This window comes from Stenotrophomonas africana (assembly GCF_013004645.1).
GTDB classification, from domain to species: domain Bacteria; phylum Pseudomonadota; class Gammaproteobacteria; order Xanthomonadales; family Xanthomonadaceae; genus Stenotrophomonas; species Stenotrophomonas africana.
Window position 1 is genome coordinate 112,907 of sequence record NZ_JABEME010000009.1, and the last position, 57,144, is coordinate 170,050.

Here is a 57,144-nt window from a genome sequence, read left to right on the forward strand (position 1 = left end):
CTGGCAGCACGCACTGCCTGCGCGGTGGTCGCCACACCCAGCCGTTGGCGCGCGTGGCGCAGGTGGTTCTCCACCGTGCGCGTGGAAAGCCCAAGCGTGGCCGCGATCTCAGCTTGCCGGCGCCCGGCGGCGACCCAGCGCAGCACTTCGCGCTCGCGGTTGCTGAGTGCGCTTCCCGAAAGCTCGGCAGGCGATTCGGCAAGCCGGCGTGCGGCACGGAATGCTGCAGTTGCAGCAGCATCCAGCAGCAGTCGCGCGCTGGCCGATGCATCGATCGCTGTCCCGGCAAAACTGATCGCGCCTTCCAGGCCGGTGGTGCCGAACACCGGCACCTGCAGACCGTGCAGGCCTTCACCACGTGGCTGCTTCACCACCTGATAGCGTTCGCCGCGAACCCCCTGGCGCTTGCTCCAGAAGAATGGCGCGTCACTGTCCAGTACGTGGCGATTGACCGGACAGGCGTGCAGGTAGCGCGCGAGGTCGGTACTGCTGCCGTCGCCGAACCAGTCGCCCTCGATCCAGTACACGCGCTGGGTACCGCGCTCCAATCCCGTGCCGGTGGCGAACACCAGCACGCGGTCGTAGCCGAGCGGTGCAGAGATGCTGCGCAGTACCGCGCCGACCGCACTCAGTGAGCGGGCGCGTTCCAGCTCCAGCAACGCCTGCACCAATTCGCTCATCCGGGTCAGCGCCCGGCGAGGGCGTCGAGCAGCGTGCGTGCGGCCAGCTTGCCCAGCGCATTGCCGGCCAGCGGGCTGTCGCCGGTCAGCAGCAGGCGGTCCTGCAGCACGCTGCCATCGATGCCGTCGTTGACGATCTGCACGCCCTGCTGTGCCAGGCGCTCACCGAAGAACCACGGCAGCTGCCCGGGCATGTAGCCGATCTCCGGCGTCTGCCGGTCCATCGCATCGGGGAAGGCGCAGATGCGGTAGCCGCGGAACAGCGAACCACCATCGGTCTCGTCGACGCCTGCGGCCAGCAACGCGGCCGGGCCGTGGCAGAGGGTGACGATGTGGCGCTCGTGGGCCATCGCCCAGTGCAGGACCGCCTTTACCGCGCGACTCTGCGGCAGTCCGATAAGGGCACCATGGCCGCCGGGAATGAACACGGCTGCATAGTTCGACGCGGCATCGAGGCCTGCCACCACCTCATCCAACGGCAGTGGCTGGCGGAAGCGGGCTTCGTAGCGGTCGTACAGTCCGCCGATCTCCTGGTCCTCACGCGGGAACGCCCACCACTCGAACTTGGCGGCGTTGCCGGACAGCGTGGCTACATCGATGTGGAAACCGGCCTTGTCCAGGTGGTACATCGGCAGCAGGGTTTCCACCGGATGATTGCCGGTGGAGAACAGGTGGCCGTTGGAGGTGGGCAGGTAACGCTCGTCGGCGGCGATCATCAGCACCTTCCAGCGGCCATCACGACGTGCGTCCGGGTAGTCCGCACCGGCAAGGTTGCTCTTGGCCGAGGTGAACTGTGACAGCGAGTACGGTGACGGGAAGAAGGCGTCGCGCTCGGCTGGATCGGGACTGGGCTGGCGGCTGGGCTCTTGCGCGTTCATGCGGACCTCCTGCGGGGAATGTCGGGCCAGCATAGGAGGGCGGGTGCGCAGGCGCGATGAGGGATTTCCCTCAGCTGCCCACGGCTATTGGGTCTGGTGCCCGTGCTCCTGCATGTCCTCATGCAGGATCCGGCGCAGCTCGACGATGGCCGGCGTGGCTTCCTGCACGCTGTGCCCGGATACGATCACCTTCTCCGACTCCGCCCGCGGCAGGTGCGAACTCCAGTAGGGCACCAGCCCGTCGTCACTCTTCTCCAGCGGGCCGTCGGCCTTGGCGCGCGCGATGATCGAGTGGTAGCGGACCTTCGGCGACATCGGCAGGTCGGCCACGGCGCGGACGAAAGGATCGTCCTTGTCCAGGTTCTGGATGCTGTTCATCTGATAGCCGTGCTTGCCGTCACTGCGATCGATCTGGCCGTCGTTGGCGATGGTGGCGACGTCTTCCAATACAGTCAGGGGCAACCGCACCAGGCGTCCGATCCATCGGCCCAGGCGGGTGCCTGCCACGTCGGTACCGCGGTGGGGGGTGGCAATGAACACCACGCGCGATACTTCCGGTTCTGGCAGGAAGGTCAGTACCGGTGCGCCTTTCGTACGCAGCAGTTCGCGCTGTGCCGGCGTCATCTGCGCAGTCGCCAGCAGGGTGTCCACCAGGCGATCGCCGGAAGAGGAGATCATCAGTCGTGCGATCACGCCGCCCATGCTGTGCCCCACCAGCACCATGTCATGCGAGGCCTGCGCCTTGCCGCTGGGGTCGAAGTGCTTGAACACCTCGGCCAGCGTATGACGCATCGCATCGTGGCTCATCGCGATGGGCATGTTGGTCGGGTAGTAGAACTGCCAGATCTGGAAATCCCGGCGGATCTCGTCGTCACGCATCAGCTCGTTGGCGACGTTGACCCAGGCTTCCGGGCTGCTGGCCAGGCCATGGATCATCAGCAGTACGCGGCGGTTCGGGTCGTAGGGCTGCATCATGTACAGATGCGGCGTTTCGATGCCGCCCTTGCCGCCGAACAGCGATCGCAGCGACTGGTGACTGAAGTTGGAGCGGGCCAGCCACAGCGCATAGCCAGCGGTGAAGTTCGCGGCCAGCGGCACTTCCTGTCCGTGCAGGGTCACTTCCGTGACCTGGTAGGGATCGTGGATTTCCAGTTCCGGCTCGTCGTCGTGCAGCACTTCCCACAGGTTCTTTCCGGAGAAGCGCAGCAGCACGGTCATCGACGGCGAAGGCATTTCGCTCCAGCTCTGCGGGACCGGCGTGGTCTTCGTGGCGGGTGTTGTGGCCGGCGTCGTGGTGGCCGGGGTGGCGGTTGGATCGTCCATCACGGCCACCAGTTCGGCACCGAAGCCATCGCGGCGATGCACGCTGCGCAGGGTGCCGGTGAACGACAGCGAGGCCGCCGGTACCAGCTCGGTGGGCGTACGCTTGTCCAGCGGCGATGCCTCACCTGAAGGCGCCAGCACGAAGGTCCAGCGGCCGAGCTGGAAATGGCTGGCTTCAGCATGCACGCGCCCGGTGGCATAGGCGTTGTACAACTGCACCGAGGCTTCCTGCACGGCCAGGTTGTAGTAGTCGCGCACCTGGGTCTGGCGGTCCTCGAAACCCCGCTGGTTGGCCGTTCGCTCGGTGAAGAACAGATAGGCGTAAGCCTGCCGCGCGACCTGCATCCACGCGTCCAGGCGCGGCTGGAAGTCGGCGTCCAGTTCGGTGATCGCGCTCTTGGCGCGGCCTGACGTGGAGTACTCGCGCTTGGGCGCCGGCAGGGTCATCGCATACTGCAGCCACAACTCGGCCAGGCTCGACCGCTTGTCTTCCTCGCGCACCACGATGCTGGCTTCCATCGCCTCGATGCAGGGCAGGCCCGGCTTGGCACAGACGCCTTCATCGAGCCCGGCCACGCGCAGCGTTTCCGTCGTCGCCGAGCTGAGCTTCCCGGTGGTGAGGATGTCACCGCGCTTGAGCGCGATGTACTGGCCGGGCGTGACCGAGGCGACCTGTACCGACGGCCCGAACTGGCGCAACGTGGCACAACCACCCAGGGCGAGCAGCACGGTGATGATGAGGGTCGTGCGGCCGATGAAGCCCAAGCCCGTGGTAGCCATACGATCCTCCTGCGCGGTGGCGCCACTCTAGCGGTCGGCATGTCAAAGCGGAAGATACCGGGCGGTCGGTTTGTGCCATGAAACCCCTGCCATGCAAGCGATTCAGGTATTCACGTGTGACACTGGGGTGAATGGGCGAATGCAGGGACTGCGATGCGCTGGCTTGAGACCCGCGTTCCACCGCCGCTGGTGATGCTGCTGTGTGGTGCCATCGGCTACCTGGCGAGCCGCCTGGCAGCGGGACCGGTGGTTCCGCTGCCGATGCCGGCACTGCTGGCCGGTGGGGTGGTGGCCATCGGCTTAACGTTGAACCTGCTGCCGAAGCTGGCTTTCCGTCGCGTGCGTACCACGGTGAACCCGCTGCGCCCGGCAATGGCGAGCGCGCTGGTCACGCATGGTGTGTACCGTTACACGCGCAATCCGATGTATCTGGGCCAGGCCACGGTGCTGGCAGGCGTCATGCTGTACCTGCAGAGCCCGGTCGCATTGCTGGCTGTCCCGCTGTTCGTGCTGTACATCACGCGGCTGCAGATCGTGCCGGAAGAGCGGGCGCTGTCGGCCCGCTTTCCCGAGGCATACGCCGCCTTCCGTCAGCGAGTACGACGCTGGCTGTAGCGCGGATCAGGCCACTACGGCGTGATCTGGCACTTCACCGCAGCGGAATAGCCCTCATAGTCGTCACCTGCGATGACGTGCAGGGTGTGGCGCTTGTCGATGGCCTTCACGTATGAAGGCTCCTCCGTGTTGGCGTGTTCGTTGACCGTGGTCACTGACCACGCCTTGGCCAGACGCTTGGAGTCGACGCCATTCAAGTAGACGAAGAGGCTCTTCTCGCCCTCGGCCACGTTCACATCGGCACTGGTGACGATACCGCCGAACAGCGCGACCGGCTTGTCCTCCGGCTCGAAGGTGCCACCCGGTTTCCTGGCCAGGCCCGCGGCCTGCAGTGCATCGATGGCCTCGGCTTCGCTGAAGTTTGAACCTGCCTTGCAGGCCAGCAGGGCTTCCAGCGTCGCGGTGCCGGTAGGGGCGATGGCGGCATGGGCTGTGGCGCCCGCGGAGAGCGTGGCCAATGCCAGGACCAATATGCCGGCTTGGGAGTTCATTGCAGATCCTTCTGTTCGTGACGGAGCGGGGCACCCGGTGGGGCGCGCACGCGACGATTATGAGCCGAAGCAGGTGTCACGAACGTGTACGAAGCGAATGCGTGCTTGAACGCCGCAGCGACCCCGCTGGGCCGCTGCGCCACGCCATCAATTGCTGGCTGCCTTCACGGCTTCTGCCGCGTCCACGATGCCTGGCCCGCAACCTCCCGGGCAGTTTGCTGCTGCGATCGGGCGCGCGGTTCGACGCAGGATCTCCTTGACCTGATCGGTGGTCTTGGGGACCGGTGCCACGGCCTGCATCAGTGCAACGATGCCCGCGACATGGGGCGCCGCCATCGACGTGCCGGAGATGAAGTCGAAGGCGATGTTGCCCACGGTGGACAGAATGCCCTGTGCCGGGTGCTGCCGGGTCGGTGCGCAGTTGGTCTGGTTCGGCGGCGTGGCCAGTGGCAGGAACTCGCCCACTGGGGCGCGGCACGACCAGGTCTCGCCGCCAGGCGCGGTGATGTGGATGCCTGCGCCATAGTTGGAGTAGAACGCACGACGCCCGCCCTGATCGTTGGCACCCACCGCGCTCACGCCCTTGCAGTTCGCCGGAGAGCATGCCGTCGATGATGTCGGCGGAACCCATTGCCCTGGTTGCCGAGTACGCGCACCGGCACGACTTTGGCGTTGTAGGCCAAGCCGGCCACGCCGATCTGGTTGTTGGTGACCGCAGCGACCGTTCCAGCGACGTGCATGCCGTGTGCGATGCCCGAGGCATCAAAAAGGATCTGCGTCGCGTCCGTCGTCATCGACGGAGCCACCACAGCTAGGATTGAGCTCGCCGATGATGCACTGCCAATCACTGCGCAAGCGGCTGGCGAGATCATGTCGTAACCCGGCAACAGGTTCGCCTGCAGGTCGTTGTTGTTGAGATACCCCGAATCGACCCCGGCCACCACCACGCTCTAGCCGGTGGTGCGGTCCCACGCAGCCGGCAGGCGCGCACCACTGGTTGGATTGCTGTAGTGCCACTGCTCGCCGAAGCGCGGGTCGTTCGGTGTGGCGAATGCGCTCATCATATAGTTCGGCTGCACATACTCGACATCCGGATCGTCGGCGATGCGCTGCATCAGGATCTGCGCTTCCGGGAGGTCCAGTGCCTTGTCCGCAATAACGACGTCGGCACTGCCGCCCATCCGGCGCTGGTGGGTCACTGCTTCGGCCGGCGCAGCGCTGATCGAGCGCTTGCTGCGTTGCTGGATGCCGAGGCCCTTGTTCAGTGCATCCTGCGCGGTGGTGGCGGAGGCGCGTTTGCTGCTGCCGTCCCCGTATTTGACGATGAAACTGCTGTACTGCTCGTTGCTGGCAATGCCTCGCGTCCATGCCCGTTCGGTGGGGTGGGCGTAGGCGGGGGCGGGGGCGCTGGCCAGGACCAGGGTGGTGGCGCTGGCAAGGGAGGTCCAAAGCGACGTACGCATGGATGCAGTTGCTTTGTGAAAGATGTGTTGAACAGACTGTGCTCCTCGGGCGCGGCTTGATGTGAAGGGTGCAGGTATCCCGTGGTCTTCATCCTGATGGCGACCAAGGACCAACGGCTTCGCGGATAGATCTCCCACAAAGAGAGAGAGTGAGAAAATTCTGAAGTGATTCAGTGATGTCGAAAGCGAGAGAAGATGCGCGTTGCCGACATTGCTTGACGGCGTAGGATCGCGGTTGCGCCGGCGGAATGCACTTCGCAGCGGCATAGAGCAGCCAATAAAAAAGCCAGTAAACCCACGTTGGTGGCATTTCCGGGCTTCCACGGTTCGTGACTAGTCGTCTGTTGACGCGGGTCCAATCGGGCCGTCGCGTATTAGCCCTTCAGTCTTCCGGACACGGAATAGAGCGGTTCCAGCAGCCATTCATAAAGCTTGCGACGCTCCCCAATGATATCTGCCTCGAGCTGCATGCCAGGGCGAAGCGGCTCCGTCTTCCCGTATGCCATCACCCCCTGCTGATCCAGAGAGACCAGGACTCGATATAGAGACTGCTTCGTGTCTCCTTCCTTCTGGTTCCCCGTCAAGGCGCTGCGAGAGATGCGGATGACCGTTCCTTCGTGGGCTCCAAATTTCTGATGGGGATAGGCGTGGTAGCGCAGCAGAACCCGGTCGCCTGATTTAACGAAACCTATAGCTGAACTGGGCACCAGCAGCTGTGCTCGAAGCTCGGACCCCTTGGGAAGCAGGCTGAGAATGGGTTGGCCGGGCTGCACCGCCTGGCCGGCCTCAACGAGTCGATTTGCCACCAGCCCAGTTACCGGGGCTCGAAGGAGCAGCTCTCCGTCGGCCTCTATCCGGACGAACTCCTGATTCAACGCAGCAAGGTCACGCTCAGACACTGCCTTGGCGGATAGCCTTTGATGGGGAATCTCTGCAAGCCGCTGCTCCAGCTCGGCCAAGTTCCGCCGAATCGAGGTTGCCTGGCGTTGAAGGGCTTGTTGCGCATTGACCGCCTCAAGCATCGATTGCTCTTGCTGGTTGATCTGAATCAGGCTCACGTAGCGCTCATCCTCGACGCTCCGATAGCGGGCGAGGGTCTCGCGCCCGATTCTCACCTGCTCGCCGCGGGTATGGATCTCCGCGTCGATCTGCGAAAGCTCACGCAACATCGCAGATCGCTGGGTCTTGGCGCCATCCTGTTGAGCTGCCAGCTGTCTATCCTGAAATTCACTCATCGCACCTACACTGGCTATGCGGGAGCGTTGTGCGTCGAGCAATGTTGATACGGCGTCCTGGCCCGAGGACGTTACTCGAGGCACGTTGATCGTTAGCAGCCCATCTTGGCGTTGCACATGATCACCTTCTTCGACATCAAGTCTTGCGACCACTCCAGCGGATGGAGCGACGACCGTGGAAAGCCCGAGGTCGGGCACAAGCTCACCAGGAACCCGCGATCTGCGCGAGTACTCGCCGATCCAGAAGAAGCTGACGATGCCTATGGCAGCTATCGCTGCGAATAGCGCTAGAAGCCAGAAACGGACTGGCTGTACGAAGGATATCCCGCCCAGCCAGCTTCGTCGCTGGGCATCAATCGCCTCCTTGCGGAAGAGGCCGCTCATGCAGTCAGCCCTGCTGCATCACCTCGTTCCGGCGCGAGGGGGATGGATGTGTTCTGGGTCAGTACGTGCGCCACCGCTCCCGCCTGCATGATCAGCACGCGGTCGGCGCTGGCGGTGGTTTCCGGCCGATGGGCGATGATCACCCGAGTCAGTTCAAGCCGTTTTATGGCCTCATTAACCAGTCTTTCGCGCTCCACATCAAGGTGGCTGGTTGCCTCGTCCAGGAAGAGCAATTTAGGTTTGCGATACAGGGCGCGAGCGAGGATCACCCTTTGCTTCTGGCCTCCAGAGAGAGTCGTTCCCATGTCGCCGATCAGACTGTTGTAGCCCATGGGCATGGCCGCGATGTCGTCATGCACGGCAGCCAACTGCGCCGCCTCAAGCACTTTTGCTTCATCATGATGATCATCTTCGAAGGCAATATTGTCGCTGACACTTCCCGCGAAAAGCTGGTCATCCTGCATCACCGCTCCGATCATGCGGCGGTAGCCCCTTATGCTGATCTTTGATAGGGGCACGCCGCCAATGCGGACCTGACCCTCCGTCGGCTGTAGGAGCCCAAGGAGTATCTTGACCAGCGTAGTCTTCCCGCAACCCGAAGGGCCGATGATTGCGACCGACTCACCGGCATCCACCACAAAGCTGCAGTTTTTCAACACCCATGGCTCCCCAGCGGCGTAGCGGAAGCCAAGTCCCTCGACTTCAATGCGGAGTCCGTCTGGCAACAGCGCGTTTCCGTTGGAAGTGTCGTGCTCCGGCTCAGTGAGAACAATGTCGGAGAGTCGCTCGCTGTGAAGGCGAAGCATGCGGAACTCCACCGACTTGTCGATCAACGCTGCGACGCGCTGCGAGAACTGGTCCTTATAGGCGAGGTACGCAATTAGCATGCCGACGGAGAACACGTTGTCCATGGCCAATAGTGCCCCGAGCCAGATCACTACAATGCGTTCTAGGCCAAACAGCAATTGATTGACACCATTGAAGCTCAGCCCAAACCTCGAGAGCCAAACTTCTTGATTGACAGTCTCGTTCATGAGGTTGAAGTAGCCCGCTTGGCGAACTGATTCGCGGCCAGCGACCTTTACCGACTGCACGCCCCGAATCGACTCAAGAAGATGGCTTTCCTGTCGTGCCCCGGCGATCAGCTGTTTCTCTGTGCATCGCCGCAGGGGGAGGAATGCACAGGCACGTGCAATTGCATACAGACCAATCGCGAGCAGCGTGACCAGCGCTAGCTTCCAGCTGTACAGCAGCATCATTCCCAGTGTCACAACTGCCATGAGGCCATCGATGAGTGCCTCTACGAAGCTGGTTGTCAGTGTCCTCTGAATGGCTTGGATGCTTCCCATCCGTGACGTGACATCACCCAGATGGCGCTTCTCGAAATAGTCCAAGGGCAGATGTTGGAGGTGGCGGAAGACGTTGCCAGTCCATTGCAGGTCGAGTCGATTTGATAGATAGATGACCGCCCTGCCTCGAATCTGCCCAATACATACCTGCAGCAGAAGTGCCAGAGCGAACCCCGCGCCCAGCACGCTCAGCAAGTCTCTGTCATAGGCGACGAGCGCTTGATCTACGGTCCACTGCATGAAGAATGGTGCTGTCAGGACGAATACCTGAAGTGCAACGGACAAGAGAAACAGTAGCCCAAAAGCTCGCCAAAGCCCCTCTACCTTTCCTGTCAGCTGTGCGAGCGAGACCGCTGGCGGGCGAGGGGTCACCTGGAACTCGGCAGTCGGATGCAACTCCAGAGCAATCCCGGTGAAGTGGCGTGAGATCACCTTCAAGGAGAGCTTACGCTTTCCGTAAGCGGGATCCAAAACGGTGACGCCGTTGCGATTAACCTTGCTGATTACAACAAAATGGTTTAGATCCCAGTGAGCGATGCAGGGCAACTGCAGTTGGTCCAGGTGCTCCATTTCCAAGCGCACGGGGCGGCAGCGAAAGCCGAGCGCTCCCCCAGCTTCCATAATGTGAGCAAGGGTGGCACCTTTAAGTGAAAGGCAATGGCGGCGACGGAGTTCTCGAAGTCCAATGTTGTTGCCATGATGTGATGCGACCATGGTTAAGCATGCAAGGCCACATTCCGCTGCCTCGGACTGAATTACAACGTCAATGAGCTAGTCCCTCAAAAAGGTGAGATCTTGGGATAAGTAAAGAATGCAAGAAATCGCTGTGCGAACTCAATTGGCAAGTTCGCTATGCAAGTACGGGCGACGGACGATGAGCTCCCGTGCCATTTTTATGTGCCGATCAATTGCTATTTTCAAAGTGGTGAATAAGGTGTGGAACCAAGAAAATCACGAAATGTCGGATAGAAAATCACCCAGTGCAGGATGGAGAAATTGACGAGACCGTGAATCACCGATCGTTGTGTTGAGTTGAAATTGAATAGTTGCGTGCCAATGCAGAGGAATGCAGAGAGGAGAAAGGCCGACACTACCGCGTCGACGTGAACTACAGCAAATAGCGCACTTACCCCAATGGTGGCAGCCAGCTTCCCAAAGTAGTGGGACGCTCCATCGAGAAGGAGGTGTCTTACAACTTTTTCCTCAAATAGTGGAGCTACGATACAGCTTGTCACCAGGCCCAGTGCGTAGAATTTTATGGGTATTTCCGTTAAGGTTGGGAAGTTCGTTTCGTGTCTTCCGGGGAAGCCAATGAAAATCACCCAGATTGCTCCAAGTGATAATCCAGTAGCTATCAGGCCGGTCGCCAGGCCGAGTGACCATTTTCTACGCGGTTCATTGGGAAATAACCAAGCGCAAGCAAGAAATGCGAGAATCTCGGTCACCGCTTTTGATCCGAAGACGTCGAATGAGTTCAGAATTCCTTGCGCTGCACCAGTGCCTACTATTGCGATTGCCGCTACCAATATTTTGTTCTCTGCGATGGCGCGAGGCTTCCTGAGCGCAATCTTGTTGATCACCAATGTTGCTCCCATGGTCCAGGCCCCGACTCAGGTCGGGGCTTGGGTTGCTGCATCACTCCATCATGATGTGCTTCCAGATCAGGCCTGCAGCGCCGATTCCACTGAATGGTGCGATTCGGCCATAGCGGTACGCCATTTCTCCGACTTGCGCGAAGTTTCCACGCACGTGAGTGCCGTCGCTCTGGCCAATCTGGAATTGGATGCTACCCGAACCACCCGAAATCTCTGCAATTTCAAGTTCATTTAGATCACGCATATCGAATCCTTGTGTCTCCGTTGTTGGGGAGGCCATCCTTGCGAGCCACCTCTGGACCTGTCAACCGTGTTGTGAGATTTCGCTTCTCGCAGCACCTCCGGAGAGATGTGCAGTTAGCCGAAAATGATATGAAATCTCCGCAGCGATGGCTTCAGATCATGGGGCGAGCTCCAATTCTGCGATGCTCGGTCGATTTCGAGATGCAGCGACTTTAGTGCTGAATCCTCGTTTGGGCGGCAGGGTGAACGTGGTCGAAGGCGACACCTAATTATTCTGCAACCTAATCAGTAGGAGCGGCTTGGGTCAGAATTGATGTCGGAGATCATGAGTTTCAGCGACATGGTTCGGCCGGTCTGGGCCAAAGACGTCACTTTCGAGCTGAGCTATGCCATGGGGTACAACGGCGTGTTCGGGTACTGTGCCTACCCAGCTAGCGAGTGCAGACGTCCCGCCGGGCATGAAGGTGGGGGGGGGCGTGAGAGCGGCCGAAGCTGGTGCAATGGTCGTAGGGATTGACCAGCTGGAGGCGGGCAACCGATTGAGAAGTTGGACCGGCTACAGGCCAATCGACAGCAGCTTCTTCTTGCCGGCGATGCGGTACTTCCAGCGCCAGTTGCGTGCGCCGATCGGGGTGAGGTGCAGGTACAGGCCGCCACCGTCGGTGATCTTCTGCGGCTTGTCGCTGGGCTTGGCGCGCCTGATTACTGCGTCGGTCAGATGCATTGGGGGTATCGCTTCATTGGGTGCGGTCGGATACCTCTTGATGTCCCCTGCCGTCTCACGGATTGAAACGGATCGCCCCGGTCTGACGCGGACAATAAAAAAGCCCGGAAACCCTTTGTGATGCGGGGGTTTCCGGGCTTCTCCGGTCCTTGACGAACCGTTCGTTGGTGGAGGTGGGCGGAATTGAACCGCCGTCCGAAGGCACTCCATCCCCAGCACTACATGCTTAGCTCACCGTTGAATCTCATCCCCGAGCAGCACGGTGTGCAAAGCGCACCCGGGAACCAGCCTGTTGTGTTCTAGTGCCGGACTGACAGGCAGCCGCCCAGCGCGATTCCATGATAATGACTCTACGCTGCGAGCATGGACACAAGCAGTTTCGAGGCTCCGCCTAAGTCGGCAGAAGGTCACGCACCGCAGTTTTTAGGCTGCGAGAGCGACCGGAGCGTAGTTGTCGTCGTTGGCAACTAGAGTTTTGCAGCTGGATTTACGAGGAAAGCTACCCCCTCGGCATGCGCCAGGCGACTTCACAACCCCCGTCGAAACCAATGCACCCCCGGTTTCTTCAAGTTCTGCAAGGTACAAGGCCTGTTTCGTGTCGCCACGGCCAGTGCCTGCCCAACGCTGGCAATGCTACGCCAAATCAGCTGAACAGTCACCTTGGCAATCCACAACATGTTGTAGAGCCAGTGTCATAGCGGATTGCTAACGTCATTGGCACGGATTTGCGACACACTGGCGACGACCATCCGGGCCAGGACAGACACGGAGACTGTGGGTGACCGATGCAAGCCAACAACGCAGCCTGCGGCAACTGATCGGGCCGGTCGGTGCCGATTACCAGCGGCGCGCGTTGCCGCCGGGCTGGGTCTGGGCGGTGCTGGCGGTTTTGCTCGCGGCCACTTGGCTGACCGAACTGCCGGCAACGGCGGCCGCGGCATTGGTCGCCAGTGCGGTGGTGGTGCATTGGTCACAGCGCGGTCGCATCCATTGGCTGGGGTGGCGCCTGCCGGGCCTGGCGGTGCTCGCGGCCCTGCTGTGGGGGCCGGAAGTGCTGTCGCAGTGGTTCGAGCACGGGCTGGCCGTGGTGCTGATGTCGCTGGCCAGTCTCAGTATTGGCGTGCACGTGTGGCAGTCGCGGCAGATGGCCCGCCAGCTGCAGGGCGCGGCTGATGCGCTGGACGATGCCCAGCTGCTGGCACTGTTGCCAGCGGATGCTGCCGAACTGGCCCGGAAATGGCGGGCAGGTGATGACCGTTGTGCATCGGAACTGGCCGTGGTGATGCACCTGGCGGTGATGCACGCAGCCCTGGCACCGCGCATGCGCGGGCAGGGCGTGCTGGCGGGTTGACCCGCCTTTTGTAGAGTCGAGCCATGCTCGACTGCTTTTCTTACCGAAGCCGAGCATGGCTCGGCTCTACAGAAGACCAAGGCAGCCGAGCATGGCTCGACTCGACAGGGTGATGCGCAGCCGCCTTACGCGTCGCGGTTGCCGCGACGCATGACACGCTGCTTTTCGATCGCCCAGTCGCGGTCCTTGGCGGCATCGCGCTTGTCGTGGGTCTGCTTGCCCTTGGCCAGAGCGACTTCGAGCTTGATCTTGTTCTTGCTCCAGTACATCGCGGTGGGCACGATCGTGTAGCCATCGCGCTCGACCTTGCCAACCAGCTTGTCGATCTCGCTCCGGTGCAGCAGCAGCTTGCGATCGCGCCGGTCGTTGGCTACGACATGGGTCGAGGCCTGGATCAACGGCGTGATCTGCGCGCCGATCAGGAAGATCTCACCATCCTTCACGTAGGCGTAGGCGTCGACGATGTTGCCGCGGCCCGCACGGATCGACTTCACCTCCCAGCCCTGCAGGGCCAGGCCGGCTTCGAAGCGGTCTTCGATGTGGTACTCGTGGCGGGCACGCTTGTTCAACGCGATGGTCTTGGTGGCCGTCGCGCTCTTTGCTTTATCCTTGCCGCTGTTCTTGCTCATTTCCGTATTGTCTCCGATTCGGGCCTGCCCGGTCGATTGCCGAAACGTCCTGTATTCATGCCTACTATCCGCCGCAGCGCCCTGGTCGAACATTCGGCCGCGCGCATGTTCGACCTGGTCAATGACGTCCAGGCCTATCCGCGCCGCTTCCGCTGGTGCTCGGCCGCCCAGATCCTGGAGCAGGGCGAGGACCGCCTGGTGGCGCGTCTGGACCTGGGCCTGGGCTCGTTCAGTACCTGGTTCCAGACTGAAAACACCCTGCAGCGCCCGCACAGCATCGACATGCAGCTGCGCGATGGCCCGTTCAAGCAGCTGCACGGCCGCTGGGAGTTCCATGCGCTGGCCGAAGATGCCTGCAAGGTCACCCTGACCCTGGATTTCGAGCCCAGTTCGCGCCTGCTCGGTCCGGCCCTGGCGTTGGGCTTCCAGAGCCTGGCCGACCGCATGGTCAACGACTTCATCCGCGTTGCCGACGAGGCCTGAGCGATGATCGAGGTCGAGGTGGTGCTGGTCTGGCCGCAGCGGGTGCTTTCGCGCCGGTTGCAGCTGGACGAGGGCGCGACCGTGGCCGAGGCGATTGCCGCTGCCGCGCTGGAAGGCAGTGCCAACTGCCCGGCGGTGGCCGTGCATGGGGTACTGGCGCGCCCGCAGCAGGCACTGCTGGATGGCGACCGCATCGAGCTGCTACGCCCGTTGCAGGCCGACCCCAAGGACAACCGCCGGCGACGCGCGCTCGGCGGTTAGTTCCCACGACCCGTCCCGGAGGACGGGCAGGGGGCCTCAGCGGCCCTTCTTCTTCTTGTCCTTCGGCAGGTTGCGGCCGAACTGGCGCACGGTCTGCTGGGCCAGGGCCTTGTCGTTGCCCGGGAAGTAGTCGCCTTCCCAGCGCGTCACGGTGTCGTTCTCGAAGAACACCACGAAGTTCTTCACCTCGGTACGGCCCAGGCGGTTCACGCGCTGGCTGGAGGTGTAGTCCCAGCGCTGGGCGTGGAACGGGTCGGGAATGGACGGGGTGCCCAGCAGCGCGGTGACCTGCTGCTTGCTCTGCCCGACCTGCAGCTTGGCCACGGCATCTTCCCGGATCAGGTTGCCCTGATAGATGGGTTGCTTGTAGATGATGCCGCACCCGGTGGTGGACAGGGCGACGGCGGCGACCAACAGGAGATTGCGCATCGGGACTGGCGGTTGGGGAAATCAAACCGATGATACACTCCCGGCGTGCCACCGCGACCCAATCCGAGGCAGCTGGCGCTAAATCGCCAATGAACGGAGACCTATGGAAACCCACGACCTGCGTAAAGTCGGCCTGAAGGTGACCCATCCGCGGATGCGGATCCTGGCGCTGCTCGAGCAGCGCAATGCCCAGCACCACATGACCGCCGAAGACATCTACCGCCAGCTGCTCGAGCATGGCGACGAGATCGGTCTGGCGACGGTCTACCGGGTGCTGACCCAGTTCGAGGCCGCCGGCCTCGTGCTCAAGCACAATTTCGAAGGCGGCCAGGCCGTCTACGAGCTGGACCGCGGCGGCCACCACGACCACATGGTCGACGTGGACAGCGGCAAGATCATCGAGTTCGAAAGCCACGAGATCGAGGAGCTGCAGCGCAAGATCGCAGCCGACCACGGCTACGAACTGGAAGAGCACTCGCTGGTGCTGTACGTGCGCAAGAAGCGCAAGTAAGCCGTTCCGGCCAGCCAGATGCGACGAAACCCCGGGCCTGCCCGGGGTTTTTCGTTGCTTACGGTAGATCCACGCCACGCGTGGATGGACCCATCAGCACCTCCAGATCCACCGCCTCGGCCATCGCCCGGTTCCCCGCATCACCCGGATGCAGGTGATCGCCGGAGTCGTAGGCGGCGGCCATCCGTGAGGGGGCGACCGGGTCGCGCAGCGCCGCGTCCAGGTCGATCACCGCGTCAAACGGGCTGTCCGTGCGCAGCCAGGCATTGAGCTGCTGGCGCAGGACCTCCTTGTCCGGGTGGTAGTAGTCGTCCAGCGGCGTGCCGGGCAGGGCGCCGGCAAACGGTGTCAGGGTGGCGCCTACGATCCGAACACCTCGGCCTCGGGCCTGCTCGGCCAGGACGCGATACCCCGCCTGAAGTTCGGCCAGCGTGGGCCGGGCCTGGCTCCGGGCGAACGCGGTGCCGGGCCAGCTGATGTCGTTGATACCGATCAGCACGACCACACTGGCCACGCCGGGCTGATCCAGCACGTCACGCTGGAAGCGGGCCAGGGCGGATTCGCCCATGCCATTGCGCAGCAGCCGCCCCCCGGAAATACCGGCGTTGATCACGGCAACGCCCCGCCGTGCCAGACGCGCGGCCAGGTGGTCGGTCCAGCGCTGGTCCTGGTCCAGGCTGGCGGTGGCGCCGTCGGTGATCGAGTCCCCGAGCACCACCACGCTGCGTGTGTTGGCGGCGGCCTCGACCTCGATGCCGGCCAGGAACAGCCGGGCAGTGGTGCTGCTGGCCCCGCTCAGAGCCTGGGCCAGGCTCTGGTCGCCGGGCGCAATCCAACTGGTCTGCCGACCCTCCCAATGAAACGTCTGCACTGGCGTCGGCCCCGGTACGAAGACATTGACCTGCAACGCCTGGCGATCTTCGGTGGCCACCGCCAGCGGATCGCTCAGCCGTTCCTGCCCTGGGCCGATCAGCACCCCGGGCTGGCCGTCGAAACTGAGCGGCTGCGGGATGTCCCCCGTCCGGGCGGCCACGCTCGCCGCTCCGATCCGCAGCGGCTGCGTGCCGTAGGCATTGCTCAGTCGCACCCGCAGCCGAGGCCCGCCCAGGCTGATGCGCGCCGTCTGGCGGAAGGTCTGGTCCTGCAGTGCGGCCGGGACCAGGGTCGGGAACAGGAACGCCCCACCCCAGACCGGTTGCGGGCTGGCCTGCCAGCTGGCGACCCAGTGCGGGACAGTTGAGGCGCCGGCGGCCCCGGACAAGGTGAGCAGGGCGGTGGCGGTGAGCAGGCGCAAGCGGTTCATCGGGCGGTCCTGAGTGAAGGGAGCGCCATGGTGATTCCGCACGTATCTGTGAACTAGACTGCGCATGGACAATCATCTGTGAACTGGATTCATCGCCATGGCGCGACCCGACATCAACCGATCCGGCGAACTGGAAGTGTTCGTGCGGGTGATCGAGACCGGCGGCTTCTCCGCCGCCGCCCGCACGCTGGACATGACGCCGTCGGCGGTGAGCAAACTTGTGGCCCGCCTGGAGCAGCGGCTGGGTACGCGCCTGCTGCAGCGCTCCACCCGCCAGCTGCAGCTGACCCCGGAGGGCTGTGCCTTCTACGAGCGCGGCCTGCGCGTACTGGCCGATCTGGAGGAGGCCGAGCGCTGCGCCAGCGCTCATGCCGAGCCGCGCGGACGCCTGCGGGTCAATTCCAATGTCCCATTCGGCCAGCACTTTCTGTTGCCGCTGCTGCCGGCGTTCCTCGAGCGCAATCCCCAGGTTGGGGTCGACCTGACTCTCAACGACGAGGTGATCGACCTGCTTGAGCAGCGCACCGACGTGGCGGTGCGCGCCGGTCCGCTGAAGAGCTCCAGCCTGGTGGCACGGCGGCTGGGCGCGACGCGGATGATGATCGTGGCCGCGCCGGCCTACGCGCAGCGGCACGGACTGCCGCGCAACGTTGAGGAGCTGCTGTCGCACAACCGTCTGGACATCGGCCATGCGCGTGCGATGCAGGGCTGGCCCTTGCTGCAGGACGGACGCGAGCGGATGGTGCTGCCCAGTGGCAATGCCCGCGCCAGCAATGGCGATGCGTTGCGGCAGCTGGTGTTGGGAGGGCTGGGCATGGCACGCCTGGCAGCGTTCCAGGTGCAGCAGGACATCGCCGCCGGGCGCTTGCTGCCGGTGCTGGAAGAGGCCAACCCAGGTGACCTGGAAGAGGTGCACGCGGTGTTCCTGGGGCAGGGCGGTTACCTGCCGCTGCGGGTGCGCGCGTTTCTTGATTTCCTGGTGGAGAACGTCGACCTGACGCAGCCACGGGGGTAGTGCCGGCCGCTGGCCGGCAACCTCACGGTCTTCGGCCCCCCGATCACGGGTGCCGGCATTACACCTGCAGCAGCTTCCGTGCGGCGGCGCGCGCTTCCTTGCTCACCTCCACGCCGCCCAGCATGCGCGCCAGCTCTTCCTCGCGCGCCTTGCTGTCCAGCTTTTCCACCGCGCTCTGGGTCATGCCTTCCACCGGGGCCTTGCTGACCCGGTAGTGGGCATGGCCCTTGGAAGCGACCTGCGGCAGGTGGGTCACGCACAGCACCTGGCGCTTCTCGCCGAGCGCGCGCAGCTTCTGGCCAACGATGTCGGCTACTGCACCACCGATGCCGGAGTCGACTTCGTCGAACACCATGGTCGGCACCGCATCCAGATCCAGTGCGGCCACTTCAATGGCCAGCGAAATACGTGACAGTTCACCGCCCGAGGCCACCTTGCGCAGGGCGCGCGGCGGCTGGCCGGCGTTGGCCGCCACCAGGAACTCCACCCGTTCGGCACCTTGCGGGTCGGGCTTGCCGGAATCCTGGGGCTCCAGCTCGATCAGGAACTTGCCGCCACCCATGCCCAGCTCGGCGATGATGCCGGTGGTGGTGGCCGACAGTTCGGCCGCAGCGCTGCGACGGCTGGCGGTCAGCACGTCGGCCTGTGCGCGCCAGGCGGCGGCGGCCTTGTCGATCTCGCCGGCCAGGCGCTGCAGGCGTTCGTCGGCGCCGCGCAGCTGCTCCACTTCGGCGTGCATGCGCTCGCGCTGCGCGCCCAGTTCGTCCATCGGCACGCGGTGCTTGCGGGCCAGGTCGTGCAGGCGGCCCAGGCGGCGCTCGTTTTCCTCGAACTGTTCCGGGTCGGCGTCGAGGTCGTCATGCACCCGGTCCAGCAGCGACAGGGCTTCGTGAAGCTGGATCGAGGCGTTCTCGATCAGGCCGTCCACCTCGCCCAGGCGCGGGTCGTGCTCGATCAGGCGCGACAGCTCGTGGCGCACCTGCTGCAGCAGGTCCAGCGCAGAGCTGCCGTCGTCTCCGTTGAGCTGGTTGCTGGCGGCCTGGCAGGCGCTCAGCAGGGCGCTGGCATGGGCCTGGCGACGGTGGCTGGCGCCGAGTGCGGCAATCGATTCGGGCTCCAGATCCTCGCGGTCCAGCTCGCGCAGCTGGTGCTCCAGGAAGCCGATCCGGTCACTGACGTCGCCCTGTTGCGACAGGGCCAGCGATTCATCGACCAGCGCCTGCCATGCGCCAGCGGCGCGGCGGACCTGGCGGCGCTCGTTCTCGTTGCCGGCATAGGCATCCAGCAGGGCCAGCTGCGACGGGCGCGTCAGCAGGGCCTGCTGTTCGTGCTGGCCATGGATCTCCACCAGCAGCGAGGCCAGGTCGCCCAGCTGCGCCAGGGTCACCGGTCGGCCATTGATCCAGGCCCGCGAACCGCCATCGGCGCGGATCACCCGGCGCAGCTGGCACTGCTCCTCATCGTCCAGCTCGTTGTCGGCCAGCCACTGGCGTGCGGCCTGCAGCTGGTCCAGCGCGAACTCGGCCGAAAGCTCGGCGCGGGCGGCGCCGTGGCGGACCACGCCGCTGTCGGCGCGCAGGCCGGACAGGAAGCCCAGCGCGTCGACCATCAGCGACTTGCCGGCGCCGGTCTCGCCTGAAACCACGGTCATGCCTGGCCCGAACTCCAGTTCGGTGGCGCGGACGACGGCGAAATCCTTGATCGAAAGATGTCTGAGCATGGGTAAGGGGGTATCAGCAGCCGCGCAACGCTAGCACGCGCGCGAGGGAGGTCCAATGACTTGCCAAGGTGATGCGTCGCCATTATCTAGTGTCCGTGTCTCACAGGTTGATTCCATGCACGGTTCTCCCGACCAGCTTGCCCCACGTGCGCGCCATCTGCTGCGCACGCTGATCGCGCGGTACATCCAGGACGGCGAGCCGGTCGGCTCGCAGACACTGGCGCGCGTGGCCGGCCTGGAGGTCAGCCCGGCCACCATCCGCAACATCCTCGGCGACCTGGAGGACCTGGGGCTGCTGGCGTCGCCGCACACCTCGGCCGGCCGCATCCCGACCGCGCACGGTTACCGGGTGTTCGTCGACAGCCTGCTGCAGATGCAGCCGCCGGGCGAGGGCGAACTGGCCCGGCTGCGCCAGGAACTGGCCGGCGGTGGCAGCACCCAGGCCCTGCTTGGCAGCGCCTCGGAGCTGCTGTCGGCGATGAGCCACTTCGTCGGCGTGGTCAGCGCGCCGCGGCGCGAGCAGTTCGCCTTCCGCCAGATCGATTTCGTGGCGCTGGACGGGCGCCGGGTGCTGGCGATCCTGGTGTTTGCCGACAACGAGGTGCAGAACCGGGTCATCGAGACCCGCCAGGAGTTCGCGCCGGGCCAGCTGGAGCAGGTGGCCAACTACCTCAATGCCCATTTCGCTGGCCTGCCGATGGCCGAGATCCGCACCCGCCTGCTGCTGGAGCTGCGCGACGCCCGTTCCGAGCTGGAGCAGCTGCTGGCGCACAGCATCGAGCTGGCCGAGCAGGCCCTGCAGCCGGCTGCCGACGACATGCTGGTGGCCGGCCAGACCCGTCTGATGGGGGTGCAGGACCTGTCAGACCTGGAGCGCCTGCGCGAGCTGTTCGAGCTGTTCTCCAGCAAGCGCGAGATCCTGCAGCTGCTGGAGCGGACCATCCAGGCGCCGGGCGTGCGCATCTTCATCGGCGAGGAGACCGGGATGATGCCGCTGCAGGGCGTCTCGCTGGTCACCGCCCCGTACACCGCCAATGGCCAGGTGCTGGGCGTGCTGGGCGTGATCGGTCCCAAGCGGATGGCCTACGACCGCATGATCCCGCTGGTCCAGGCCACCGCCGATGTACTCGGGGCAGCCTTTTCACCGGCCGGGCGCACTCCCGGAACATCCGACGCTTGAAACGCAGCATCCCGCCCACACTAGGGTGGGTGGAGGCGGAGATTGACCGCCAGGGACCCAGACATGAACCACGAACATCCAGATATCGAATCCCAGCAGAGTGCCGCCGATGCGGCCGCCACCGCCGGCGTCAACGACGAAGTTGAGCGCCTGCGCGCCGAAGTTGAGCAGGTCAGGGCCGATGCGCTGCGTGAGCGCGCCGACCTGGAGAACCAGCGCAAGCGCGTTGCCCGTGACATCGATCAGGCTCGTAAGTTCGCCAACGAGAAGCTGCTGGGCGAGCTGCTGCCGGTATTCGACAGCCTGGATGCAGGCCTGAAGGCGGCTGGCGACGACCCGCATCCGCTGCGCGAAGGCCTGGAGCTGACCTACAAGCAGCTGCTGAAGGTCGCCGCCGACAACGGTCTGGTCCTGCTGGATCCGACCGGCCAGCCGTTCAATCCGGAACACCACCAGGCCATCAGCCAGGTGCCGGCGCCGGGCGCCGCCCCGGGCAGCGTGGTGACCGTGTTCCAGAAGGGCTACCTGCTCAACGAGCGCCTGCTGCGGCCGGCGCTGGTGGTGGTGGCCGCCGACTGATCGGCCGTGCCGGGTGATGCCCGGCCCCGGTCGCGCCAGGCAACGCCTGGCAAGCTTTTCCAAGCGCTGAACACAGCGTTCGGGAGGTGGCTTGAATGTTCCACGAGCCTCCCCCACATCGTATTCATCCACCGGCCGAACGGCCGGACTGACACCAACAAGCATCCTCAGGAGTCTCCCCCATGGGCAAGATCATTGGTATCGACCTCGGCACCACCAACTCGTGCGTGGCGATCATGGACGGCGGCAAGGCCCGCGTCATCGAGAATTCGGAAGGCGATCGCACCACCCCGTCGATCGTCGCCTACACCAAGGACGGCGAAGTCCTGGTCGGCGCCTCGGCCAAGCGCCAGGCTGTCACCAACCCGAAGAACACCTTCTACGCGGTGAAGCGCCTGATCGGCCGCAAGTTCACCGATGCCGAAGTGCAGAAGGACATCGCCCACGTCCCGTACGGCATCCTGGCCCATGACAACGGCGATGCCTGGGTGTCGACCAGCGACGGCAAGAAGATGGCCCCGCAGGAAATCTCGGCCAAGGTGCTGGAGAAGATGAAGAAGACCGCCGAGGACTTCCTCGGTGAGAAGGTCACCGAAGCGGTCATCACCGTGCCGGCCTACTTCAACGACAGCCAGCGCCAGGCAACCAAGGACGCCGGCCGCATCGCCGGCCTGGACGTCAAGCGCATCATCAACGAGCCGACCGCGGCCGCGCTGGCCTATGGCCTGGACAAGGGCGACAACAAGGATCGCAAGATCGTGGTGTACGACCTGGGCGGCGGCACCTTCGACGTCTCGGTGATCGAGATCGCCAACGTCGACGGTGAAAAGCAGTTCGAAGTGCTGGCCACCAACGGCGACACCTTCCTGGGTGGCGAAGACTTCGACAACCGCGTCATCGAGTACCTGGTTGAAGAGTTCAACAAGGACCAGGGCATCGACCTGCGCAAGGATCCGCTGGCCCTGCAGCGCCTGAAGGATGCTGCCGAGCGCGCCAAGATCGAGCTGTCCAGCGCCCAGCAGACCGAAGTGAACCTGCCGTACGTCACTGCCGACGCCTCCGGTCCGAAGCACCTGAACATCAAGCTGACCCGCGCCAAGCTGGAAGCGCTGGTGGAAGACCTGATCAAGAAGTCGATCGAGCCGTGCCGCGTGGCCCTGAACGATGCCGGCCTGCGTTCGAGCGACATCAGCGAAGTGATCCTGGTCGGTGGCCAGACCCGCATGCCGAAGGTGCAGCAGGCGGTGACCGAGTTCTTCGGCAAGGAACCGCGCAAGGACGTCAACCCGGACGAAGCCGTGGCACTGGGTGCTGCGATCCAGGGCGGCGTGCTGGGCGGCGACGTCAAGGACGTGCTGCTGCTGGACGTGACTCCGCTGTCGCTGGGCATCGAGACCATGGGTGGCGTGTTCACCAAGATCATTGAGAAGAACACCACCATCCCGACCAAGGCCTCGCAGGTGTTCTCCACCGCCGAGGACAACCAGTCGGCGGTGACCGTGCACGTGCTGCAGGGTGAGCGCGAACAGGCCCGCTTCAACAAGTCGCTGGCGAAGTTCGACCTGTCCGGCATCGAGCCGGCCCCGCGCGGCCTGCCGCAGGTGGAAGTGTCCTTCGACATCGACGCCAACGGCATCCTGCACGTGTCGGCCAAGGACAAGAAGACCAACAAGGAACAGAAGGTCGAGATCAAGGCCGGTTCGGGCCTGTCCGAGGAAGAGATCGCGCGCATGGTCGCCGACGCGGAAGCCAACCGCGAAGAAGACAAGAAGTTCCAGGAACTGGTGCAGGCCCGTAACCAGGCCGACGCCCTGATCCACGGCACCCGCAGCGCGATCACCGAGCACGGCAGCAAGGTCGGTGGCGATGTCATCGGCAAGGTCGAGGCGGCGCTGGCCGACCTGGAAACCGCGATGAAGGGTGACGACAAGGCACAGATCGAAGCCAAGTCGAAGGCGCTGGAAGAAGCGGGCCAGTCGCTGTTCGCCGCCGCTTCGGCCGACCAGGGTGGTGCTCCGGGTGCCGACGCCGGCAATGCCGGCAAGGCGCAGGACGACGTGGTCGACGCCGAGTTCACCGAAGTCAAGGACGACAAGAAGTCCTGATCCGGACCGACACGGGACGCTGGCCATCAGCGTCCCGTTGTCGCATCAGGGTCCTGACCGCCCACCGGCGTGTCGGGGCGCCCGACGCAAGAGCGGACCTGGTTCCGCTCTTCCGCTTTGACGAATCCCGACTTTCCGGAACCCGATTCACGATATGAGCAAGCGCGATTACTACGAAGTGCTGGGCGTTGCCCGCACCGCCACCGACGAAGAGCTGAAGAAGGCCTACCGTCGCTGCGCGATGAAGTTCCACCCGGACCGCAACCCGGGCGATACGGCGGCCGAAGCCTCCTTCAAGGAGTGCAAGGAAGCCTACGAAGTGCTGTCCGACGGCAACAAGCGCCGCATGTACGACAGCCACGGCCACGCCGCGTTCGAGCACGGCATGGGCGGTGGCGGCGGTCCGGGCGGCCCGGACATGAACGATATCTTCGGCGATATCTTCGGCAACATTTTTGGCGGTGGCGGCGGTGGTCCGCGCCAGGCCCGTCGCGGTGCCGACATCGGCTACGTGATGGAACTGGACCTGGAAGAAGCCGTGCGCGGCGTCGAGCGCCGGATCGAGATCCCGACCCTGGCCGAGTGCGGCGACTGCGATGGCAGTGGCTCCGAGGACGGCAAGGTCGAGACCTGCAACGTGTGCCATGGCCGCGGCCAGGTGCGCATCCAGCGCGGCATCTTCGCCATGCAGCAGGCCTGCCACAACTGCGGCGGCCGTGGCCAGATCATCGCCAAGCCTTGCAAGACCTGCCACGGCAACGGCCGTGTCGAGGAAGACAAAGTGCTGTCGGTGAAGGTGCCGGCGGGCGTGGATACCGGTGACCGCATCCGCCTGCAGGGCGAAGGCGAGGCTGGTCCGGCCGGCACGCCGCCAGGTGACCTGTACGTGGAAGTGCGCGTGCGCGAGCATGCGATCTTCCAGCGCGATGGCGATGACCTGCACTGCGAAGTGCCGATCCGCATCTCGCAGGCGGCACTGGGCGACACCGTGCGCGTGGCCACCTTGGGCGGCGAGGCGGAGATCCGCATCCCGGCCGAGACCCAGACCGGCAAGCTGTTCCGCCTGCGTGGCAAGGGTGTGCGTTCGGTGCGCAGCCGCAGCGAGGGCGACCTGTACTGCCGCGTGGTGGTGGAGACTCCGGTCAACCTCACCAACGAACAGCGCAAGCTGCTGGAGCAGTTCGAAGCCACCTTCGTCGGCGAGGAGGCGCGCAAGCATTCGCCGAAGTCGGCCACCTTCATGGATGGCGTGAAGGGCTTCTGGGACCGGATGACGTCCTGAGTTTTTCGACGGAAGCGATGAACGATAGCGCCGGGCCATGCCCGGCGTTGTCGTTTGTGGTGCAGTAGATCCACGCCATGCGTGGATACCGTTCAAAGGATCATCGAAAAAACGCCGCCGGTGTCTGTCCCAGCTGCCGCTTGAACATGCTGGTGAACGCGCTTGGGCTGTCGTAACCCATTGCCAGCGCGACATCGATGACCTTGTCGCCGACCGCCAGCCGTTCCATCGCGGCCAGTAGCCGCGCCTGTTGTCGCCACTGTCCGAAGGTCATGCCCAGTTCGCTGGCGAAATGACGCTGGATGGTTTTCACGTCCACCTGCAGGGCCTGCGCCCAATCCTGCAGCGTGGCGTCGTCGCCGGGATGCTTCTGGATGTGCTGGCAGATCCGCTGCAGGCGCGGGTCGGTGGGTGAAGGCAGGTGCAGCGGCAGCGCGTCCATGCGGTGCAGCTCGTCCAGCAGCAGGCGCACCACGCGGCCGTCGCGGCTGTCGTCCACATGCGCGGTCTCGATCAGGCTGGCGGCCAGCAGCAGCTCGCGCAGCAGCGGCGCCACCTGTACCGCGAACGCTTCGTCCGGCAGCTGCGGCGCGAAGTCCGGCTCCACGTACAGGCTGCGCATGTGTACTTCGGCGATGCAGTCCACCGCATGGGCCGTGCCGGCCGGGACCCAGATCGCGCGGGTTGAAGGCACTACCCAGCGGCCGCCGTCTGCACGCACCACCATCAGTCCGGACATGGCGAACACCAGCTGGTGACGGCGGTGCCGGTGGGGCGCGATGTGGGTCCCGGGCTTGTAATGGCGGGCGCGGCAGGTCACTGGGCGGTGCACCGGAACCTCGTTCCACGGCGCAGTCTCGCGGACCTGGCAGGGGATGTCCTTTTTGCGATATGCCATGACCCGAACGCGGCAGAAGGGAGGGGGAGGTCACCGTAGCATGCGTGGCTCGCCCCCAACCTGACTGCGTCCATGTCGACCCTGGCTTCTCCCGCAACGACCTCACGCCCGGTGGCCCCCGGTGTGCTGGCCGCCATCTCCACCTCGCATGTCGTCAACGACATGATGCAGTCGCTGATCCTGGCCATCTATCCAGTGATCAAGGGCGGCTTCAACCTCAGCTTCACCCAGATCGGCCTGATCACGCTGACCTACCAGCTCACCGCCTCGATCTTCCAGCCGTTGATCGGCATGGCTACCGACCGCCGCCCGGCGCCGTACTCGCTGCCGATCGGCATGGCCTCGACCCTGTGCGGCATGCTGCTGCTGGGCTTCGCACCGAACTACGCGGTGGTGCTGATGGCGGCGGCGATGGTCGGCATTGGTTCGGCCATCTTCCATCCGGAAGCCTCGCGCATCGCGCGGCTGGCCTCGGGTGGTCGCCATGGCTTCGCGCAGTCGGTGTTCCAGGTGGGTGGCAATTTCGGAACAGCGCTGGGCCCGTTGATTGCCGCCGCAGTGATCGTGCCGTATGGCCAGCACGCGGCATCGTGGTTTGCCGGCGCCGCCCTGATCGGCATCGCATTGCTGACCTATGTTGGCCGCTGGTACGCGTTGCATCTGGGCGCGCCACGCCCGGCCAGCACCGCGTCGATGGCCCCGCGGCATCCGTCGCGCACCGTGGCCAAGGTGCTGGCGATCCTGCTGGTGCTGATCTTCAGCAAATACTTCTACATGGCCAGCATCGGCAGCTACTTCACCTTCTACCTGATCCACCACTTCGGCATCCCGGTGGCACAGGCGCAGCTGCATCTGTTCGCGTTCCTGGTGGCGTCGGCCGCCGGTGGTTTCCTCGGCGGTCCGCTGGGCGACCGCATCGGCCGCAAGCCGATCATCTGGACCTCGATCCTTGGCGTGGCCCCGTTCGCGCTGATGCTGCCGCATGCCGATCTGCTCTGGACCACGGTGCTGGCGGTGCTGATTGGTTTCGTGTTGTCGTCGGCGTTCTCGGCGATTGTGGTGTACGCACAGGAAATGATGCCGCATCGCATCGGCATGGTGTCCGGCCTGTTCTTCGGCTTCGCCTTCGGAATGGGTGGTCTGGGTGCTGCCGTGCTCGGCCTGCTGGCGGACAAGACCAGCATCGAGTACGTCTACCAGCTGACCGCGTTCCTGCCGCTGCTCGGTATCGTGGCGGCGTGGCTGCCGCCGTCCCGGCCTGCTGCTCACTGAGGGGTTTGGGTTTGCAGGGCTTGCAGCCCTGCACCTGCAGAGGCAACGTCAACAGCAGAAGCGGGCTATCCGTGGGTTGGCGGGGCGGGTCCGGTTGCAGGGGACGCCGTAAACCCATCCCTGGGGGCTTGGCCGCGGCATCCATGCCGCGGACACCCCTGCAACCGGACCCACCCCGCCTTCGACAGTTTTCCGTGATCAGCCGGAACGGCGTACTGCTCTGGTAGGTGTCGGCCTTGGTCGACACGGTAGATCCATGCCATGCGTGGATGAATTCATTCGATGTCTGACAGATGTGTCGACCAAGGTCGACACCTACCAACAGCCGTGCGGCACAACAGCCGCAGTTACCAACAGCCGCTTGAACCTGTCGAAGGTGGGGCGGTGTCGGATTGCGGGGTGTCAGCCGCATGGATGCGGCTGCCAAGCCTACACGGACGTACTTGCGGCGTCCCCGCAATCCGACACCGCCCCGCCAACCCACGGAATGCCGCTCTGGCTCTGGCTTTGGCTTTGGCCGTTGCCGTTGCATTGAGCAGGTGCAGGGCGCAGCCCTGCCGAAACACCCCCAACCATGACTGCAGTCACTTGCCCGGACGCGCCGCGCTGGCGAAAGTCGGGAAGTTGACGTGATCGGTCCGGCCCGTTGCCAACCGCACGCAAGCGAGAGAGAGAAACGCTGTGCAACGACGTGAGTTCCTGGCTTTTTCCGGTCTGGGCCTGGCGGGCCTGCTGCTGCCGCATTCCCGTGCCATCGCCGCCGAGCAGCTGCTCGCCCCGGTCGATACCGTCCAGCGCAGACGCCTGGCGGACGTAGCGCTCGCCGCCGCACGCACGGCCAAGGCCAGCTACTGCGATGTGCGCATTGGCCGCTACCTCAACCAGTCGGTCATCACCCGCGAACACCAGGTCGGCAATGTGACCAACCGCGAATCGTCCGGCGTGGGCGTGCGGGTGATCGTCAACGGCGCCTGGGGCTTTGCCGCCACCCATCAGCAGACCGAAGCCGCCGTGCGCGCTGCGGTCGAGCAGGCGGCGGCGATCGCCCGCGCCAACGCCGGCATCCAGACCCGGCCGGTGCAGCTGGCGCCGACACCCTCGGTGGGTGAGGCACGCTGGCAGACGCCCGTCCGCAGGAACGCGATGGCGGTGCCGATCCAGGACAAGGTCGAGCTGCTGCTGGCGCTCAATGCCGCCGCGCTGAATGCGGGTGCCGACTACATCAATTCCACCCTGTTCCTGGTCAACGAACAGAAGTACTTCGCCTCCAGCGACGGCTCGTTCATCGACCAGGACATCCATCGCATCTGGCTGCCATTCACCGCCACTGCCATCGACAAGGCCAGCGGCAAGTTCCGCACCCGCGCCGGCCTGTCCTCGCCGATGGGCATGGGCTATGAATTCCTTGATGGCGATGCGCGCGGCAAGGTGCATCTGCCCGGTGGCATCACCGCCTACCGCGACTCCTACGACCCGGTCGAGGACGCCATCGCCGCCGCCCGCCACGCGCGCGAGAAACTGAAGGCGCCGTCGGTGAAGCCCGGCAAGTACGACCTGGTGCTGGACCCATCCAACCTGTTCCTGACCATCCACGAGAACGTCGGCCACCCGCTGGAGCTGGATCGCGTGCTCGGCTACGAAGCCAACTACGCCGGCACCAGCTTCGCCACGCTGGACAAGCGCGATGCCGGCTTCCGCTGGGGCAGCGACATCGTCACCTTCTTCGCCGACAAGACCCAGCCGGGCAGCCTCGGTGCGGTCGGCTACGACGACGAAGGCGTAAAGACCCAGCGCTGGGACCTGGTGCGCGACGGCATCCTGGTCGACTACCAGGCCACCCGCGATGAAGCCCATATCCTCGGCCGCGATGCATCGCATGGCTGCAGTTACGCCGATTCCTGGTCCAGCGTGCAGTTCCAGCGCATGGCCAATGTCTCGCTGGCGCCGGGCAAGCAGCCGCTCAGCGTCGAGGACATGATCAAGGACGTGGAGAACGGCATCTACATCCACGGTCGGGGGTCGTATTCGATCGACCAGCAGCGCTACAACGCGCAGTTCGGCGGCCAGCTGTATTACCAGATCAAGGACGGAAAGATCGCCGGCATGGTCGAGGACGCGGCCTACCAGATCCGCACGCCGGAGTTCTGGAACGCGTGCACTGCCATCTGCGACGAACGTGACTTCCGCCTGGGTGGTTCTTTCTTCGACGGCAAGGGCCAGCCCGGCCAGGTCTCAGCGGTCTCGCACGGTTCGTCCACCACCCGCTTCAACGGCATCAACATCATCAACACCGCGCGCAGTCTCGGCGCTTGAGCCACCCATCCTTCGACATGGAGAGCAGCCTTGCAAAGACGTGACTTCCTGGCCCTGACCGGGCTTACCGCAGGCGGGCTGATCGTGCCCTCCTTCTTCGGCAAGGCGATCGCCGCCGAGCAGCTGCAGAGCACGCTGGACCTGGGGCTGAAGAAGCGGCTGGCCGATGCGGCGCTGGCCGCCGCCCGCCAGGCCGGCGCCACCTACTGCGACGTGCGTATCGGCCGCTACCTGCGGCAGTTCGTGATCACCCGCGAGGACAAGGTGCAGAACGTGGTGAACACCGAGTCCACCGGTGTTGGCATCCGCGTGATCGTCAACGGTGCCTGGGGCTTCGCCGCCACCAATGCGCTGGGCACCGCCGACGTAGCCATGGCCGCGCAGCAGGCTGCGGCGATTGCCAAGGCCAATGCCGGCGTGCAGACCGCACCGGTGCAGCTGGCCAAGGCGCCGGGCGTGGGCGAGGTGAGCTGGCGCACGCCGATCCGCAAGAATGCGATGGAGGTGCCGATCAAGGACAAGGTGGGCCTGCTGCTGGACGTCAACGCCGCGGCGATGGGCGCCGGCGCCAGCTTCGTCAACTCGATGCTGTTCCTGGTCAACGAGCAGAAGTACTTCGCCTCCACCGATGGCTCCTACATCGACCAGGACGTGCACCGCATCTGGGCACCGATGACGATCACCGCCATCGACAAGTCCAGCGGCAAGTTCCGTACCCGCGAAGGCCTGTCCTCGCCGATGGGCCTGGGTTACGAGTATCTGGACGGTGCGGCTGCCGGCAAGGTGGTCAGCCCGAATGGCGTGGTCAACTACAGCTCTTCCTACAACATGAAGGAAGACGCCATCGCCGCCGCCAAGCAGGCGCAGGAAAAGCTGAAGGCACCCTCGGTGAAACCGGGCAAGTACGACCTGGTGCTCGACCCGTCGCACACCTGGCTGACCATCCATGAGTCGATCGGCCACCCGCTGGAGCTGGACCGTGTGCTCGGCTACGAAGCCAACTACGCCGGCACCAGCTTCGCCACCCTGGACAAGCGCGAACAGCATTTCCAGTACGGCAGCGAGCTGGTCAACATCTTCGCCGACAAGACCCAGCCGGGCAGCCTCGGCGCGGTGGCGTACGACGATGAAGGCGTGAAGTGCAAGCGCTGGGACCTGATCAGCAACGGCAAGCTGGTGGACTACCAGACCATCCGCGACCAGGCCCACATCCTCGGCAAGACCGAATCCGACGGCTGCTGCTATGCCGACTCGTGGTCCAGCGTGCAGTTCCAGCGCATGGCCAACGTGTCGATGGCACCGGGTAAGAAGCCGCTGAGCGTGCCCGACCTGATCAAGGACGTGGAGAACGGCATCTACATCATCGGTGATGGTTCGTTCTCGATCGACCAGCAGCGCTACAACGCGCAGTTCGGCGGCCAGCTGTTCTACGAGATCAAGAACGGTCAGATCACCCGCATGCTGGAAGACGTGGCCTACCAGATCCGCACGCCGGAGTTCTGGAATGCCTGCACCGCCGTGGCCGACGAGCGTGACTACCGCCTCGGCGGTTCGTTCTTCGACGGCAAGGGCCAGCCGGGCCAGGTCTCAGCGGTCTCGCACGGTTCGTCCACCGCGCGCTTCAACGGCATCAACGTCATCAACACCGCACGCAGCCTCGGCTGATCGGTCAGGAGCCCTTACACCATGAGTATCTTCACCGAAGCCCAGGCCAAGGCCATCCTCGACAAGGTCATTGCCCTGTCCAAGGCCGACGAATGCACTGCCGTGCTGGCGGGTTCGATCAGCGGCAACATCCGTTTCGCACTGAACAATGTCTCCACCAGCGGCATCGTCGACAACACCGAGCTGGCGGTCACCGTCGCCTTCGGCAAGCGCGTCGGCACGGCCTCGATCAACGAGTTCGACGACGCCGCGCTGGAACGCGTGGTGCGCCGTGCCGAAGACCTGGCACGCCTGGCCCCGGAGAACCCGGAGTTCATGCCGGCCATCGGCAAGCAGAGCTACCGCGCCAGCCCGACCTTCAGCGAATCCACCGCTGCCATCGATCCGGCCTTCCGTGCCAAGGTCGCCGCCGATTCGATCGCCCCGTGCCGTGGCCACGGCCTGATCGCCGCCGGTTTCCTTGAAGACGGCCAGGGCTTCCAGGCCACCGCCAACAGCAACGGCAACTTCGCCTACCAGCGCACCACCAACTTCGATTACACCTGCACCGTGCGTACCGAAGATGGCCGCGGTTCGGGCTGGGTCGGCCGCAACCTGAAGGATGCGGCCGACTTCAAGGCCGACCAGGACATCCGCATCGCGATGCGCAAGGCGACCGAGTCGCAGGAAGCCAAGGCGCTGGAACCGGGCAAGTACACGGTGATCCTGGAGCCGGCCGCAGCTGCGGGCCTGATCAGCTTCATGATGAACTTCTTCAGCGCGCGCTCGGCCGATGAAGGCCGCAGCTTCCTGTCGAAGAAGGGTGGCGGCAACAAGCTGGGCGAGCAGGTCTACGACCCGCGCGTGACCATGATTGCCGACCCCTGGCATCCGGATGCACCGGTGCTGCCGTGGGACAACGAAGGCATGCCGCGCGAACGCATGGCGATCATCGAGAACGGCAGGATCGCCAACCTCGACTACTCGCGCTTCTGGGCGCAGAAGCAGGGCAAGACCGCCAAGGCCACGCCGGGCAACCTGCTGATGAGCGGTGGCGACAAGAGCACCGCCGAGCTGGTACGCGGCACCCAGAAGGGCATCCTGGTCACCCGTACCTGGTACATCCGCATGGTCGACCCGCAGACCGTGCTGCTGACCGGCCTCACCCGCGACGGCACCTTCTACATCGAGAACGGCCAGATCAAGCACCCGGTGAAGAACTTCCGCTTCAACGAGTCGCCGGTGATCATGCTCAACAACATCGAAGAGCTGGGCAAGCCGGTGCGCGTGGCCGGCGATGAATCCAGCTACGTGATGATGATCCCGCCGATGAAGCTGCGCGATTTCACCTTCACCTCGTTGTCCGACGCGGTCTGATGGATCGCCGGGCGTGCCTGCGCTGGTTGGCCGCTGCCGCTTCGGCGGCGGCGCTGCCGGCCTTCGCGCAGGCAGGCCCGCGCAGTTCGCGCTACGACTTCTGGTTCACTCGCCTGCAGTACGACTCCGGTGACTGGGACGTGGACGCGCGCATGCCGTCCAACCTGATCACCTCGCTGATCGACTACACCTCGCTGCGCGTGGACCCGCAGGAACACGTGGTGGCGCTGGCCGACCCGCGCATGCTGGAAGCGCCGTTCTGCTACCTGGCCGGGCACACGTTGGTGGAGTTCAACGCCGCCGAGCGGCAGAACTTCGTGCGTTATGTGCGCAATGGCGGCTTCGTCTTCGTCGACGACTGCAACCACGATATCGACGGCCTGTTCGCCACCTCGTTCGAGGCGCAGATGGGCCGCCTGTTCGGTCCCAGGGCGCTGCAGAAGCTGCCCAACAGCCACCCGCTGTACCGCAGCTTCTTCCGCTTCCCCGATGGCCCGCCCGCCACCAGCTTCGAACTCAACGGCTGGGGCGACGACCTGGTGCACGACTACCTGAAGGGCATCGAGGTCGATGGCCGCCTGGGGCTGCTCTACAGCAACAAGGACTACGGCTGCGAGTGGGACTACGACTGGCGCAACAAGCGCTTCCTGGCCGAAGACAACACGCGCTTCGGCGTCAACATCGTGATGTACGCGTTGAACAATTGATAGGACCTGCACGCCCATGACCTCCCCCGACCTCGATTCCCTGCTGCCGCGCCTGCACGATCTGCGCGCTGCGCTCGCACGCGCGGTGGTTGGCCAGAACACCGTGGTCGAGCAGCTGCTGATCGGCCTGCTGGCCGGTGGCCACTGCCTGCTGGAAGGCGCGCCGGGCCTGGGCAAGACCCTGCTGGTGCGCTCGCTGGGCCAGGCGCTGGAACTGCAGTTCCGGCGCGTGCAGTTCACCCCGGACCTGATGCCCAGCGACATCCTCGGCACCGAGCTGCTGGAAGAAGACCACGGCACCGGCCATCGCCATTTCCGTTTCCAGCAGGGCCCGATCTTCACCCACCTGCTGCTGGCCGACGAACTCAACCGCACCCCGCCCAAGACCCAGGCCGCACTGCTGGAAGCGATGCAGGAGCGCACGGTCAGTTACGCCGGTACCACCTATGCACTGCCCGCGCCGTTCTTCGTGCTGGCCACGCAGAACCCGATCGAGCAGGCCGGCACCTACCCGCTGCCGGAAGCACAGCTGGACCGCTTCCTGCTGCACGTGCTGGTGGATTACCCCAGCGAGGACGAGGAGCGGCAGATCCTGGAACAGACCACTGGCGGCGCCACCGACGCGGTGCCGAAGGTGATGGATGCCGAAGCGGTCATCGCACTGCAGGCCGCGGTGCGCCAGGTGCACGTCAGCCCCGATGTGCTGGCCTGGATCACCCGCCTGGTACGCGCCAGCCGTCCGGGCGACGGCGCGCCGGCCGCCATCAACCAATGGGTGAAATGGGGCGCCGGCCCGCGTGCCGGGCAGTCGCTGGTGCTGGCCGCCAAGGCCCGTGCGCTGCTGCAGGGCCGGTTCGCCGCCACCCGCGAGGATGTGCAGGCACTGGCCGCGCCGGTGATGCGCCATCGCCTGCTGCTGTCGTTCGCCGCCGAGGCCGAGCAGAAGCGTGCCGACGACGTGGTCGCCGCCCTGCTGCAGGCCGTGCCGTTCCCGGGTTGATCCACCCGTGAACGCCGGTACCCCGCTGACCTTGCCACCGGAACTGCGTGCGCGCCTGCGCCTGCTGCGGTTGCAGCCGCGCCTGGCCAGCGGCGCCAGTGGCATCGGCCAGCACGCCAGCCGCAGCCGCGGTGCCGGCCTCGAGTTCGCCCAGTACCGTGCCTACGAGCCGGGAGACGAACTGCGCCAGATCGACTGGAAGCTGTACGCCCGCTCGGATCGCTTCTTCGTGCGCGAGTCCGAACGCGAAAGCCCGATCACGGTCTGGCTGCTGCTGGATGCCACCGCTTCGGCCAACCAGGCGGATCGCGCGGCACCGCAGCGCACGCGCCTGGACCATATGCGGGGTGTGGCCGCCTGCGTGGTTGAACTGGCCCTGCAGCAGGGTGACCGTTTCGGCCTGCTGGCGATCAACGGCGATGGCCTGCAGCTGGTTCCCGCGGCGAACGGCGCACGCCAGCGTGATCGCGTGCATCTGCACCTGCATGCCTTGCAGGCGCGCGGCGCCTGGCCTGCGGCCGATCGCCTTCGGCCGCTGTGGGAACGCGTGCGCCCGGGCGACCTGCTGCTGGCGATCGGCGACGGCTTCGACGACGCCGGCATCGTGCTGCTGGAACAGCTGGCCAGCGCGCGCCGCGAAGTGGCACTGCTGCAGATCCTCACCGCCGACGAGCGCGACTTCCCGTTCGACGCCGGCCACCGCTTCCGCGATCCGGAGACCGGCGAGGAACTGTTGGGCGACGGCGCGGCGATCCGCGCCGACTACCTGCAGCGCTTCGCTGACGCACGCAGCGCGTTGCATGCGCGCCTGCGGTCCAGTGGCATCGCCAGTGCCACCGGCTGGCTCGACCGACCGTTGGACCAGGCACTGCAGGCGCTGTTCGGCCGGGGGGGCGGTGCATGACCCTGCTGTTCCCGCTCGCCCTCGCCGCGCTTGCCGCATGGCTGCTGCCGCTGCTGATCCATCTGGCCCGGCGCCATCCGTACACGCCGCTGGATTTCGCCGCGCTGCGCTGGCTGCGCGCACAGATCCGGCCGCGCCAGCGCATCCGCTTCGATGACTGGCCGTTGCTGCTGGTGCGTCTGCTGTTGCTGGCCGCACTGGCCCTGCTGTTGGCACGACCTGCGTTGACCGGCCCCTCTCCCGCCTCCGATGCGTGGACGGTGGTGGCCCCCGGGCTGGACGCTGCTGCACTGCGTGGTACCGCTGCGGACCGCAACTGGCACTGGCTGGCACCTGGCTTCCCCGCCATCGAACAGGCGCCGCCTGCAGCCAGCGCCTCCCTGCCCAGCCTGTTGCGCGAACTGGACGCACAGCTGCCCGCGGGCACCGCGTTGGTCGTGCACGTTCCCGATCCCCTGCCCGGCCTGGATGGTGCCCGCCTGCAGCTTTCGCGCGACGTGCAGTGGCACACGCAGCCGATGCCGGTCACCCCGCCGCAGACTGCAGCAACTCCGCCCCGGTTACGCGTGCACGGCGAAGCATCCGCGACTGCCCAGCGCTGGTTGAACGCGCTGCAGCGCGCGTGGGGCGTGCAGGCACCGCTCGCTCCGCTGCCGGCAGATGCCCTGCCCGAACGCGGCGAGATCGGCGTGTGGAGCCGCAGCGATGCACTGCCGGCGACCTGGCAGGCGTGGCTGCGTGACGGCGGTCGTGTCATGACTGCCGGCAAGCCTGCTGCCAGTGCCAGCATCCTGCTGCGCGATGCCGAGGGCACACCGCTGCTGTGGCAGCAACGCATCGGCCACGGCTATCTGCTGTCGCTGCCGGGCGACTGGAATGCCGCCAGCAACGCCGCGCTGCGCGATCCGCGACTGCCGCGTGCCCTGCTGCTGGCGCTGCAGCCGCCCAAGGCCCCGCGCCTGGGCGATGCACGTGACCAGGCACCGCAGCGGGCCGCATTGCCTGCTGCAACACCACCGCTGCGTGAGCCAACGCCTTGGCTGTTGCTGGCCATCGTGCTGCTGTTCGCGCTGGAACGCTGGATGGCCAGCAGTGCCTGGCGCAGGGTGGGCGCATGAATACCTTGCAGCACGCCTGGCAACGTGCGCGCCGGCGCCGTGCGCTCATCACCCTGCTGCTGGGCCTGCCATGGGCGCTGGCTGCGGCGGTGCTGGCCCTGCGTCTGGCAGGTTTCGATATCGCCTGCGTCGTCGGTACGATCAGCCTGCTCGCGTGTGCGGGCTTCGCCACTGCGCATGCCCGCCAACTCGACCGGCAGTGGCTGCAACGCCACCTTGATGGCAGCGGTGCCAGCGAGGACAGCGCCGATCTGCTGTTCGCCGATGCCGCCACGCTCAATCCGCTGCAGCAGCGCCAGCGTGCGCATGTGCTGGCGACGCTGGAACGCGCGATGCCGGAGCTGCGTCCGCGCTGGCCACGTGGTGCATTGGCGCTGTGTTGGATCGCAGGGCTGGCCATTGTTGTGCTGGCACTGGGCTGGCCACGTTCGAACCCCGGTTCCGCGCCTACCCGCACGTCGGCGCCCGGCAGCACTGCTTCCGCAGGCCCGCTGCGCCTGCAGTCCACCCGCCTGCGCATCGACGCGCCGGCCTATACCGGCCAGGCCACGCTTACCCAGAATGCGCTGGACGCCAAGGTCGCCGCCGACAGCCGGCTGTCCTGGTCGCTGCGCTTCGACCGCGCCCCGGACAAGGCATGGCTGCAATTCCACGATGGTCGTCGGTTGCCACTGAGCGAGCACGAAGGACAGTGGCAGGCACAGGACATTGCACGCACGCCGGTGCTGTACCGCGTGGTGAGCGAACCGGCACTGGCAGAGACCCGCCTGCATCGGCTGGATGTGGTGGCCGACCGTGCACCCAGCGTGCGCGTACTGGAGCCCACGGCCAGCCTGGTGCTGGGCACGCCGGGGCAACGACAGTGGGCACTGCGCTTCGAGGCCAGCGACGATTACGGTGTCGCGGCGCAGGCAACGCTGTCGATCACCACCACCCAGGGTAGCGGTGAGAACATCACCTTCGTGAAGCGCAGCGTCACACTTGCCGGCAGCGGCGAAGCCACCGCGCGGCGTTTCGCCCACACCCTTGATCTGGCGTCGCTGGGTGCGCAGCCCGGCAACGATGTGATCGCCCAGCTGGAGGTGCGCGACAATCATGCACCCACGCCGCAGACCGGGCGCAGCAGCAGCGTGATCCTGCGCCTGCCCAGCACCGAAGTCGCGCTCGGTGCAGAGCTCGAGGGCCGCATCAAGAAGACCCTGCCTGCGTACTTCCGCAGCCAGCGGCAGATCATCATCGATGCCGAAGCGTTGATCCGGCAGCGACGCAGCCTGGCCGCCGAGGACTTCGTGAAGCGCAGCGATGCGATCGGTGTCGACCAGCGCATCCTGCGCCTGCGCTACGGCCAGTTCCTGGGCGAGGAAAGCGAAGGTGCGCCGAAGCCACCGCCGACCAGTGACCTGCCCACCAGCGATACGCCGGCCGCAGACGACCACGACCCCGACCATGGCGACGAGCACGATCACGACCATGGCGCCGATGCAGGCGCGCACGACGCGCACGGCCACGACCACGGCGGCAAGCCGGCCAATGCCGATACGCCACCGGTGTTCGGCAGCGCCACCGATGTGCTGTCGGAGTACGGCCACACCCATGACCACGCCGAGGCGGCCACCCTGCTCGATCCGCAGACCCGTGCCACGCTGAAGGCCGCGCTGGACCAGATGTGGTCGGCCGAAGGCGAGCTGCGCCAGGGCCGTCCGGAGCAGGCATTGCCTTTTGCCTACAAGGCGCTGGGCTTGATCAAGCAGGTGCAGCAGGCCGAGCGCATCTACCTGGCCCGGGTCGGGCCGGAGCTGCCACCGATCGATGAAGGCCGTCGCCTCGGCGGTGATCGCGCTGGACTGGCCAGTCGCGAACTGCCGCTGGCCGCGCGCATCCCGCCCGATCCGGCCATCGTTGAATCCTGGCAGCGCCTGGGTGATGACAACGGCGCACCGGATCTCGATGCGCTTGCGGCCTGGCAGCAGCGCAATGCAGCCTACCTGCCTGATGCATTGGATCTGGCTGCGGCCATCGAGCAGCTGCGCATCGAGCCCGACTGCAGCGACTGTCGCCAGCGCCTGCGCGCGCAGCTGTGGCGGGCGCTGCAGCGTCCGCTGCCGCAGGCGATGCGGCGCAGTGCTGCCGATGCAATGGGCCAGCGCTACCTCGATGCGCTGGAGGGGCAGCCATGAACGCCTCCAGCCTGAACCTGTGGATTGCGCTGGCACTCGCTCTGGCGGTGGTCATCGCCAGCGTGCGCCAGCTGCGTGGACGCACCGCGCACCCTGGCCGCCGGTGGAGCGTGATCGCACTGCAGATCATCGTCGCCACGCTGCTGTACTTCTGCCTGCTGCCGCCCACCCACCAGCAACCCGCAGGCGGGCTGGTCGTGCTTGGCGTCGATGCGGGCAAGGCCGGCGCGCTCCCGGCCAGCGAAGGCCCGCTGTTGCTGTTGCCGGAAGCTGCCGATGTGCCCGGCGCACAGCGCGTTCCCGACCTGGCCACCGCGCTGCGCCAGCATCCGGCCGCCACGCTGACGCTGGTCGGTGCGGGCCTGGCCGCACGTGACCGCGACGCGGTGCTGCCGCCGGATGTACGTTGGCAGGCCGCACCGGAGCCGCGCGGCTGGATCGCGCTGCAACCACCGGCCGATGTCGCACCCGGTGCCCGCTTCGATGTGCAGGCTCAGGCGCGTGGCGCGGCCAAGGCGAAGGCCGAACTGCTCGACCCGGCCGACAGCGTAGTCGATCGCACGGACGTTGCCGACGACGGCCGCGTGCAGCTGAGTGGCATCGCCCGCGCCGAAGGCCGCAGCGTGTTCAAGCTGCGCCTGCTCGATGCCGACGGCCATGTGGTGGACAGCGTACCGGTGCCGCAGCAGACCCTGCCGGCCGCACCGCTGCGCCTGCTGGTGCGCGCCAGCGCGCCGGGTCCAGAGCTGAAGTACCTGCGGCGTTGGGCGGCCGATGCCGGCATCCGTGTGCAGGTGCAGGCGGATACCGGGGCCGGACTCAGCATCGGCGATGGCGCAGTGTCGATTGATGCAGCATCGCTCATGCGCAGCGATCTGCTGCTGCTGGACGAGCGCAGCCTCGCGGCATTGAGTGCAGGCCAGCTGGCCACCGTGCGCCAGGCACTGCACGATGGACTGGGCGTGCTGGTACGCAGTGCGGGCGCGCCTTCGGCCGGTGCGCGCCAGCGCCTCCGCGATCTGGGCCTGCCCGTGCAGGGCGATGGCAGCAGCCACACCCTTGAACTTCCCAGCGATGGCGAAAGCGCGATCCTCGCCGCACGACGTGGCCCGCTTGCCGCCGGCACGTTGCCGACCGGCTACGGCGAAGAGGCCGACCGCAGCTCGCACAGTGCCGCGCTGCCTTCGCTGGAAGCACTGGCGTTGCAGGCGCCGGGCAGCAACGCGCTGCTGCACGATCGGGGCGGCAAGGCCGTCGGCGGCTGGCGCGCGGTCGGCAACGGACGCATCGGGCTGCTGCCGCTGACCGACAGCTGGCGCTGGGTGCTGGCCGGCCGCGATGACCGCCACGGCGAACTGTGGAGCGACGTGGTTGCCACGCTGGCACGCGCGCAGGGCAGCGGTGATGCGCTGTGGTCACCACAAGTGATTGCCTGGGCCGGAGAACGGCAGTCGCTGTGCGGCGCGCAGGCGCCCCTGCAGGTCTTCAGCAAGCGTGGCGACGCTGTACCCCTGATTGTCGATGGAGCGACGTCGGCGCTGCGCTGCGCCGGCTGGTGGCCGCGTGAAGCGGGCTGGCAGCGCCTGCAGCATGGCGACAGCGTTGTCTGGCGCTATGTGTTCGACCCGAAGGATGCATCTGCGCTGCATCGACAGGCGATGATCGATGCGACCACGCGGGCGTTGGCCTCCAGTACATCGGCGAATGCGTCGGTGATGCAACCCGTGGCAGGCTCACGCTGGCCGTGGTGGCTGGCGTTCGTGTTGTGCGCATCGCTGCTGTGGTGGCTGGAACGGCGGCGCTGACCGCATCGATTGGATCGCGGGCAGCATCCACGCAAGGCGTGGATCTACTGACCCCAATCCTCATGCGTCCTTCAACGCTTGCCCGCGCGCCGGTAGACACCGTTGAAGCGCACGTTCATGCCACCGCATTCGCTGTTGTCGGCCACGATCAGCACCGCACCCAGCGAATGCACGCGCACCTTGCAGGTGTCCTCGACGAACTCGACGTCGGCGCCACGCGGCGCCGCGCGCGCTTCCACCTGGCCCATGTTGGGTCCATAGGGGCGCTGCTCCGGCGTGGGGTTGGCGGAGGGCCAATAAGCGTCACCCTCCACATGCAGTTGCCCGCCCTGCACGGTAATGCGCAGGCCGTTGTCACCATCCTTCCACTCCCCCGCCCAGTCCTGCAGCGTTGGCACGGCCACCGGCAATGGCTGCAGCTTGCTGCGGTCGACCCAACCGGCACTGCCACCCACCTTGTTCGGGAAGAACGCGCAGCGGTAGCGGCCGAGATCACGCCCGGTCACCACGGTATCGCCGTTGACCACATAGCTGCGCTGTCGGCAGGCAGGCTCGCCCTTGGCCGGGCAGCCGTCCATGTCGCCAAGCAGGTACAGACGGGGTGCATCGATCACCCGCGCCAGTGCGAACTGGCTTTGTTCGGAGGGGAACGCACCGTTGCGGCAGGCACCACCGCCGGCGATGCCGTCCGCGAAGGCGGAGACCGGCAGCAATGTGGCCATCAGGCAGATCGAACGCAGGAACATGGCAGCACTATTGGTGGGGGAGCCGGCAGGATATACCGGGCTACTTCACCGGCGGTGCATCGCCGGCATCCTGCTCCTGGGAGAACCGCAGCGCGCGCTGCCGCTGTTCGGCACTGAGCTCCGGTGGCGGCCGCGCCACGGCGGCCTGGATCTGCGCCGGTCCGCCGGTGAGTTTGTTGACGCCCTTGGCGGCCGCCATGACCCCCTTGACCACGCCCATCATGATGTAGCCGCCGCCCATGCTGACCTGCTCCGGCGATGGCGGTTCGCTCCAGTCGCGGCTGAAGCGGTTGTCACCGAACTTCACCGGATTCTTGAAGCGGTACAGGTCCAGCGGCTCGTCGTCGGGCTTGAGCGCACGCACTTCGCCGAGGGTGGTGACATTGTCCTGCGGCAGGGTGGTGGAAATCGGCGCGGTGGTTGCCGCCGGGGCATCAGCAGGGGGAACGGGTGCAGGATCGGGCACTGCCACCGGCGCGGCCTGCTGCGCCTGCGCGATGCCGGCCAGCAGCATGCCGGCCAGGAGTGCTCCCTGCGTTCCACGTCGTGCCACAGCCATCCGCCCTGTTGGTTGCGTCCAGCGCCCAAGGATACGGATGCCGGCTTCAGATTTCGTTGCTGCACCGGCAGCTGTTCAGCCAAGGGCGATGCGGCGACGCCACGGGACGCGAGCACTGAACGGTTCACGGCCGCCGTGTGCGGTGTCTCACATCCTGAGACGTGAGTGTGGTGCCATGTGACCCCTCGCAATCCGTCCCGGCTCCATCTTCCATGGCTTACGAACTCGCCAAGCGCACCGCCGATGCCGAGCAGAAGCTCGCCACCCGCGATGGCCTGCCCGCCCGCGACGGCGCCCTGCTCAGCGCGCGCCTGCAGCGCCGCTACCAGGACCGCATCACCGGCAGCTTTGCCATTCCCGGCCGCGAAGGCCGCTATGCGCCCATTCCCGATTCAGTTCCGCCTGCCCTGGCCGCCGCGCTGAAGGCGCGTGGCATCGAGCAGCTCTACAGCCACCAGGCCGAGGCCTGGGAGGCGAGCCAGCGCGGCGAGCACGTGGCCATCGTCACCCCCACCGCCAGCGGCAAGTCGCTGTGCTACACCCTGCCGGTGGTCAGCGCTGCGATGCAGGACAAGGCCAAGGCGCTGTACCTGTTCCCGACCAAGGCGCTGGCCCAGGACCAGGTGGCCGAGCTGCTGGAACTCAACCGTGCCGGTGACCTGGGCGTAAAGGCCTTCACCTTCGACGGCGACACCCCCGGCGATGCGCGCCAGGCGATCCGCCTGCACGGCGATATCGTGGTGTCCAACCCGGACATGCTGCACCAGGCGATCCTGCCGCATCACACCAAATGGGCGCAGTTCTTCGAGAACCTGCGCTACATCGTCATCGACGAAGTGCATACCTACCGCGGCGTGTTCGGCAGTCACGTCACCAACGTGCTGCGCCGGCTCAAGCGCATCTGCGCGTTCTACGGCGTACAACCGCAGTTCATCCTGTGCTCGGCCACCATCGGCAACCCGCAGGCGCATGCCGAGGCGCTGATCGAGGCGCCGGTTACCGCCATCACCGAATCCGGTGCGCCCAGCGGGCCGAAGCAGGTGCTGCTGTGGAACCCGCCGGTAATCAATCCGGACCTCGGCCTACGTGCCTCGGCACGCTCGCAGAGCAATCGCATCGCCCGCATCGCGATCAAATCCGGGCTGAAGACCCTGGTGTTCGCGCAGACACGCTTGATGGTCGAGGTGCTGACCAAGTACCTGAAGGACATCTTCGACCACGACCCGCGCAAGCCGCCGCGCATCCGCGCCTACCGCGGTGGCTACCTGCCCACCGAACGCCGCGAGACCGAGCGTGCGATGCGCGCGGGCAACATCGATGGCATCGTCAGCACCTCGGCGCTGGAACTGGGCGTGGATATCGGCAGCCTGGACGTGGTGATCCTCAATGGCTACCCGGGCAGCGTGGCCGCCACCTGGCAGCGCTTCGGCCGCGCCGGTCGCCGCCAGCAGCCCGCACTCGGGGTGATGGTGGCCAGCTCGCAGCCGCTGGACCAGTACGTGGTGCGCCATCCGGACTTCTTCGCCGAGGCGTCGCCGGAACACGCACGCATCGCGCCCGACCAACCGTTGATCCTGTTCGACCACATCCGCTGCGCGGCCTTCGAGCTGCCGTTCCGGGTCGGCGATGGCTTCGGCCCGATCGATCCGGAAGTGTTCCTGGAAGCGCTGGCCGAAACCGAAGTGATCCACCGCGAAGGCGAACGCTGGGAATGGATCGCCGACAGCTATCCGGCCAATGCGGTCAGCCTGCGTGCGGTGGCCGACGGCAACTTCGTGGTGGTCGACCGCAGCGATGGCCGCCAGCAGATCATCGCCGAGGTCGATTATTCGGCCGCCGCGCTCACCCTGTACGAAGGCGCCATCCACATGGTGCAGTCCACGCCGTACCAGGTGGAGACGCTGGACTGGGACGGCCGCAAGGCCTACGTCACCCGCACGCATGTGGATTACTACACCGACAGCATCGACTTCACCAAGCTCAAGGTGCTGGACCGTTTCGATGGCGGCGTGGCCGGCCGGGGTGATTCACACCATGGCGAAGTGCACGTGGTACGCCGCGTGGCCGGCTACAAGAAGATCCGCTACTACACCCACGAGAACATCGGCTACGGGCCGGTGAACCTGCCCGACCAGGAACTGCACACCACTGCGGTGTGGTGGCAGCTGCCGCAGGCGCTGCTGCTGCGCGCGTTCGCCAGCAAGCAGGATGCGCTGGACGGCTTCCTCGGTGCGGCGTATGCGCTGCACATCGTCGCCACCGTGGCGGTGATGGCCGATGCGCGCGACCTGCAGAAGTCGGTGGGTAACGGCGATGGTTCCTGGTTCGCGATCGCCGACCAGAGCGGCCGTGGCCAGCTGCGTGGCAGCGAGGGAGATCCCGGTGTGGTGGAGCTGCTGCAGGAATTCGTGCCCACCGTGTACCTGTACGACAACTTCCCCGGTGGCGTCGGCCTCAGCGAGCCGTTGTGGCAGCGCCAGGCCGAACTGGTGCAGCGCGCGCGTGAACTGGTGCAGCGCTGCGACTGCAAGGCCGGCTGCCCGGCCTGCGTGGGCCCGGTGCTGGCCGCACAGGAGGAAGATGAGACCTCGCCGCGCGCGCTGGCGCTGCGCGTGCTGGACCTGTTCGATGCAGAGGCCTGCCATCACGTGCGCGACGTGGTGGTGACCACGCGCGAGCCGATGGAGCTGATGGCACCGTGAGCCTGAGCCTGGACAAGCTGCGCCTGCTGCGCAGGCAGGCCGGCGACCCGAAGGCGAGCACACCGGCCGCGCCGGACGTGCCCCCTGCGCCACTGCCACCCGTGGCCGCCAACGATGCGCGGCAACCACCGGCCGAGCGTTCGGTGTTCGCCTGGGTCGAACAGGAAATCCGCCACAAGCCGACCGGCGCTGCAGCCCCCGCACCGGCATCCGCACCGCTGCGGCGGCCGGAAGTGGGCAGCCTGCATCGCCTGCTCGGCCTGCGTTCGCGCGGTGGAGCCGCGCCGGCACGCGCCAGTGCACAGGATCGCCAGCTGCCCGGCGAGGAGATCGCGCCGGGCCTGTTCCTGATCGAGTCGCTGCAGCCGCAACCGATCCCGATCGCCCCGCTGTCATTGGCCTTCGCCAAGCGCGAAGGCCAGCACGTGGCCGCGCGCGACCTGCTGTTCTTCGATACCGAAACCACCGGCCTGGCCGGCGGTACCGGCACCCGCGCCTTCATGATCGGTGCCGCCGACTGGCACGCCTGCCCGCAGCGCGGCGAAGGCCTGCGCATCCGCCAACTGCTGATGTCGACGATGGCCGCCGAGGACGCGATGCTCGCCACCTTCGCCAGCTGGCTGCAGCCGTCCACCGTGTTCTGCAGCTACAACGGCCGCAGCTACGATGCGCCCCTGCTGAAGGCGCGTTATCGGCTGGCCCGCCAGCGTTGCCCGATCACCGCACTGGATCACGTCGACCTGCTCTATCCGACCCGCCGCCGCTATCGCGGCACGTGGGAGAACTGCAAGCTGTCCACCATCGAACGCCAGCTGCTGCGCGTGGTGCGCGAGGACGACCTGCCGGGCTCGGAGGCGCCGGGCGCATGGCTGCGCTTCCTGCGTGGCGGCGACGCCGTGAATCTGCGCCGGGTCGCTGACCACAACCACCAGGACGTAGTGACCCTGGCCCTGCTGCTGCAACGGCTGGTACGCGAGGAGCAACGCGAGCGCGAGACGCTGGCACTGGTCGGGCCGTAGGCGTTGACGCGGCCTGACGGTGGCAGCGGTGACACTGCCGCCACCATCCATGCCTGGAGCCCGACGATGCGCCTCAATCCCCTGGCCCTGCTCGCCATCCTGCCCTTGGCCGCCTGCAGTCATGCCGGCAGCAGCACCACCCATGATCCCGCACCGGCGCCCGTGGCCGAAACCGCGCACGAATGCAGGCCGGAAGCGCTGGACGCCTTCACCGGCAAGACTGCCGACGAAGCCACGATCAAGAAGCTGGTGGCCGACAGCGGCGCGCGCGGTGCTCGGGTGGTCAAGCCGGGCATGGCAGTGACCATGGACTTTCGCCAGGACCGGGTGACCGTGCAGGTGGACGCGCAGAACCGGATAGAGCGCGCCAGCTGCGGTTGATCGACCCAAGGTAGTGCCGGCTACTGGCCGGCACCCCACATCGCCGGCCAGCGGCCGGCACTACCGATCAGAGTTGCTCGGCCTTGCCGCTGGCCAGTGCGCGCGCGATCACCTGCTGTGCCTGCTGCGATGCCTGCGCATGCACGCGTGCCTGGCGCTCGCCCAGCGCGGCCTGCTTGCTGCCCAGTGCCGCCTGGCGGCTGGCCAGTTCAGACTGCTGGCTGGCCAGACGCTGCATGTCACGGGTGCGGCCGGACTGCGCGGCCTCGCTGCGGGCTTCCTGCATCGCACGACGTGCCTCGGCGGCGGCCTCGCGGGCGGCCTCACGCGCAACGGCCACGTCGCTGGTTGCACCGCGCGCAGCCTTCGCCGCTTCCGCAGCCGCCTCACGGTTGATGTCGTGGGCGGCCATCGCGCTGCGCGCCACCTCGGCGGCGGCCAGTGCGATGCGGCGTGACTCCTCGCCCTGCAGACGCCCCATCTCACCCATCTGCTTGCCGAGTTCGCCCTGCTGGCGACCCAACGCGCTCTGCTGGCGGCCCAGTTCGCTCTGCTGGCGCCCCAGGTCTGCGGCGCCGCTGTAGGCACGCTGCAGGGATTGGATCAGCATCGGGTCGCGCACCACATAGCGCTTGTCGCCCTGGCGGAACCACAGCGCCGGGCCCTTGCCGAGCTGCCTGCGGGCCACCGTAACGTCGTCGATGCCACCGTTGGCGAAGGTCGAATCACCATCGACCAGCACGTAGGCCTCCCGCGGCGACTTGCCCAGATCAAGGCGACCGTAAGTGGTGATGGACGTGGTGGTGGACGTCGTGTCGTCATGGTCCTCATCCCTGCCAGCGGCATCGTCGACGTAGGCCACGTCGGCATCGTCAGGACCGGACGGTTCTTCCACATCGGCCGGTTCGGCGGGGGGTGCCGGCTCCACAGGCACGGCTGGCACTTGCGCGGACGACGGGGGTGCAGGCGGAGCCTTCGGCGGCGCGGGCACCACGGCGGTCGGTGCCGCAGGAGGCGCGGGCGGCGCCGGCGGCACTGGCGCTGCGACCAGCCGCATTGGTGCCACGCCCACCACCACCACGATGGCCGTCAGGGCCACCGCCAACAGGCGCGGGCAGGACCGGCGCGACTGCAGCGAGAGCAGGCGACGCTTGAGGCTGGCGGTGCTCGGTGCGGCACTGGCCACACCCAGGTGCGGCTGCGGGGCCACGCCCAGCTGCAGCAGCAGGCGGCCATAGGCCTGGCGGCTCGCGCCATGCTGGCCGACCACCGCCGCATCCACCGCTTCCTCCCGGGCCTGGGCGTATTCGCGCACCGACAGGCGCAGCAGCGGATGGAAGAAGAACAGGTGCTGCGCCAGTGCGGGCAGCAGGCCCCACTGCAGGTCGCGACGCTGCAGATGCTGCAGTTCGTGGGTCAGTGCCAGGTCCAGCGCATCGCCCTGCAGGGCGTTGTCGCCGGCCGGCAGCAGCAGCACCGGGCGGAACGGCCCGACCAGCTGCGGCGAGTCCACCTGCGTGCTCATCCACAGCCGCGGTGCAGGGCGCACGCCGTGTGCGTCGGAAGCCAGCTGCAGGGCCTGCACCAGCGCCTCGTCCTCGCAGGGATAGGCGGCGGCCAGCAGCGCCCGGCAGCGGCGCCACTCACCGAAAGTGCGCAGGGCCATCAGCAGCACGCCCGATGCCCATAGCGCAGCCAACGCGACGGCCCACCACGCCACTGCCGGCACGTCCGGTGCAGTCATCGGCATTGTCGCCAGCAGCTGCGCCGAGGCTTCCGGCGCCAGTGGGTAGACCAGATCAGCGGCAACGTCAGTGGCGGTCATCGCCACCGCCTGCGGTGCCGGCAGCCAGGCCAACTGCAACGGCTGGCTCCAGAACAGGCCGAGCACGGCCTGCAGCGAGACCAGCCACCACAGGCGGCAGCGGGTAGCCGCCGACAGTGTCGGCAGCGCGCGGCACAGCACGTAGACCAGCGCCACCAGCAGCACGGTCTGCAGGCTGGTCCAGCCCAGCCGTTCCAGCATTGGGATCAGCATCGTGGTGTCCATGGCTCAGCCCTCGTGGCGACGCGATTGGAGTTGGGCGACCAGCGCTTCCAACTCGGCCAGCTCGTTGTCGCTGACCTGCTGGCGCTGCGACAGGTAGGCCACAAATGGCGACACCGAGCCCTGGAGGGTGTTGTCGATGAACTGGGCCACGGCCCCCTGCAGCACGCTTTCCGGGCCACGGGTGGCCTGGTAGCGGTAGACGCCGTCCTGCTGCTGGCGCTGAAGATACCCCTTGGCCCGCAGCCGCTCCATCATCGTCAGCACGGTGGAACGGGCCAGGCCACGGGCCTCGCCGTAGCCGCTGGCGACCTCACCGACCGTGGCCGGCGCATGTTCATCGATGTACTGCAGCAGGGCCAGTTCCTGGTCCCCGATGGTCTTGCCACGCATGACACCACTCCCTTGACTACACGTGTCGTCACTGTCAGCTTGACGACAACTGTAGTCAACCCCCCGGAAGTCATGGGCCGACGAACGGTAGGGGCGCCGAGCGCTTAAACCTTTGGCGCGCCGGCTGCATCCGATCCGGACGCCCTGCAGGAATTCCGCATGTTCCGCCCAACGCTTCGAGTCGTACTCATGCTCACCAGTGCCCTGCCCTTCACCGCCATCTCTGCCAGCCAGGACCAGGCCAACGACCAGACCCGCCGCCTGATCCGCCAGATCATGCTGGAGCAGCGCATCCCCGGGTTGCAGGTCGCGGTGGTCAAGCAAGGGCAGATCGTGCTGTCCGAAGCCTATGGCCTGGCCAATGTCGAGAATGGTGTGCTTGCCTCGCGCGACACCCGCTTCCCGCTCAACTCGGCCACCAAGGCCTTCACCGGCGTGGCCGCCGCGCAGCTGGCGCAGGAGGGGCGATTGGATCTGGACGCGCCGGCCTCGCGCTACCTGGATGATCTTCCACCAGCGTGGAGAGACGTACGCGTTCACCAGCTGCTGGCACATACCTCCGGCCTTCCGGACATCCTTGATGCGAACGGGCTGTTGGGCGCTGGCTCAGAAGCGCAGGCGTGGGCGGCCGTCACTGCGCAGCCGGTCGAAGCCGAACCCGGGCAGCGCTTCGCCTACAACCAGACCAACTACGTACTGCTGGCACGAATCATCGCGAAGCAATCCGGCATGCCCTACGAACGTTTCCTCGCCACCGGCCAGTTCAGCAGCGCGCGCATGGCCCGCACCACCTTCGGCGACAGCTACGACCTGATTCCGGATGCGGCGACGATGTACAGCCTGGCCCCACGTGCCACCGACGCTGCGGATGCACCGTCCCGCCTGTCGCACTGGTTCTACGACATACCGCCTTCGCTGTGGGCTGGTGGCGGCATCCTCACCACCGCCGACGACACCGCGCGCTGGCTGGTCGCGCTGACCGAAGGCCGCCTGCTACCGGAGACGGCCCTGCGGCGGATGTGGAGCGCGGAGCGCCTGGTCGATGGCCGTGCCGGCCCATGGGCGGGTGGCTGGCCGGTGCTGCGCGCATCGCCCGACCTTCAGGTGGCCGGTATCGGCGGTGCGCGCTCGGCCTTCGTGGTCTATCCCGAGCGCGGCGTGGCGGTGGTGGTGCTGACCAATCTTGTCGGTGCCAATCCGCAGCAGTTCATTCCGCGCATTGCCGATCTCTATGCGCCTGCGGTGACCGTGCCCTGAGGCTGCCGGCCAGCGGCCGGCACTACCGTCGGCTCAGCCCCGCGGCCCACCCATCACCGGCAGGATCACCCCGCTGATGTAACTGGCACACGCCGGCGAGGCCAGGAATACATAGGCGGGCGAGAGCTCTTCCGGCTGCGCGGGCCGGCCCATGTCACTGTCCTTGCCGAACTCAGCGACGTCCTCCGCCTTCTTGTCGGCCGGGTTCAGCGGCGTCCACACCGGTCCCGGCGCCACGCAGTTGACCCGGATGCCACGTGGCAGCAGCTGGCTGGCGAGCGACTTGGTGAACGCATGGATTGCGCCCTTGGTGGCCGAGTAGTCGATCAGCGCCTTGCTGCCGAAGATTCCCGTTTCCGAACCGGTGTTGATGATGCTGGCGCCCTCGCCCAGATGCGGCAGCACCGCACGCGCCATCTGGATGTAACCGCCGATGTTGGTCTGAAGGGTCTCCTGAAGGTGCGCGTCCTCCAGGTCCTCCAGGCGCTCGCAATGCAGCTGGAACGCGGCGTTGTTGACCAGGATGTCGATGCCGCCGAACGCCTTGGCCACTTGCTTCACCGCCCTGCTGCAGAAGCGCGGATCGCGCACGTCACCGGCGATCACCACGCAGCGACCGCCTTCGCGCTCCACGTGCTGGCGGGTGATATCGGCATCCTCGGCTTCGTCCAGGTGGAGTACCGCCACATCGGCGCCTTCGCGCGCAAACAGCACCGCTACCGCGCGACCGATGCCGGAATCACCACCGGTGACGATCGCGCGCATGCCCTGCAGCTTGCCGCTGCCGACGTAGTCCGGTGCCAGGAAGCGCGGTGCCAGTTCCAGTGCGTGCTCATGGCCCGGCTTGGCCAGCTGCTGCGCCGGCATCGCCTCCGGCTGTCGGCGCGTGCCGGCCTGGGTTGCGGTTTTCTTCGTTGTCTTCGTTGCTTTTTTTGCCGCGCGCACGTCCTTGGCCTTCTCCTGGTCCTGCAGGCGCCGCTGCCGCGCTGCCACACGGGCCGCGCGCGGATCGGAAGCGGCAGCCTTGCGGGTGGCGGTCTTCACCACGCGCGGGCGCTGGGATGCGGTGGTCTCGGTGGCGGCTGGCGCGGCCTGGGTGCCTTTGCGCACCTTCGGCGATGCCTTGCGGCGGGTGGGGGTCTTCTTGGTGGTGGCCATGCAGGTCTCCTCGGGAGGGTTGGGGTTGCCGGCCAGCGGCCGGCACTACCGGGGGCGGCATCCGCCGCACCTGCAGTCTCTCCGCCCGGGCTGTCGGGGGCAGTGAGCACTCCGTGCCCACCGCGTGCACGGCATTCATTCCGCCACCACGTGCGCCGTCGCACCCTGCAGGCAACCACACGAGGAATGCCTCCATGAAACATGCGATCGCCGCCGCCGCTCTCAGCGTTGCCCTCGCCGCCTGCAGCAGCACGCCGGTGGCCCAGGTACAGCCGATCGACGGTGTGATTTCCGGCCAGTGCCACAGCGACATGGTGCGCGGCGCACTTGGCCTGGCCGCTTCGGATGCCACCGTCGCACGCGCCCGGGTGGACAGCGACAGCCTGCATGTAAGGGTGCTGCGCCATGACGGTCCGCGGGTGCCACCGGCCAGCGAAGGCGGTGACCGCCTGACCATCGAAAAGGGACGCACCAACAACATCACCGCGATCTACTGCGGATAACCGCCATCGAGCAAGCCCCACGCTGCAGGGTGCCGCCGGGCAGGGCAGGCGCGCCCGACGTCATCTCAGGCGCTGCGCTTGGCCAGCCGCCGCGCCCGGCGCAGTACCTTCAGCGTGGCCTGTTCCCACTGGCGCGGCCCACGCAGGCCGGCCAGTTTCGCCAGTTCGCCGCGCTCCCAGCCGGCGAACACGCAGGGGTCGATATAGGCCTTGCGGCATACCGCAGGCGTATTGCCCAACTGGGTCGCCACCTTGCACACCACCTCGCGCTGTACCTTGGCCATCGCGCGCTGGCTGGCCGGTTCGGGCAGCTCAGTGGCGGCGAACGCCTGCACTGCGGCCAGGGTGCCGCCCCAGGTGCGGAAATCCTTGGCGGTGAAATCCTCGCCCATCACCTCGCGCAGGTAATCGTTGACTGCACCGGAGTCGACCGGCTGGACGACACCGTCGTCGTCGCGGTACTGGAACAACGCCTGGCCCGGCAACTGCTGTACACCGCGCACCAGCGTGCCCAGCCGGCGGTCGCCTACCGTCACTTCATGCAGCTGCCCGGATTTGCCGCGGAAGCGCATCCGTACGCGCCCGCCGCGCAGCAGATCCAGGTGCCGGTTACGCAGCGTGGTCAGGCCAAAGGATTTGTTTTCCTTGGCGTAGGTTTCGTTGCCTACCCGCACCAGGGTGTCGGCCAGCAGCGCGACCACGACCGCCAGCACCTTTTCACGGGGGAAGCCACTGCGCTTGAGATCGCGGCTGAGCCGGCGCCGCAGCGCAGGCAGTGCTTCGCCAAAGGCGATCACCCGGTCGAACTTGCCGGCGTCGCGCACTGCGGCCCAGTCGGGGTGGTAGCGGTACTGCTTGCGCCCGCGTGCATCGCGGCCGGTGGCCTGCAAATGGCCGTTGGCGTGGGCGCAGATCCACACCGCGGTATACGCCGGCGGAATCGCCAGGGCGCGGATGCGCTGCAGCGTTGCCGCCTCGCGCACGGCATGCCCCTCGGCATCGCGGTAGGCAAACCCCTTGCCCGCGCGGCGGCGGCTGAAGCCGGGTTGGGTGTCATCGACATAGCGCAGGCCGGCGGCGCGCGCGGCCTGTTGTTCCGGGGTGGAGGGCGTTGGCATGCGCTGAGTGTCGCGGGTGCGGCGCGGTGATCCTGTCGATAACGCAAGACAAACACGTGAGGGCCGGTTCGCCGCTATGCTCGGGTCTTCACAACCCCTTCCGGAGTCATGATGTCGTTCCCGATTCGCGCCCGTTCGCTCTCCGCCCTGTTGCTGCCGGCCGTGCTGGCCCTGACCGCCTGCCAGGCACCGGCGCTGGATGAACAGGATTCGGCCACCGCCCACGCCCAGCAGGCCGCCGAAGCGGCCAAGGCGCCGGCCGACGACGCCGGCAAGGCCACCGAGGCTCCGCCGGTCGGCACCTGCGACGCCAGCCAGGTGCAGAGCCTGGTCGGCCAGGCCTACACCGACGCCCTGGGCAAGCAGGCGCAGGAAGATGCCGGCGCCAGCCAGCTGCGCGTGCTCAAGCCCAACGACGTGGCCACGATGGAGTTCCTCGGCGACCGCCTGAACATCGAAGTGGACGACAAGGGCGCCGTCAGCGGCGTGCGCTGCGGCTGAGTCCCGCCCCGCGCCGGCACTGGGTTGCCGGCGCGTTCCGTTGCACCTGCAACCGTGTATTGCGGCGTTGCAGCAACCTGTGATCTAGTCGAGGCATCCGGTGGCCTCACGATGCGCTCCAGGGAATGAGCGGGGACGAGTGTCGCCGCCAACCCTATACGCATCGAGGTAGAGATGGCCCCCCGCAACCGCCAAGGGCTTTACGACCCGCGCTCCGAGCGCGATGCCTGTGGATTTGGCATGGTCGCCCAGCTCGACGATCAACCATCGCGCCTGTTGGTTGATACCGCCATCGCCGCGCTTTCGCGCATGACCCACCGTGGCGGTGTCGCCGCCGATGGCCTGACCGGCGATGGCTGCGGCCTGCTGCTGCGCCGCCCCGATGCGTTCCTGAAACTGCTGGCGGGTGAGGCCGGCATCGCCGTCGCCGCACGCTTCGCCGCCGGCCTGGTGTTCCTGCCCCACGACGCCGACGCGGCGCAGGCCTGCCGCGCCCAGCTGCAGGCGCAGCTGGAAGCGGTGGGCTGCAAGGTTGCCGGCTGGCGCGAGGTACCGACCGACGACAGCGTCTGCGGCCAACTGGCGCGCGACACGCTGCCGCGCATCGAACAGGTGTTCGTCGATGCCGGCGTTGGCCAGGATGATGCCGGCTTCGCGCTGGCGTTGTTCCTGGCACGCCGCCGCAGCGAGCAGGAGCTGCGCGATCACGCCGACTTCTACGTCACCACGCTCACCCCGGATGCGATCAGCTACAAGGGCATGGTGCTGCCGGACAAGCTCAGCCGCTTCTTCCCGGACCTGCAGCGCCGCGAGCTGGCCTCCAGCGCCATCGTGTTCCACCAGCGCTTCTCCACCAACACGCTGCCGCGCTGGCCGCTGGCCCACCCATTCCGCATGCTCGCCCACAACGGCGAGATCAACACCATCGAAGGCAACCGGCGCTGGGCGCAGGCACGCAGCAAGGTGTGGAAGACGCCGCGCTTTGATATCGGCGAGTTTGACCCGGTTATTTCCATGCACGGTTCGGACTCGCAGAGCCTGGACAACATGCTGGAGCTGATGGTCGCCGGTGGCATGGAGCTGATCCAGGCGCTGCGCATCCTGGTGCCGCCGGCTACCCAGTCGCTGGAGTTCAAGGATCCGGACCTGGCCGCGTTCTACGAGTTCCACGGCCTGAACAGCGAGCCGTGGGACGGCCCGGCCGGCATCGTTGCCTGCGACAGCCGCTACGCCGTCTGCACCCTCGACCGCAACGGCCTGCGCCCGGCGCGCTGGATGCTGACCGCCGACCGTCATTTCCTGGTCGCCTCCGAAGCGGGCGTGTGGGAAGTGCCGACCGAGCGCGTGGTGCGCAAGGGCAAGCTCGGCCCCGGCGAGATGATCGCCATCGACCTCAAGCGCGGCGACCTGCTCGACTCCGAAGCCATCGACCGCATCAACCGTGGTCGCGCGCCGTACAAGCAGTGGCTGCAGCAGGGCGTGACCTACCTGCAGACCGAACTGATCGATCCCTCGCTGGTGGAAGAGCCGTTCGACGAAGGCACCCTGCGCAGCTACCACAAGCTGTACCAGCTCAGCAGCGAGGAAGTGGAGCAGGTGCTGCGGCCGCTGGCCGAGACCGAGCAGGAAGCCACCGGCTCGATGGGCGATGACACGCCGATGGCGGTGCTGAGCCAGCGCAGCCGCCCGCTGTACGACTATTTCCGCCAGGCCTTCGCGCAGGTCACCAACCCGCCGATCGACCCGCTGCGCGAAGACTGCGCAATGTCGCTGTCCACCCAGCTTGGCAAGGAGACCAACATCTTCCATGCCGGCCCGGAGACGGTGAACCACGTCATCCTCAATTCGCCGGTACTGAGCCAGCGCAAGCTGCGCCAGCTGCTGAAGATGGACCAGTACGTGCAGGCCAACCGCCTGCTCGACCTGTCCTACAGCAAGGACGAGGGCCTGCGCGCCGGCATCGAGCGTATCTGCAGCGAGGCCGAACAGGCCGCGCGCGTGGGCATGGTGATGCTGCTGCTGTCCGACCGCTACCCGGTGGCCGGGCGGCCGATGGTGCATGCGCTGCTGGCCACCAGCGCCATCCACCATCACCTCTCGCGGCTGGGCCTGCGCTGCGACGTGAACCTCATCGTCGAGACCGGCACCGCGCGCGACCCGCACCACATGGCCTGCCTGCTCGGCTTCGGTGCCACGGCGGTGTATCCGTACCTGGCCTACCAGACCCTGTTCGACCTGGGCCGACGCGGCATTCTCAAGCTCAGCAAGGGCGGTGAGCAGTCGCAGATCGGCCGCCGCTACCGCAAGGGCGTCTACAAGGGCCTGTCGAAGATCATCTCGAAGATGGGCATCTGTACCGTGGCCAGCTACCGCGGCGCACAGCTGTTCGAGATCATCGGCCTGGAACGGGAAGTCGTGGACCTGTGCTTCCCGGATACCGCCTCGCGCATCGGTGGTGCCGGTTTCGCGCGCCTGGATGCCGACGCACGCGAGCTGTGCGCGCAGGCCTGGGATGCGCAGCAGGACGTGGATGTCGGCGGCCTGCTGAAGTACGTGCACGGCGGCGAGTACCACATGTACAACCCGGACGTGGTCACCACCCTGCAGCGCGCGGCGCGCAGCGGCGATCCGCGTGCCTGGCAGCAGTACTGCGATGCGGTGCATGCACGCCCGCCGTCGGCACTGCGCGACCTGCTGGAACTGGTGCCGGCCGCCACGCCGGTACCGCTGGACGAGGTGGCTCCAGCCAGTACCCTGTTCCCGCGCTTCGATACTGCGGCGATCAGCCTGGGCGCACTGTCGCCGGAAGCACATGAAGCATTGGCCATTGCCATGAACCGCCTCGGCGGCCGCAGTAATTCCGGCGAAGGCGGTGAGGATCCGGCACGCTACGGCACCGCAAAGCGCAGCAAGATCAAGCAGGTCGCCTCGGGCCGCTTCGGCGTGACCGCCGAATACCTGGTCAATGCCGAGGTGCTGCAGATCAAGGTCGCGCAGGGCGCCAAGCCCGGCGAGGGTGGGCAGCTGCCCGGCCACAAGGTGAACGAACTGATCGCACGTCTGCGCTACGCGCGCCCAGGCATCGGCCTGATCTCGCCGCCGCCGCACCACGACATCTATTCCATCGAAGACCTGGCGCAGCTGATCTACGACCTCAAGCAGGTCAACCCGACCGCGCTGGTGTCGGTGAAGCTGGTCAGCCATGCCGGCGTCGGCACGATTGCCGCGGGCGTGGTCAAGGCCGGTGCGGACCTGATCACCATTTCCGGCCATGACGGCGGCACCGGCGCTTCGCCGGTCAGCTCCATCCGCTATGCCGGCGTGCCATGGGAACTGGGCGTGGCCGAAGCGCACCAGGCGCTGCTGGCCAACGACCTGCGCGGGCGCACCCTGCTGCAGACCGATGGCGGCCTGAAGACCGGCCTGGACGTGGTCAAGGCCGCGCTGCTGGGTGCGGACAGCTTCGGCTTCGGCACCGCGCCGATGATCGTGCTGGGCTGCAAGTACCTGCGCATCTGCCACCTCAACAACTGCGCCACTGGCGTGGCCACCCAGGACGAACGCCTGCGCGAGAACCACTTCACCGGCCAGCCGGAGCGCGTGGAGAACTTCTTCCGCCTGCTGGCCGAGGAAGTGCGCGGCTGGCTGTCGTACCTGGGTGCGCGTTCGCTGGAGGAGATCGTCGGCCGTACCGACCTGCTGCGGCAGATCGAAACGGCGCCGCGCGAGGGCGTGCGCGTGGACCTGTCGCGCCTGCTGGCCGACAGCCGCTACGAAGGCAGCCACTGCGCGGCGCAACGCCTGTACGAATCGCCGGACAGCCTGGCCACGCAGATGGATGGCCTGCTGGCACCGGCCATCGAACACAAGCGCGGCGGCGAGCATCGCTTCCTGATCCACAACACAGACCGCAGCATCGGCACCCGCCTGGCCGGCGCGGTGGCCCGCGCGCACGGCAATCAGGGCATGGCCGAGGCACCGCTGGAACTGCGTTTCCGCGGCAGTGCCGGGCAGAGCTTCGGCGCGTTCAACGTGGGTGGCCTGCACCTGGAAGTGGAGGGTGAAGCCAACGACTACGTCGGCAAGGGTATGGCCGGCGGCCGCCTGGTGGTGCGCCCCCCGCGTGGTGCGCGCTTCGAGGCACGCAGCACTGCGATCATCGGCAATACCTGCCTGTATGGCGCCACCGGCGGCGAACTGTTCGCTGCCGGTCGTGCCGGCGAGCGCTTCGCGGTACGCAACTCCGGCGCGCTGGCGGTGGTGGAAGGCGCCGGTGACCACTGCTGCGAGTACATGACCGACGGCGTGGTACTGGTGCTGGGCAAGGTCGGCCTCAACTTCGGCGCCGGCTTCACCGGCGGCCTGGCCTACGTGCTGGACGTCGACCGCGATTTCGTCGACCGCTACAACCACGAGCTGATCGACATCCATCGCGTGTCGGCCGAGGGCTTCGAAAACTATCGCCAGCACCTGCACCGCCTGATCGGTCGCCATCGCGAGCTGACCGGCAGCATCTGGGCACAGCAGATCCTGGACGAGTTCCGCGATTACATCGGCAAGTTCTGGCTGGTCAAACCGAAGGCCGCCAGCATCGAGTCGCTGACCGAAACCCTCCGCCGCGCCGCGTAACGGTAGTGCCGGCCGCTGGCCGGCAACCCAGGATCACGTAGTGCCGGCCGCTGGCCGGCAACCGCAAAACACCACAGAGCCCGCCATGAGCCGCAAGCACGCCTTCCAGTTCCTCGACCTGCCTCGCACCATGCCGCAGCGCATCCCGGTGGAACTGCGCACCTCCGGCGACTGGGGCGAGTTGTACGGCAAGTTCGGCAAGGAGGACGCGCAGTACCAGGCCGGCCGATGCCTGGATTGCGGCAACCCGTACTGCAGCTGGAAGTGCCCGGTACACAACGCGATTCCGCAGTGGCTGCAGCTGGTGC

The 57,144-nt window shown here is 66.5% G+C and carries 51 protein-coding genes and 1 other RNA gene (2 of these 52 only partly in view); 28 read left to right on the forward strand and 24 right to left on the reverse strand.

The genetic code is table 11. The features are described from left to right. The 3 genes from HLA98_RS15980 to HLA98_RS15990 all read right to left on the reverse strand — a co-directional run. Positions 1-680: the 5' portion of a PA1136 family autoinducer-binding transcriptional regulator gene (locus HLA98_RS15980; RefSeq protein WP_057499359.1), read on the reverse strand. Its footprint begins 25 nt before the window's first position; the window shows 680 of its 705 coding nt (coding positions 1-680); it begins with the start codon at positions 678-680; its stop codon lies beyond the left edge, outside the window. Between the two features lie 5 nt (positions 681-685). After that, positions 686-1,558 (reverse strand): glyoxalase III HchA, encoded by an 873-nt coding sequence (hchA, locus tag HLA98_RS15985; protein WP_057499360.1) that lies wholly within the window; start codon positions 1,556-1,558, stop codon positions 686-688. An 84-nt stretch (positions 1,559-1,642) separates the two neighbouring features. Continuing rightward, positions 1,643-3,661, reverse strand: a complete 2,019-nt coding sequence (locus HLA98_RS15990; protein WP_057499361.1) for an esterase/lipase family protein — start codon at positions 3,659-3,661, stop codon at positions 1,643-1,645. Between the two features lie 153 nt (positions 3,662-3,814). Between HLA98_RS15990 and HLA98_RS15995 the strand changes: the two genes are divergently transcribed. Beyond that, on the forward strand, positions 3,815-4,276 hold the full coding sequence (locus HLA98_RS15995; protein ID WP_057499362.1) for a methyltransferase family protein: 462 nt from the start codon (positions 3,815-3,817) through the stop codon (positions 4,274-4,276). Positions 4,277-4,290: 14 nt separating this feature from the next. Here HLA98_RS15995 and HLA98_RS16000 read toward each other — a convergent pair whose 3' ends face one another. From HLA98_RS16000 to ssrA, 10 genes are all read right to left on the reverse strand, one after another. Further along, positions 4,291-4,767: a hypothetical protein gene (locus HLA98_RS16000; protein WP_057499363.1), complete on the reverse strand. Its 477-nt coding sequence runs from the start codon at positions 4,765-4,767 to the stop codon at positions 4,291-4,293. Between the two features lie 147 nt (positions 4,768-4,914). Further along, on the reverse strand, positions 4,915-5,346 hold the full coding sequence (locus HLA98_RS21290) for a S8 family serine peptidase (RefSeq protein ID WP_232015547.1): 432 nt from the start codon (positions 5,344-5,346) through the stop codon (positions 4,915-4,917). Beyond that, on the reverse strand, positions 5,343-5,708 hold the full coding sequence (locus tag HLA98_RS21410; protein WP_232015546.1) for a S8 family serine peptidase: 366 nt from the start codon (positions 5,706-5,708) through the stop codon (positions 5,343-5,345). Before HLA98_RS21410 ends, HLA98_RS21290 begins: the two co-directional genes overlap by 4 nt. Positions 5,709-5,717: 9 nt before the next feature. Then, complete coding sequence (locus tag HLA98_RS21300; protein WP_232015545.1) at positions 5,718-6,230, reverse strand: S8 family peptidase; 513 nt, start codon at positions 6,228-6,230, stop codon at positions 5,718-5,720. 374 nt (positions 6,231-6,604) lie between these two features. Next, positions 6,605-7,849, reverse strand: a complete 1,245-nt coding sequence (locus HLA98_RS16010) for an HlyD family secretion protein (RefSeq protein WP_057500806.1) — start codon at positions 7,847-7,849, stop codon at positions 6,605-6,607. Further along, a complete protein-coding gene (locus HLA98_RS16015; RefSeq protein WP_080392893.1) occupies positions 7,846-9,966 on the reverse strand; it encodes a peptidase domain-containing ABC transporter in 2,121 nt (706 codons plus the stop codon). Before HLA98_RS16015 ends, HLA98_RS16010 begins: the two co-directional genes overlap by 4 nt. A 149-nt stretch (positions 9,967-10,115) precedes the next feature. Then, positions 10,116-10,778, reverse strand: coding sequence for a CPBP family intramembrane glutamic endopeptidase (locus HLA98_RS16020; protein WP_232015544.1), 663 nt, complete (start codon positions 10,776-10,778; stop codon positions 10,116-10,118). A gap of 55 nt (positions 10,779-10,833) precedes the next feature. Then, a complete protein-coding gene (locus HLA98_RS16025; RefSeq protein WP_057500808.1) occupies positions 10,834-11,037 on the reverse strand; it encodes a hypothetical protein in 204 nt (67 codons plus the stop codon). A gap of 555 nt (positions 11,038-11,592) precedes the next feature. After that, on the reverse strand, positions 11,593-11,760 hold the full coding sequence (locus HLA98_RS16030; protein ID WP_197718341.1) for an Arm DNA-binding domain-containing protein: 168 nt from the start codon (positions 11,758-11,760) through the stop codon (positions 11,593-11,595). 165 nt (positions 11,761-11,925) lie between these two features. Beyond that, positions 11,926-12,318: a transfer-messenger RNA gene (gene ssrA / locus HLA98_RS16035) on the reverse strand. A gap of 220 nt (positions 12,319-12,538) precedes the next feature. On the opposite strand from ssrA, the gene HLA98_RS16040 reads away from it, so the two are divergent. Further along, positions 12,539-13,111, forward strand: coding sequence for a hypothetical protein (locus tag HLA98_RS16040; protein ID WP_049446296.1), 573 nt, complete (start codon positions 12,539-12,541; stop codon positions 13,109-13,111). A 125-nt stretch (positions 13,112-13,236) separates the two neighbouring features. Here HLA98_RS16040 and smpB read toward each other — a convergent pair whose 3' ends face one another. Continuing rightward, a complete protein-coding gene (smpB, locus tag HLA98_RS16045; RefSeq protein ID WP_049446298.1) occupies positions 13,237-13,740 on the reverse strand; it encodes an SsrA-binding protein SmpB in 504 nt (167 codons plus the stop codon). A gap of 57 nt (positions 13,741-13,797) precedes the next feature. On the opposite strand from smpB, the gene HLA98_RS16050 reads away from it, so the two are divergent. Together HLA98_RS16050 and HLA98_RS16055 are read left to right on the forward strand one after the other, a co-directional pair. Then, positions 13,798-14,223: a type II toxin-antitoxin system RatA family toxin gene (locus tag HLA98_RS16050; protein WP_010484449.1), complete on the forward strand. Its 426-nt coding sequence runs from the start codon at positions 13,798-13,800 to the stop codon at positions 14,221-14,223. A gap of 3 nt (positions 14,224-14,226) precedes the next feature. Beyond that, complete coding sequence (locus HLA98_RS16055) at positions 14,227-14,484, forward strand: RnfH family protein (RefSeq protein ID WP_057500809.1); 258 nt, start codon at positions 14,227-14,229, stop codon at positions 14,482-14,484. 36 nt (positions 14,485-14,520) lie between these two features. Here HLA98_RS16055 and HLA98_RS16060 read toward each other — a convergent pair whose 3' ends face one another. Further along, positions 14,521-14,913 (reverse strand): outer membrane protein assembly factor BamE, encoded by a 393-nt coding sequence (locus tag HLA98_RS16060; protein WP_005409234.1) that lies wholly within the window; start codon positions 14,911-14,913, stop codon positions 14,521-14,523. A gap of 103 nt (positions 14,914-15,016) precedes the next feature. On the opposite strand from HLA98_RS16060, the gene fur reads away from it, so the two are divergent. Then, positions 15,017-15,424, forward strand: a complete 408-nt coding sequence (gene fur, locus HLA98_RS16065) for a ferric iron uptake transcriptional regulator (protein ID WP_005409235.1) — start codon at positions 15,017-15,019, stop codon at positions 15,422-15,424. Positions 15,425-15,482: 58 nt separating this feature from the next. On the opposite strand, the gene HLA98_RS16070 is transcribed toward fur, so the two are convergent. Beyond that, entirely contained in the window at positions 15,483-16,727 is a 1,245-nt protein-coding gene (locus tag HLA98_RS16070) for an SGNH/GDSL hydrolase family protein (protein WP_057500810.1), read from the reverse strand. Between the two features lie 97 nt (positions 16,728-16,824). Here HLA98_RS16070 and HLA98_RS16075 point away from each other — a divergent pair, with 97 nt between their 5' ends. After that, a complete protein-coding gene (locus tag HLA98_RS16075; protein WP_049446306.1) occupies positions 16,825-17,742 on the forward strand; it encodes a LysR family transcriptional regulator in 918 nt (305 codons plus the stop codon). Positions 17,743-17,800: 58 nt separating this feature from the next. Here HLA98_RS16075 and recN read toward each other — a convergent pair whose 3' ends face one another. Next, the gene (recN, locus tag HLA98_RS16080) at positions 17,801-19,462 is read right to left on the reverse strand and encodes a DNA repair protein RecN (RefSeq protein WP_057500811.1); all 1,662 of its coding nucleotides are present in this window, start codon (positions 19,460-19,462) and stop codon (positions 17,801-17,803) included. A 115-nt stretch (positions 19,463-19,577) separates the two neighbouring features. On the opposite strand from recN, the gene hrcA reads away from it, so the two are divergent. The 4 genes from hrcA to dnaJ all read left to right on the forward strand — a co-directional run bounded on the left by hrcA (position 19,578) and on the right by dnaJ (position 24,608). After that, positions 19,578-20,642 (forward strand): heat-inducible transcriptional repressor HrcA, encoded by a 1,065-nt coding sequence (hrcA, locus tag HLA98_RS16085; RefSeq protein WP_008266321.1) that lies wholly within the window; start codon positions 19,578-19,580, stop codon positions 20,640-20,642. Between the two features lie 63 nt (positions 20,643-20,705). Beyond that, entirely contained in the window at positions 20,706-21,221 is a 516-nt protein-coding gene (gene grpE, locus HLA98_RS16090) for a nucleotide exchange factor GrpE (RefSeq protein ID WP_049446309.1), read from the forward strand. Positions 21,222-21,403: 182 nt separating this feature from the next. Then, the gene (dnaK, locus tag HLA98_RS16095; protein WP_057500812.1) at positions 21,404-23,326 is read left to right on the forward strand and encodes a molecular chaperone DnaK; all 1,923 of its coding nucleotides are present in this window, start codon (positions 21,404-21,406) and stop codon (positions 23,324-23,326) included. A gap of 154 nt (positions 23,327-23,480) precedes the next feature. After that, entirely contained in the window at positions 23,481-24,608 is a 1,128-nt protein-coding gene (gene dnaJ, locus HLA98_RS16100) for a molecular chaperone DnaJ (protein WP_049446313.1), read from the forward strand. Between the two features lie 100 nt (positions 24,609-24,708). Here dnaJ and HLA98_RS16105 read toward each other — a convergent pair whose 3' ends face one another. Further along, positions 24,709-25,506 (reverse strand): AraC family transcriptional regulator, encoded by a 798-nt coding sequence (locus tag HLA98_RS16105; protein WP_057500813.1) that lies wholly within the window; start codon positions 25,504-25,506, stop codon positions 24,709-24,711. A 72-nt stretch (positions 25,507-25,578) separates the two neighbouring features. Here HLA98_RS16105 and HLA98_RS16110 point away from each other — a divergent pair, with 72 nt between their 5' ends. The 10 genes from HLA98_RS16110 (at position 25,579) to HLA98_RS16155 (ending at position 39,823) form a co-directional block, all read left to right on the forward strand. Beyond that, positions 25,579-26,778, forward strand: coding sequence for an MFS transporter (locus HLA98_RS16110; RefSeq protein WP_057500814.1), 1,200 nt, complete (start codon positions 25,579-25,581; stop codon positions 26,776-26,778). Positions 26,779-27,459: 681 nt separating this feature from the next. Further along, a complete protein-coding gene (locus HLA98_RS16115; RefSeq protein WP_057500006.1) occupies positions 27,460-29,091 on the forward strand; it encodes a TldD/PmbA family protein in 1,632 nt (543 codons plus the stop codon). A 30-nt stretch (positions 29,092-29,121) separates the two neighbouring features. After that, complete coding sequence (locus tag HLA98_RS16120; protein WP_057500005.1) at positions 29,122-30,756, forward strand: TldD/PmbA family protein; 1,635 nt, start codon at positions 29,122-29,124, stop codon at positions 30,754-30,756. Positions 30,757-30,777: 21 nt separating this feature from the next. After that, the gene (locus HLA98_RS16125) at positions 30,778-32,112 is read left to right on the forward strand and encodes a TldD/PmbA family protein (RefSeq protein ID WP_057500004.1); all 1,335 of its coding nucleotides are present in this window, start codon (positions 30,778-30,780) and stop codon (positions 32,110-32,112) included. After that, a complete protein-coding gene (locus HLA98_RS16130) occupies positions 32,112-32,819 on the forward strand; it encodes a DUF4159 domain-containing protein (RefSeq protein WP_049448319.1) in 708 nt (235 codons plus the stop codon). The genes HLA98_RS16125 and HLA98_RS16130 overlap by 1 nt, the downstream gene beginning before the upstream one ends. Positions 32,820-32,835: 16 nt before the next feature. After that, positions 32,836-33,819: an AAA family ATPase gene (locus HLA98_RS16135; RefSeq protein WP_049448317.1), complete on the forward strand. Its 984-nt coding sequence runs from the start codon at positions 32,836-32,838 to the stop codon at positions 33,817-33,819. Positions 33,820-33,826: 7 nt separating this feature from the next. Beyond that, positions 33,827-34,723, forward strand: coding sequence for a DUF58 domain-containing protein (locus HLA98_RS16140; RefSeq protein ID WP_057500003.1), 897 nt, complete (start codon positions 33,827-33,829; stop codon positions 34,721-34,723). Next, complete coding sequence (locus HLA98_RS16145) at positions 34,720-35,841, forward strand: BatA domain-containing protein (RefSeq protein ID WP_057500002.1); 1,122 nt, start codon at positions 34,720-34,722, stop codon at positions 35,839-35,841. Before HLA98_RS16140 ends, HLA98_RS16145 begins: the two co-directional genes overlap by 4 nt. Beyond that, positions 35,838-38,018, forward strand: a complete 2,181-nt coding sequence (locus HLA98_RS16150) for a hypothetical protein (protein WP_057500001.1) — start codon at positions 35,838-35,840, stop codon at positions 38,016-38,018. The genes HLA98_RS16145 and HLA98_RS16150 overlap by 4 nt, the downstream gene beginning before the upstream one ends. Continuing rightward, positions 38,015-39,823 carry a hypothetical protein gene (locus tag HLA98_RS16155; protein WP_057500000.1) on the forward strand — a complete coding sequence of 603 codons (1,809 nt, stop codon included), beginning with the start codon at positions 38,015-38,017 and terminating at the stop codon, positions 39,821-39,823. The genes HLA98_RS16150 and HLA98_RS16155 overlap by 4 nt, the downstream gene beginning before the upstream one ends. 71 nt (positions 39,824-39,894) lie before the next feature. On the opposite strand, the gene HLA98_RS16160 is transcribed toward HLA98_RS16155, so the two are convergent. Together HLA98_RS16160 and HLA98_RS16165 are read right to left on the reverse strand one after the other, a co-directional pair. Next, positions 39,895-40,569 (reverse strand): hypothetical protein, encoded by a 675-nt coding sequence (locus HLA98_RS16160; protein ID WP_057499999.1) that lies wholly within the window; start codon positions 40,567-40,569, stop codon positions 39,895-39,897. 40 nt (positions 40,570-40,609) lie between these two features. Then, positions 40,610-41,128, reverse strand: coding sequence for a hypothetical protein (locus HLA98_RS16165; protein ID WP_057499998.1), 519 nt, complete (start codon positions 41,126-41,128; stop codon positions 40,610-40,612). 212 nt (positions 41,129-41,340) lie between these two features. Between HLA98_RS16165 and HLA98_RS16170 the strand changes: the two genes are divergently transcribed. The 3 genes from HLA98_RS16170 (at position 41,341) to HLA98_RS16180 (ending at position 45,230) form a co-directional block, all read left to right on the forward strand. Beyond that, entirely contained in the window at positions 41,341-43,830 is a 2,490-nt protein-coding gene (locus tag HLA98_RS16170) for a DEAD/DEAH box helicase (RefSeq protein ID WP_057499997.1), read from the forward strand. Then, positions 43,827-44,849 (forward strand): ribonuclease H-like domain-containing protein, encoded by a 1,023-nt coding sequence (locus HLA98_RS16175; RefSeq protein WP_057499996.1) that lies wholly within the window; start codon positions 43,827-43,829, stop codon positions 44,847-44,849. The genes HLA98_RS16170 and HLA98_RS16175 overlap by 4 nt, the downstream gene beginning before the upstream one ends. Positions 44,850-44,915: 66 nt before the next feature. Then, positions 44,916-45,230 (forward strand): I78 family peptidase inhibitor, encoded by a 315-nt coding sequence (locus HLA98_RS16180; protein WP_057499995.1) that lies wholly within the window; start codon positions 44,916-44,918, stop codon positions 45,228-45,230. Between the two features lie 67 nt (positions 45,231-45,297). Here the strand turns inward: HLA98_RS16180 and HLA98_RS16185 are convergent, their stop codons facing one another. Together HLA98_RS16185 and HLA98_RS16190 are read right to left on the reverse strand one after the other, a co-directional pair. Further along, positions 45,298-47,280: a M56 family metallopeptidase gene (locus tag HLA98_RS16185; protein ID WP_057499994.1), complete on the reverse strand. Its 1,983-nt coding sequence runs from the start codon at positions 47,278-47,280 to the stop codon at positions 45,298-45,300. 3 nt (positions 47,281-47,283) lie between these two features. After that, the gene (locus HLA98_RS16190; RefSeq protein WP_049448297.1) at positions 47,284-47,670 is read right to left on the reverse strand and encodes a BlaI/MecI/CopY family transcriptional regulator; all 387 of its coding nucleotides are present in this window, start codon (positions 47,668-47,670) and stop codon (positions 47,284-47,286) included. Positions 47,671-47,859: 189 nt separating this feature from the next. Here HLA98_RS16190 and HLA98_RS16195 point away from each other — a divergent pair, with 189 nt between their 5' ends. Continuing rightward, positions 47,860-48,927: a serine hydrolase domain-containing protein gene (locus HLA98_RS16195; protein WP_057499993.1), complete on the forward strand. Its 1,068-nt coding sequence runs from the start codon at positions 47,860-47,862 to the stop codon at positions 48,925-48,927. 33 nt (positions 48,928-48,960) lie between these two features. Here the strand turns inward: HLA98_RS16195 and HLA98_RS16200 are convergent, their stop codons facing one another. Continuing rightward, positions 48,961-50,085 (reverse strand): SDR family oxidoreductase, encoded by a 1,125-nt coding sequence (locus tag HLA98_RS16200; RefSeq protein WP_057499992.1) that lies wholly within the window; start codon positions 50,083-50,085, stop codon positions 48,961-48,963. Between the two features lie 194 nt (positions 50,086-50,279). On the opposite strand from HLA98_RS16200, the gene HLA98_RS16205 reads away from it, so the two are divergent. Next, the gene (locus tag HLA98_RS16205) at positions 50,280-50,588 is read left to right on the forward strand and encodes a hypothetical protein (RefSeq protein WP_057499991.1); all 309 of its coding nucleotides are present in this window, start codon (positions 50,280-50,282) and stop codon (positions 50,586-50,588) included. Between the two features lie 65 nt (positions 50,589-50,653). On the opposite strand, the gene HLA98_RS16210 is transcribed toward HLA98_RS16205, so the two are convergent. Further along, positions 50,654-51,706, reverse strand: a complete 1,053-nt coding sequence (locus tag HLA98_RS16210) for a DNA topoisomerase IB (protein WP_049448291.1) — start codon at positions 51,704-51,706, stop codon at positions 50,654-50,656. A gap of 111 nt (positions 51,707-51,817) precedes the next feature. Here HLA98_RS16210 and HLA98_RS16215 point away from each other — a divergent pair, with 111 nt between their 5' ends. From HLA98_RS16215 to HLA98_RS16225, 3 genes are all read left to right on the forward strand, one after another. After that, positions 51,818-52,207, forward strand: a complete 390-nt coding sequence (locus HLA98_RS16215; protein WP_057499990.1) for an I78 family peptidase inhibitor — start codon at positions 51,818-51,820, stop codon at positions 52,205-52,207. Between the two features lie 174 nt (positions 52,208-52,381). Continuing rightward, positions 52,382-56,836: a glutamate synthase large subunit gene (gltB, locus tag HLA98_RS16220; protein WP_057499989.1), complete on the forward strand. Its 4,455-nt coding sequence runs from the start codon at positions 52,382-52,384 to the stop codon at positions 56,834-56,836. Positions 56,837-56,921: 85 nt separating this feature from the next. Beyond that, positions 56,922-57,144, forward strand: the 5' portion of a protein-coding gene (locus HLA98_RS16225; protein ID WP_057499988.1) for a glutamate synthase small subunit GltD family protein. The gene runs 1,223 nt beyond the window's last position; 223 of the gene's 1,446 nt are visible here — the first part of the coding sequence; it begins with the start codon at positions 56,922-56,924; the stop codon falls past the right edge of the window.

Excerpts from the sequence above, each read along its gene's own strand:
- hchA (WP_057499360.1), bottom strand. The coding sequence starts at position 1,558 with ATGAACGCGCAAGAGCCCAGCCGCCAGCCCAGTCCCGATCCAGCCGAG.
- HLA98_RS15990 (WP_057499361.1), bottom strand. The coding sequence starts at position 3,661 with ATGGCTACCACGGGCTTGGGCTTCATCGGCCGCACGACCCTCATCATC.
- HLA98_RS15995 (WP_057499362.1), top strand. The coding sequence starts at position 3,815 with ATGCGCTGGCTTGAGACCCGCGTTCCACCGCCGCTGGTGATGCTGCTG.
- HLA98_RS16000 (WP_057499363.1), bottom strand. The coding sequence starts at position 4,767 with ATGAACTCCCAAGCCGGCATATTGGTCCTGGCATTGGCCACGCTCTCC.
- HLA98_RS21300 (WP_232015545.1), bottom strand. The coding sequence starts at position 6,230 with ATGCGTACGTCGCTTTGGACCTCCCTTGCCAGCGCCACCACCCTGGTC.
- HLA98_RS16010 (WP_057500806.1), bottom strand. The coding sequence starts at position 7,849 with ATGAGCGGCCTCTTCCGCAAGGAGGCGATTGATGCCCAGCGACGAAGC.
- HLA98_RS16025 (WP_057500808.1), bottom strand. The coding sequence starts at position 11,037 with ATGCGTGATCTAAATGAACTTGAAATTGCAGAGATTTCGGGTGGTTCG.
- HLA98_RS16030 (WP_197718341.1), bottom strand. The coding sequence starts at position 11,760 with ATGCATCTGACCGACGCAGTAATCAGGCGCGCCAAGCCCAGCGACAAG.
- smpB (WP_049446298.1), bottom strand. The coding sequence starts at position 13,740 with ATGAGCAAGAACAGCGGCAAGGATAAAGCAAAGAGCGCGACGGCCACC.
- HLA98_RS16050 (WP_010484449.1), top strand. The coding sequence starts at position 13,798 with ATGCCTACTATCCGCCGCAGCGCCCTGGTCGAACATTCGGCCGCGCGC.
- HLA98_RS16055 (WP_057500809.1), top strand. The coding sequence starts at position 14,227 with ATGATCGAGGTCGAGGTGGTGCTGGTCTGGCCGCAGCGGGTGCTTTCG.
- HLA98_RS16060 (WP_005409234.1), bottom strand. The coding sequence starts at position 14,913 with ATGCGCAATCTCCTGTTGGTCGCCGCCGTCGCCCTGTCCACCACCGGG.
- fur (WP_005409235.1), top strand. The coding sequence starts at position 15,017 with ATGGAAACCCACGACCTGCGTAAAGTCGGCCTGAAGGTGACCCATCCG.
- HLA98_RS16070 (WP_057500810.1), bottom strand. The coding sequence starts at position 16,727 with ATGAACCGCTTGCGCCTGCTCACCGCCACCGCCCTGCTCACCTTGTCC.
- HLA98_RS16075 (WP_049446306.1), top strand. The coding sequence starts at position 16,825 with ATGGCGCGACCCGACATCAACCGATCCGGCGAACTGGAAGTGTTCGTG.
- recN (WP_057500811.1), bottom strand. The coding sequence starts at position 19,462 with ATGCTCAGACATCTTTCGATCAAGGATTTCGCCGTCGTCCGCGCCACC.
- hrcA (WP_008266321.1), top strand. The coding sequence starts at position 19,578 with ATGCACGGTTCTCCCGACCAGCTTGCCCCACGTGCGCGCCATCTGCTG.
- grpE (WP_049446309.1), top strand. The coding sequence starts at position 20,706 with ATGAACCACGAACATCCAGATATCGAATCCCAGCAGAGTGCCGCCGAT.
- dnaK (WP_057500812.1), top strand. The coding sequence starts at position 21,404 with ATGGGCAAGATCATTGGTATCGACCTCGGCACCACCAACTCGTGCGTG.
- dnaJ (WP_049446313.1), top strand. The coding sequence starts at position 23,481 with ATGAGCAAGCGCGATTACTACGAAGTGCTGGGCGTTGCCCGCACCGCC.
- HLA98_RS16105 (WP_057500813.1), bottom strand. The coding sequence starts at position 25,506 with ATGGCATATCGCAAAAAGGACATCCCCTGCCAGGTCCGCGAGACTGCG.
- HLA98_RS16110 (WP_057500814.1), top strand. The coding sequence starts at position 25,579 with ATGTCGACCCTGGCTTCTCCCGCAACGACCTCACGCCCGGTGGCCCCC.
- HLA98_RS16125 (WP_057500004.1), top strand. The coding sequence starts at position 30,778 with ATGAGTATCTTCACCGAAGCCCAGGCCAAGGCCATCCTCGACAAGGTC.
- HLA98_RS16130 (WP_049448319.1), top strand. The coding sequence starts at position 32,112 with ATGGATCGCCGGGCGTGCCTGCGCTGGTTGGCCGCTGCCGCTTCGGCG.
- HLA98_RS16135 (WP_049448317.1), top strand. The coding sequence starts at position 32,836 with ATGACCTCCCCCGACCTCGATTCCCTGCTGCCGCGCCTGCACGATCTG.
- HLA98_RS16145 (WP_057500002.1), top strand. The coding sequence starts at position 34,720 with ATGACCCTGCTGTTCCCGCTCGCCCTCGCCGCGCTTGCCGCATGGCTG.
- HLA98_RS16150 (WP_057500001.1), top strand. The coding sequence starts at position 35,838 with ATGAATACCTTGCAGCACGCCTGGCAACGTGCGCGCCGGCGCCGTGCG.
- HLA98_RS16155 (WP_057500000.1), top strand. The coding sequence starts at position 38,015 with ATGAACGCCTCCAGCCTGAACCTGTGGATTGCGCTGGCACTCGCTCTG.
- HLA98_RS16160 (WP_057499999.1), bottom strand. The coding sequence starts at position 40,569 with ATGTTCCTGCGTTCGATCTGCCTGATGGCCACATTGCTGCCGGTCTCC.
- HLA98_RS16165 (WP_057499998.1), bottom strand. The coding sequence starts at position 41,128 with ATGGCTGTGGCACGACGTGGAACGCAGGGAGCACTCCTGGCCGGCATG.
- HLA98_RS16170 (WP_057499997.1), top strand. The coding sequence starts at position 41,341 with ATGGCTTACGAACTCGCCAAGCGCACCGCCGATGCCGAGCAGAAGCTC.
- HLA98_RS16180 (WP_057499995.1), top strand. The coding sequence starts at position 44,916 with ATGCGCCTCAATCCCCTGGCCCTGCTCGCCATCCTGCCCTTGGCCGCC.
- HLA98_RS16185 (WP_057499994.1), bottom strand. The coding sequence starts at position 47,280 with ATGGACACCACGATGCTGATCCCAATGCTGGAACGGCTGGGCTGGACC.
- HLA98_RS16190 (WP_049448297.1), bottom strand. The coding sequence starts at position 47,670 with ATGCGTGGCAAGACCATCGGGGACCAGGAACTGGCCCTGCTGCAGTAC.
- HLA98_RS16195 (WP_057499993.1), top strand. The coding sequence starts at position 47,860 with ATGCTCACCAGTGCCCTGCCCTTCACCGCCATCTCTGCCAGCCAGGAC.
- HLA98_RS16200 (WP_057499992.1), bottom strand. The coding sequence starts at position 50,085 with ATGGCCACCACCAAGAAGACCCCCACCCGCCGCAAGGCATCGCCGAAG.
- HLA98_RS16205 (WP_057499991.1), top strand. The coding sequence starts at position 50,280 with ATGAAACATGCGATCGCCGCCGCCGCTCTCAGCGTTGCCCTCGCCGCC.
- HLA98_RS16210 (WP_049448291.1), bottom strand. The coding sequence starts at position 51,706 with ATGCCAACGCCCTCCACCCCGGAACAACAGGCCGCGCGCGCCGCCGGC.
- HLA98_RS16215 (WP_057499990.1), top strand. The coding sequence starts at position 51,818 with ATGTCGTTCCCGATTCGCGCCCGTTCGCTCTCCGCCCTGTTGCTGCCG.
- gltB (WP_057499989.1), top strand. The coding sequence starts at position 52,382 with ATGGCCCCCCGCAACCGCCAAGGGCTTTACGACCCGCGCTCCGAGCGC.